The organism is Streptomyces sp. NPDC086519 (genome assembly GCF_040686075.1).
Classification (GTDB): Bacteria; Actinomycetota; Actinomycetes; order Streptomycetales; family Streptomycetaceae; genus Streptomyces; species Streptomyces shenzhenensis.
In genome coordinates, this window is record NZ_JBFBJL010000018.1 from 55,316 (window position 1) to 112,986 (window position 57,671).

Below are 57,671 nucleotides of genomic sequence, written 5' to 3' on the forward strand. Positions count from 1 at the left end.
GTCGACCTGCCGGCCGTCTTCGTGCCCGCGGGACCCATGCTCCCCGGTCACTGGCGGGGCGAGGTCCTCGGCTCCGGCACCGACATGTGGAAGTACTGGGACGACAAGCGCGCCGGTCTCATCGGCGACTGCGAGCTGCTGGAGCTGGAGAGCGGCCTGGCCCGGTCGCCCGGTCACTGCATGACCATGGGGACGGCCTCCACCCTCACCGCCGCCGCCGAGGCGCTCGGCGTGACCGTCCCGGGCGCGTCCAGCATCCCGGCCGTCGACTCCGGGCACGACCGGATGGCGGCCCAGGCGGGGATGCGGATCGTCGAGCTGGTGCACAGGGACCGGCGGCTCTCCCACCTCCTGACCTCCGACGCCTTCGAGGACGCGGTCACCACCGTCCTCGGGCTCGGCGGCTCCACCAACGCCGTCATCCACCTCATCGCCATGGCCGGCCGGGCGGGGGTGCGGCTCACCCTCGACGACTTCGACCGCATCGCCCGCACCGTGCCCGTCCTCGCCAACGTCCGCCCCGGCGGCCGGACGTACCTCATGGAGGACTTCCACTTCGCGGGCGGCCTGCCCGGCTTCCTCTCCCGCATCCCCGACCTGCTCCACCTGGACCGGCCGACGGTGTCGTACGACACCTACCGCGAGCAGCTGGCCGGCGCCCGGGTGCACCACGACGACGTCATCCGGCCCCGCGACAACCCGGTGGCCGCCGAAGGCGGGGTCGCCGTGCTGCGCGGCAACCTCTGCCCGGACGGCGCGGTCATCAAGCACATCGCCGCCGAGCCGCACCTGCTCAAGCACACCGGCCCGGCCGTCGTCTTCGACGACTACCGGACCATGCAGCGCACCATCGACGATCCTTCCCTCGGGATCACCGCCGACAGCGTGCTCGTGCTGCGGGGCGCCGGGCCCAAGGGCGGTCCCGGCATGCCCGAGTACGGCATGCTGCCCATCCCCGACCACCTCCTCAAGCAGGGCGTGCGGGACATGGTGCGGATCTCCGACGCCCGGATGAGCGGCACCAGCTACGGCGCCTGCGTACTGCACATCGCGCCCGAGTCGTACGTCGGCGGACCCCTCGCGCTCGTCCGCACCGGGGACTCCATCACCCTGGACGTGGCGGCCCGCACCCTCCGGCTCAACGTGGACGAGGAGGAGCTGGCGCGGCGCCGGGCCGCGTGGACGCCGCCGCCGGTGCGGTACGGGCGCGGGTACGGCGCGCTCTACGACCAGCAGATCACCCAGGCCGACACCGGCTGCGACTTCGAGTTCCTGGCCCGGCCGGGAGAAGTCCCGGACCCCTACGCGGGCTGACTCCCACCCCGACGACCGTCGAAGCGCTTCACCCATGTGCATGTAGCAAGCGCTTCCTGTACCCGCTGTAACCGATGCGAACGGAGAACAGTCGTGGCCCAAGCCGCAGCCGTGGCGAAACCGCCCGCGCCACCCCGGCGGCGCCGTGCCTCCGCGACGCCGCGCAGGCTGCCGTATCTGCTGATCGCCCCGGCGGCCCTGCTGATGCTGGGCTTCATCGCCTACCCGGTGCTCAGCGTCTTCTACTACAGCCTGCAGAACTACAACCCGACCAAGCCCTGGCGGAACGGCTTCGCGGGCTTCGGCAACTTCACCCAGGCCTTCGCGCACGACCCGCAGTTCTGGGACACGCTGACCTTCAGCGCCAAGTGGGTCGTGGTGGAAGTCGGGCTGCAACTGCTGTTCGGGCTCGCGCTGGCGCTGATCGTCAACCAGACGTTCGTGGGGCGGGCGCTCGGGCGGGCGCTGGTCTTCTCGCCGTGGGCCGTCTCCGGTGTGCTGACCTCCGCGATCTGGGTGCTGCTCTACAACTCGCAGACCGGCATCACGCGTTACCTCGCCGACGCGGGCATCGGGTCGTACGGCACCAGCTGGCTCTCCGACCCCTCGACCGTCTTCCCGGCCGCCGTGGCCGCCGACCTGTGGCGGGGCGTGCCGTTCTTCGCGATCCTCATCCTCGCCGACCTCCAGTCCGTCTCCAAGGACCTGTACGAGGCGGCGGAGGTCGACGGGGCGAGCCGTCCCCAGCAGTTCTGGCACATCACGCTGCCGCACCTCAAGGACGCCATCGTCCTGTCCACGCTGCTGCGCGCGGTGTGGGAGTTCAACAACGTCGACCTGCTCTACACCCTGACGGGCGGCGGCCCGGCGGGGGAGACGACGACGCTTCCCCTCTACATCGCCAACACCAGCGTCGACGCCCACGACTTCGGCTACGCGTCCGCGCTGACCACCGTGGCCTTCGTGATCCTGCTCTTCTGCTCGATCGTCTACCTGCGGCTGAGCAAGTTCGGAGGCGAGGCGAAGTGATCACCGAGATCGCCCCCGTGGCCGGGCCCGTCGTGACCGAACCCGCCCGGCCGGGAAAGAGGCGCCGCGCCTGGGACGAGGTCCCCCGCTGGCAGATCTACCTGCCCCTCGGGCTCTACCTCCTCTTCACTCTGATCCCCTTCTACTGGATCCTGCTCTTCGCGCTCCGCCCGGCCGGCTCCACCTCGCTGGTCCCCTGGCCGGTCACCTTCGAGCACTTCCAGAAGGTGTGGACCGAGCGCAGCTTCGGCACCTACTTCACCAACAGCGTCTACGTCGGCGTCTCGACGCTGGTGCTGACCACGGTCGTCGCGCTGGCCGGCGGCTACGCCCTCGCCCGCTTCGACTTCAGGCTCAAGCGCGGCTTCATGCTGGCCCTGCTCTGCTCTCAGTTCGTGCCGGGCGCGCTGCTCCTGGTCCCGCTCTTCCAGATCTTCGCGAAGCTCCAGATGATCAACTCGCTCGGCAGCGTCGTCATCGCCGAGACGGTCTTCCAGCTCCCGCTGTCGATGATCCTGATCAGCGGCTTCATCAGGAACGTGCCGTACTCCCTGGAGGAGGCCGCCTGGGTCGACGGCTGCAACCGGCTCACCGCCTTCCGGATCGTCGTCCTGCCGCTGCTGCGGCCAGGGCTGATCGCGGTCGGCTCCTTCGCCTTCGTGCACGCCTGGAACCACTTCCTGTTCGCCCTGATGTTCCTCTCCGACCAGAGCAAGCAGACCATCCCGGTCGGCCTCAACACCCTGATGAGCGCCGACAGCGTGGACCTGGGCGCGCTGGCCGCGGGCGGGATCATCGCCGCGGTACCCGTCGTGATCGTCTTCGCCTTCATCCAGAAGTGGCTGATCACCGGCTTCAGCGCGGGGGCGGTGAAGGGATGAGACACCTTCCGGGCCGCCGAGGGCGGACGCTTACCCTGCACGCGAAGATCGACAACGCAGGGAGGACGCTGTGAGCTCATCGCCCATCGACATCGTTCTGGCAGGAGCACGCGGCCACGGCCGCTGGCATCTGGAGAACATCCGCCGGCTCCAGGAGAAGGGGATCGTACGGCTCGCCGGGATCTGCGAGCTGACCCCGCTGGGCGCGGACGAACTGCCGGAGGGGCTCGGCCGGCCCGCCCAGTCCGCGGACTTCGGCGCCCTGCTCGACGCGACCGGCGCCAGGATCGCCGTGATCTGCACGCCGATCCCCACCCACACGGACCTGGCCCTGACGGCCGCCGAGCGGGGCGTGCACCTGCTCCTGGAGAAGCCGCCGGCGCCGTCGTACGCCGAGTTCCGGCGGATGGCCGACGGGGTCGCGAAGGCGGGCGTGGCCTGCCAGATCGGCTTCCAGTCGCTGGGCTCGCACGCCGTGCCCGCGATCCGGCGGCTGATCGCCGAGGGCGCCGTCGGCGACGTGGTGGGAGTGGGCGGCGCGGGTGCCTGGGCCCGACCCGAGTCCTACTACCGGCGGGCGCCCTGGGCCGGCAGACGGCGGCTGAACGGCGTCGACGTCGTCGACGGAGTCCTCACCAACCCCCTCGCGCACGCCGTCGCCACCGGCCTCGCCCTGCTCGGCACCGACCGCGCCGAGGACGTCACCGGCATCGAGACCGAACTGCTGCGCGCCAACGACATCGAGTCCGACGACACCTCCTGCGTCCGCGTCACCACCCCGCGCGGCCCGGTCGTGGTCGCCGCCACGCTCTGCGCCGAGGAACCGGGCGACCCCTACGTCCTGGTGCACGGCACCAGCGGCCGGATCACCCACTGGTACAAGCAGGACCGGGTGCTGGTGCAGCGGGCGGGCCGCGGCCCGGAGGAGACCGAGTACGGCAGCACGGACCTGCTGGAGAACCTCGCCGACCATCTCACCACCGGCGCGGACCTGCTGGTGGAGCCGGACGCGACCGGCGCGTTCATGAAGGTCGTCGAAGCGATCCGACTGGCCGACGACCCGGTCGCGCTGCCCGCCGGCGCCTGGCACCGCCTGCCCGAGGACGGGCGCCGGGTCGTGACCGGCATCGACGCACTGGTCGCGGCCTGCGCCGACACCCTCTCCCTCTACTCCGAACTCGGCGCCCCCTGGGCCCCGCCGAACGAGGTGAGCACATGACGGACGACGGACAGACATACACCAACCCCGTCCTGAACGCCGACTGGTCCGACCCCGACGTCGTCCGCGTCGGCGACGACTTCTACCTCACCGCCTCCAGCTTCGGCCGCGTCCCCGGCCTGCCCCTGCTGCACTCCCGCGACCTGGTCAACTGGACCCTGGTCGGCCACGCCCTCGAACGCCTCGAACCCGAGGAGCGGTTCACCGCCCCGCGCCACGACCACGGGGTCTGGGCCCCCTCGTTACGGCACCACGACGACCGTTTCTGGATCTTCTGGGGCGACCCCGACCAGGGCATCTTCCAGGTCAACGCCCCCGAGATCAGGGGCCCGTGGAGCCGGCCGCACCTGGTGAAGGAGGGCCGGGGACTCATCGACCCCTGCCCGCTGTGGGACGACGAGACGGGTGAGGCGTACCTCGTCCACGCCTGGGCGAAGTCCCGCTCCGGTGTCAACAACCGGCTCACCGGCCACCGGATGCACCCCGACGGCAGCTCACTGCTCGACGCCGGCAAGGTGATCGTGGACGGGGACCGGATACCGGGGTGGTTCACCCTGGAGGGCCCCAAGCTCTACCGGCACGACGGCTGGTTCTGGATCCTCGCCCCCGCCGGGGGAGTGGCGACCGGCTGGCAGGGCGCCCTCCGCTCGCGCGGGTTCTTCGGGCCGTACGAGGAACGGATCGTCCTGGAGCAGAAGGACACCGGCGTCAACGGACCGCACCAGGGCGGCTGGGTGCGGACCCAGGCCGGCGAGGACTGGTTCCTGCACTTCCAGCAGCGGGGGGCGTACGGCAGGGTCGTCCACCTTCAGCCGATGCGGTGGGGAGCGGACGGCTGGCCGGTGATCGGGGACGCCGGCGCGCCCGTCGCCGTCCATCCGAGGCCCGCGCTGCCGCCGCAGCCGCCCGCCGCGCCCGCCACCGGCGACGACTTCCCCGGCGGGCGGTTCGGCCGGCAGTGGCAGTGGACGGCCAATCCGGGGGCGGGCTGGGCCACCCAGCACTCGGGGGACGGCCTGCGGCTGGCATGCGTGCGCTCGGGGGATGCGCACGACCCGCGTCGGCTGCCGCACGTGCTGACCCAGCGGCTGCCCGGGACGCCGTGCGCGGTGGAGGTGGAACTGCGGCTGGACCGCGCGGAGCCCGGTGCGCGGGCGGGGCTCGTGGTGCTCGGGGACGCGTTCGGCTGGATCGGGCTGGAGTGCCGGCCGGGCGCAGGCGTGCGGCTCGTGCACCGGTTCGCGGAGGCCGCCGCCGACCGGGAACGGGACGCCGGCCCGTCATGCCCCGCGCCCGGGGGCCGGGCCCGGCTGCGGATCGAGATCGGCGCGGGGGCGCGGTGCCGGTTCTCGTACGACGTCGGGGCGGGCTTCGTGCCGTCCGGACCGGTGTTCACCGCCACGCCCTGGCGCTGGGTCGGCGCCCTGCTCGGGCTCTTCGCCGCCGCGCCCGAGGGACCGGGTGCCGCCGGGGCCGCCACCTTCACGCACTTCCGCGTCACTCCCTGCTGATCCCAGACAGAAGAGAGCCGATCAATGAAGAGCAGCATCCGCAGAAGCAGGCGCGCGGCCGTCGCCGTCGCCCTGGGCTCCGTGCTCGCGCTGACCGCCACCGCCTGCGGCGACGACGGCAGCGGCAGCGCGGGCGACAAGGGCGGCGAGGGCTCCGGGAAGGGCACGATCACCTTCTGGGACAACAACGGCGGTGTCCGCACCGACGTGTGGAAGGAGATCATCGCCGACTTCGAGAAGCAGAACCCCGACATCAAGGTCAAGTACGTCGGGGTGCCGGCCGCCGGTGTCCAGTCCAAGTACGACACCGCCATCCAGGGCGGCGGACTGCCCGACGTCGGAGGCGTCGGCACCGCCATGCTCGCGGAGATCGCCGCGCAGGGCGCGCTGGAGCCGCTGGACAGCCGGCTCGCGAAGAGCTCGCTGAACGGCGACCTCAACGAGAAGTTCCTGGAGAGCGTGAAGTCCGCGGGCGGTGACGGCAAGACGTACTCGGTGCCGACCTCCGCGAACAACGGCACGCTCTGGTACCGGACCGACCTGTTCAGCGCGGCCAAGCTGGAACCGCCGACCACCTGGACGAACTTCTACGCGGCCGCCGACAAACTCACCGACCAGGCGAAGAACAGGTTCGGGTACACCATCCGGGGCGGCGAGGGGTCCATCGCCCAGGCGCTGGACGCCATGTACGGGCAGAGCGGGATCACCTCCTTCTGGAACGGTGACAAGACCACCGTCAACGACCCGAAGAACGTGGCCGCGCTGGAGAAGTACGCCGGCCTGTACAAGAAGGACACCCCGTCCGCCGACGTCAACAACGACTTCACCAAGATGGTCGCGCAGTGGGACTCCGGCACGATCGGGATGCTGAGCCACAACCTCGGTTCCTATGCCGACCACGAGAAGGCGCTGGGCGGCAGGTTCAGGGGGATTCCGAACCCGACCCTGGACGACGGCACCCGGGTGCAGGTCTCCAACCCCGTCGACGGTCTCGGTCTGTTCAAGTCCAGCAAGAACAAGGCCGCCGCCTGGAAGTTCATCGAGTTCGCCGCGTCCCACGAGGCCAACAGCAAGTGGAACGAGTCGGCGGGGCAGGTGCCGGCGAACGTCGAGGCGGCGCGGGACGCGTGGGTGCGGGCGTCGGAGCCGACGAAGCTGGCCGCCGAGGCGCTCAACGGGGCCACGACGAAGATCGTGCAGCTTCCTTACTACCTGCCGGACTGGAACACCGTCTCCAAGGCCGACAACGAGCCGAACTTCCAGAAGGTGCTGCTCGGGAAGATGACGGCGAAGGAGTTTCTGGACACGTTGGCCGACCAGCTCGACAAGGCGCAGGCCGACTGGAAGAAGAACCACTGAGAGCTCGGGTGGTTGCGGTTGCGGGGGGCCGCAGGTCGGTTGCGGCTGGTCGCGCAGTTCCCCGCGCCCCAAAAGAAACCTGAAAGGTGGAACCTCGTGTCACTCAGCCGTAGACAGGTGACCTCGGCCGCCCTCGCCGCCGTTCCGCTCGTCGGACGTTCTCCTGAGAAGGGCCGCCGCACGCTTTACATCGCCGGAGACTCCACCGCCGCCCAGAAATTCGCCGACGCGGCTCCCGAGACCGGATGGGGAATGGCGCTCCCCTTTTTCCTCCGGAAGGAAATCGGCGTCTCCAACCAGGCCGTCAACGGCCGTAGTTCCAAGAGCTTCGTCGACGAAGGGCGGCTCGACGCCATCCTCGCCACCATCCGGCCGGACGACCTGCTCCTCGTCCAGTTCGCGCACAATGACGAGAAGAGCGAGGACCCCACCCGGTACACCGAGCCCTGGAGCACGTACCAGGACTATCTGCGGCTCTACGTCGAAGGCGCCCGCGCACACGGTGCCCGGCCGGTTCTCGCCACCCCGGTCGAGCGGCGGCGGTTCGACGCCGACGGCAACGCCGTGCCGACGCACGGCGACTACCCGGCTGCCATGCGGGCGCTCGCCGCGCGGGAGCGGGTCGCGCTGCTCGACATCGAGGCGCTGTCGCTCGCGCTGTGGCAGGCGCTCGGTGTCGAGGCCACCAAGACGTACTTCAACTGGACGGACACCGAGCAGGACAACACGCACTTCAACCCGCCGGGGGCCATCGCCGTGGCCCGGCTCGTGGCGCAGGAGCTGCTGCGCACCCGGGTGCTGGCCCGGCACGACGTCATCCGGCTGCACCAGTCCATCCCCGACTCCTGGATCACCTGGCCACCCGCAAGCTGAGGAGAGCCGCACAGTGCGTACACAGAAATGTCATGGACGTGTCATAGCTGCCGTCGTGGGCTGCACGGCTCTCGTGCTGGCCGTCACCGGAAGCGCCCAGGCCGCGGACCCGCACCGGGTCGCGCTCGACCGGCAGGTGCTGTCCGCGAACGACGGCTGGGGCGCGGCCACCACCGGGACCACCGGCGGGGCCGCCGCCGACGCCGCGCACGTCTACACCGTCACCACCTGGGACCAGTTCAAGGCCGCACTCGCCGACGGCGGCAGCGCGCCGAAGATCATCAGAGTCAGGGGGACGATCGACGCGGACGGGCCGAGCTGCGACTCGTTCGCCGTGCCCGGCTGGGACTTCGACGCCTACCTGGCGAAGTACTCACCGGAGGCGTGGGGCCACTCCACCAACCTGGACAACGAGCCCGACGACAGTCCGGAGGGACTGCGCCGCGCCTCCGCCGCCAACCAGGACGCCTACATCAAGGCGTACGTCCCGGCCAACACCACCATCGTCGGCATCGGCGCGAACGCCGGCTTCAAGGGTGCCAGCCTGCAGATCACGGCCGTCGACAACGTCATCGTCCGCAACCTGAGCTTCGAGAGCCCCCTCGACTGCTTCCCGCAGTGGGACCCGACCGACACCGCCGACGGCAACTGGAACTCCGAGTACGACAGCGCGGTCATCTACGGGTCGACCCATGTGTGGATGGACCACAACACGTTCACCGACGGTGACCATCCCGACAGCACGCTGCCCTATTACTTCGGGCGGATCTTCGAGCAGCACGACGGTGAGCTGGACATCGTCAAGGGCGCCGACTACGTCACCGCCTCCTGGAACGTCTTCGCGGACCACGACAAGACGATCCTCATCGGCAACAGCGACAGCGCGTCCACCGCCGCCGTCGACCGGGGGCACCTCAGGGTCACCTTCCACCACAACCTGTTCTCCAACCTGGTGGAACGGGCGCCCCGGGTGCGGTTCGGGCAGGTCGACTCCTACAACAACCACTTCGTCGCCGAGGACGGCTACGGCTACAGCTACGGCATCGGCATGGAGTCCCGACTCGTCGCCGAGCACAACGCGTTCACCCTCGCGGACGGGGTCAGCGCCGGCTCGATCCTGAAGAAGTGGAAGGAGGCGCCGCTCACCGCCGACGACAACTACGTCAACGGTGAGCTGACGGACCTCATCGCCGTCCACAACGCCGAGGTCCCCGGCGAGATCCTCCAGTCCGGTGCCGGCTGGACCCCGACCCTGCGCACGAAGGTCGACCCGGCGCGGGCCGTGCCGCGCATCGTCGACTGCGGCGCCGGAGCCGGCCGGCTGCGCTGAGGCGCGCGCCTGACCGGGCCGGGGCCCGACCGGCCCCGGCCCACCCCGCCCCCACAGCGAAGGACGTACGCCACCCCTCTCTTCCGCCAAGGAGCACCCCCATGTCCTCGCCCCACCTCCCCCTGTCCAGACGGGGTTTCCTGCTCGCGGGCGCCGGGGCGGGCGCCGCGCCGGCCCTGACCACCCGCCCCGCGCACGCGACCGCCCGCCCCTTCGGGCGGTATGGCTCCCCGGAGCGCCGCCGCACCCCGCGGACCCTGTACGTCGACCCGCACGGCCGCGGCGACTTCACCACCGTCCAGGCCGCCGTGACCGCCGCCACCGGCAGCGGCTGGACGCTGGTCCTCGCCCCGGGCGTCTACCGGGAGACGGTCGCCGTCGACACCACCCGCACCGAGGCCACCTGGATCGGCGCCGCCGAGGACCCGCGTGCCGTCGTCATCGTCTACGACAACGCGGCCGGCACCCCCAGGCCCGGCGGCGGGACGTACGGCACCACCGGCTCCGCCACCACCACCGTGCAGGCCGACGGCTTCACCGCCCGCTGGATCACCTTCGCCAACGACTGGCTGCGCGCCGACCACCCCGACATCAGCGGCACCCAGGCCGTCGCCCTCAAGGTGCAGGGCGACCGCAGTGCCTTCCACCACTGCCGGTTCCTCGGCCACCAGGACACCCTGTACGCCGACTCGACGGCCCTGGGGGTGTTCGCCCGGCAGTACTTCGCGCGCTGCTATGTCGAGGGTGACGTCGACTTCGTCTTCGGGCGGGCCACCGCCGTGTACGAGGGATGCCACTTCCGCACCCTGAACCGGACCGACCTGGCGGCCGCCCCGTACGGGTTCGTGTTCGCACCGTCGACGGCGGCCGCCAACCCCAACGGCTACCTGGTGAGCCGGAGCCGGATCAGCAGCGAAGCCCCGGACGCCGCCTACAAGCTGGCCCGCCCCTGGGTGCCCAGCTCCGACACCACGGCCCGTCCCTCGCTCGTCGTCCGCGATGCGTACCTCGGTGCGGGCATCGACGCCGTGGCGCCCTACACCAACATGTCGGACGCCTTCCCCTGGCAGCGCCAGCGCTTCGCCGAGTACCGCAACTCCGGGCCGGGCGCGGTGATCACCGTCCCTGAGAACCGGCCCCAGCTCACCGCCGCCGAGGCCGCGTCGCACACCCCCGCGGCCTACCTCGGCGACTGGACCCCGTGGCAGGAGCGCTGACATGCCGACCCGACGCGCACTTCTCGCCGCCGCAGCGGCGGTGGCCGTGGGCGGTCCGGTCACGGCCTTCACCCGCGACCGCCGTGTCCTGCACGTCCACCCCGGTGACTCCGTCCAGGCGGCCGTGGACGCGGTGTCCGGGCCGGGATGGACGATCGTCGTGCATCCGGGAACGTACCGCGAGGTCGTCGAGGTGCCCGCCGACAAGGAGGAGCTGACGCTGCGCGGGGCGAGCCGCGATCCCCGGGACGCCGTCGTCGTCCACGACAACGCGGCCGGTACCCCCAGGCCCGGCGGCGGGACCTACGGCACCGCCGGCTCGGCCACCTTCACCTCGGCGGCGCCCGGGCTCGTCGTACGCGACCTCACCCTCGCCAACGACTGGCTGCGCGCCGACCACCCGGACATCACCGGGACCCAGGCCGTCGCCGCGTACCTGACCGGCGACCGGACGCATGTCGAGAACGTGCGGCTGCTCGCCCACCAGGACACGCTGTTCGCCGACACCACCGAACTGGGCTCCTTCGGCAGGCAGTTCTTCCACCGCTGCCACATCGAGGGTGACGTCGACTTCGTCTTCGGGCGAGCCACCGCGGTGTACGAGCACTGCCACTTCCGCACCCTGCGACGAGACGTGGCCTTCACCCCCAAGGGCATGGTGTTCGCCCCCTCGACCGCCCGTGCCAACCCGCACGGGTTCCTCGCCGTCCGCTGCCGGTTCTCCTCCGGCGCGGAGGACGGGGCGTACAAGCTGGCGCGGCCCTGGGTGCCGACGTACGAGACCACCGCCTGGCCCTCGCTGGTCGTGCGGGACAGCCTCATCGGTCCCGGGATCGACCCCGTCGCGCCCTACACGAACATGCGGGACGCCTTCCCCTGGCAGTCCATGCGGTTCCGCGAGTACCGCAACTTGGGGCCGGGCGCGGTGATCACCGTCCCTGAGAACCGGCCCCAGCTCACCGCCGCCGAGGCCGCGTCGCACACCCCCGCGGCCTACCTCGGCGACTGGAAACCCTCCGCTCACTCCGCATCCCCCTGATCGACGAAAGGACCCGCACGTCATGCGTCGTATCAGCTCCGTCACCGCGCTGGCCGTGACCACGGCATCGCTCGGGCTGGCCGTGCTCGCCACCCCGGCGCACGCGGCCACCGTCGTGGTCAGCAACTCCACCGACCTGTCCAACGCCATCAAGAACGCCACCGCCGGCACGGTCATCCAGGTCCGCGGCGGCACCTACTACCCGACGGCCACCCTCCAGTCCACGGCCAACGGCACCTCCTCCGCGCCGATCACGCTCACCGCGTACGGCTCGGAGACGGTCAAGATCGACGGCTCGTCGCTGCCCTCCGGCCAGTGGATCTTCAAACTGACCGCGGACTACTGGAACGTCTCCGACATCACCTTCCAGAACTCCCCGGACAGCGCGGTGGTCTGCCAGTCCTGCACCGGCACCAACTGGAACAACATCAAGACCATCAACGGCGGCGACTCCGGGTTCACGCTGACCGGGGACGGGACGGCCAACAACACCGTCAGGAACCTGGACAGCTACGGCAACTACGACGCCGCCACGCACGGCCAGAACGCCGACGGCGTCGCCATCAAGTTCGGCTCCGGCACCGGCAACCTCGTCACCGGCGCCCGTCTGTACAACAACTCGGACGACGGGATCGACCTGTGGTCCTTCTCCTCGCCGGTCACCATCGAGCACACCTGGTCTTTCGGCAACGGCGTCAACCGGTGGGGCGACTCCGCCTTCGAGGGCAACGGCAACGGCTTCAAGCTGGGCGGCAACGGCGTCACCGTCGCGCACGTCGTCAACAACTCGGCCGCCTGGGGCAACGCCGGCAACGGGTTCACCGAGAACTCCAACACCGGCGCGATCGTCATCAACCGCACCACCGCCTACGCCAACGGCGGCTGGGGCTACTACTTCGCCACCAGCGCGGCCCGGCTCGGCAAGAACCTCGCGGTGAGCAACGGCAGCGGGCTGGTCAGCAAGGGTTCCTCGGTGGTGTCCGCCGGCAACAACTGGGACAGCGGCATCAGCACCCCCGCGTTCAGGTCGACGGACGCGACCACCACGTACAACGCCCGGCAGTCGGACGGCTCGCTGCCGACGACCACCTTCCTGACGACGGGCAGCACGACCATCGGAGCGACCATGGACTGACCCGCGACCGCGCCGGGACAAACGGAAGGACTCCGTCCAGGGCGCTTGACCCGTTTTTTGCCCGCCGATGAGATATCGATCGGGCAACGGGTCTCGCGCCCACCGGGGCGACGCGCGTAGAACTCCTGACATGCATAAGTCACTTCGTCTCGCGGCGATCGCCGCGGCCTGTGCGCTCGCCGGCGGCGCCCTCTACGGCGCCGGTGCCGCCACGGCCGGCCAGTCGACCGCGAACTCCACCCACGAGCCGTACAACATCGGGCTCCTGGTGAAGGACATCGACGCCTACTACGGCACCGCCGCCGACGCCAACGGCGTCTACCAGGCGTCGCCGACCAGCCCCTACGCCAAGGACCTGGCGAGCATCGACGCGGACGCCGAGCGCTACATCGACCGGGCCGCGCGCAAGGCGCACCGCCACGGCGAGAAGCCCGCGGTCGTCTTCGACATCGACGACACGCTGCTGCTCAGCCTCGACTACGAAAAGCGCTACAACTACACCTACAACTCGACCACCTGGGCCGACTACGTCAACAAGGCCGACCGTCCCGGCGTGTTCGGCAGCGCCGAACTCGTCCAGTACGCGGAGAGCAAGGGCGTCGAGGTCTTCTACAACTCCGGGCTCAGTGAGGCGCAGCGCACCGCCGCCGTCGACAACCTGAAGAAGATCGGCGCCGACGTCAACCTCGACGCGGCCCACATGTTCCTCAAGAACAAGGCCAACCCGCCGTCCTACCTGAGCGCCTGCGCCACCCCGGGCACCTGGAACTGCACGACCGTGCAGTACAAGTCCGGCACCCGCAAGCACATCGAGGACGACCTCGGGTACGAGATCGTCGCCAACTTCGGCGACCAGTACTCGGACCTGGACGGCGGCTTCGCGGACCGCACCTACAAGCTGCCGAACCCGACGTACTTCGTGTCGTAACCAGGGTTCGCGGCACCCCTTTCCGGCCACGGCGGCCGCGGGGAGACAGAAACGGGCCGGGGCGGCCCCTCCGGCCCGTTTCGCTCCCTCGCCGACACACTGATCGCCGCGGCGCGGTGCTGCTGCTGAGCCCGGAGTGAAGAGGCCGCCCGGGGTCAGGAGCCGCCCCCGCCGCTGGTGTGCGCCGCGAAGCCGCCGGTCACCGCGTACTGCCTGCCGCCCGCGCTGCCGGTGATCGTGTAGCTGTCGTTCTCCGCGTCGCGGCGGCCCTGCTCGTGGTTGTACTGGCCCGCGAACACCCACTCGCCGACCGCTGCCCTGCTGCCCGGCAGAAGCGTCCACGTGTAGACCAGGAAGCCGTCCTGTGCGGTCACCGTCTGCGTGAAGTCGGTCTCCGGCAGCGACTGCCAGGCCCCGGTGTCGGACACCCCGCCCGTCTGGGCCACCTTCAAGCGGACGGTGAGCGCCGTCAGTTGCCGGGAGATTCTCACGGTGACATCGGACTGCGCCCAGAAGTCGTTGCTGTGCGGGTCCACCGAGCCGTCCGACCAGAGGGGGCCGTCCTGTCCGCCCTTCGCGACCGGTGCCGCCGGGGTGGCGGAGGCCTGCGGGCCCGGCGAGCGCGTCGCACTCGCCTCGGGGGAGGAGCGCGCCGAGGGCACGCCGGGAGCCGGCGGGGCGGCCGGGTGGGACGGCGGGCGGCTGGTCGCGGCCGGGGACGCCAAGGGCGTCGGCGACACCGCGACGGTCTTCTCGGCGGTCGTGTCCTTCACGGCCGAGGCGACCGCGTAGCCGCCGATCCCGAGAACCGCGGCGACCGCGGCCGTGGCGCTGACCACCCGGACCCAGCCGACCAGCGGCGGCAGGGTGGCGCGATGGTTCGTCCGGCCCTGTGCCGCCATCCCCCGCTCGATCCGGGCCAGGATGCGGGCGCGGTCGGGTCGGTGCGCCTCGGCCGCCTCGTGCAGCCGGGCGCGCAGCTCGTCGTGCACGGCCTGCGGCCTCATCGGTTCCCTCCTCCGCTCTCGCCGGTACGCGGCGCCATCGCCGCGTGCACCCTCTGCGGAACCCCCCGGGAACCGCCGAGCAGCCGCTGTAGTTCCGCCATGCCCTTCGACGTCTGGCTCTTCACCGTACCCACCGAGATCCCCAGGGCGAGCGCGGTGTCCTTCTCCGACAGGTCGAACGCGTGCCGCAGCACCACACACGCCCGCTTGCGGAACGGCAGCCGTGCCAGCGCCCCCTGCACGTCGACCACTCCGGCGACGTCCGGGTTCTCGGTGGTCTCCTCGCGCTGCGACCAGAACAGGGCGATACGGCGCCGCTCGCGCACGGCGCCGCGGATGCGGGTGCGGGCCATGTTGGCGACGACACCCCGGGCGTAGGCCACCGGGTGGTCGGCGGCCCGCACCCGGTCCCAGCGGTGCCACAGCGCCAGCAGGGCGTCGGCGGCCAGGTCGTCGGCGGCGTCCGCCTCGCCGGTCAGCAGGTGCGCCAGACGCGAGAGTTCGGCGTAGTGGCGTTCGAAGAAGGCATGGAACTCCACGGAGGCGGCGTCGTCGACGACTGAGCCCACGGGCGACCTCTTCTGTCAGGGATTCGCAGGGATTCGGTCAGGTAGATGACATGCGGTGACAGGTGAACGTCCGGCGGAACGTTCCGGCGGGATCGGGAGCGTAGCAGTGATCATTTCGTGCGCGTCGTACGGGAGTTCCGTGTGGCTTGTACGAGGTACCGGACGCGGTGTGGTCAACCGAACCACATCGAGCCTGATTCCGTAACACGGGGAAAACCTGAAACCGGTGCGACGCGGGAACAATCCAGCCAGCATCCGCACACGCACGCTCAGGGGACGAGGAGTTCGACCATGTCCGAGACGCAGAAGGCGGCCCGGCCGCAAGGGGCCGCGCCACCTGCCGGCAACGGCGTCGACCGGTTCTTCAAGATCTCCGAACGGGGATCCACCTTCGGCCGGGAGATACGCGGCGGCTTCGCCACGTTCTTCACCATGGCCTACATCCTCGTCCTGAACCCCATCATCCTCGGCAGCGCCAAGGACAAGTTCGGTCACACCCTCGACACCGGCCAACTCGTCACCGCCACCGCGCTGGTGGCCTGCGTCATGACGGTGATCATGGGCGTCGGCGGCAACCTGCCCCTGGCCATCGCGGCCGGTCTCGGCCTCAACGCCGTCGTGGCCTTCCAGCTGGCGCCGCTGATGAGCTGGCCCGACGCGATGGGGCTGGTCGTCCTCGAAGGCCTGCTGATCTGTGTGCTCGTGCTGACCGGCCTGCGCGAGGCGATCATGAACGCCATCCCGCAGCAGCTGAAGCAGGCGATCGGCGTCGGCATCGGCCTGTTCATCGCGTTCATCGGCTTCGTCGACGCCGGCTTCGTCAGCCGGATCCCGGACGCCGCGGACACCACCGTGCCGGTGCAGCTGGGGGCCGTCGGACGGCTCACCGGCTGGCCCGTGCTCGTCTTCTGCGCCGGCGTGCTCCTGACCGTCGCGCTGGTCGCGCGGAAGGTGAAGGGCGCGATCCTGATCAGCATCGTCACCATGACCCTGGTGGCGATCGTCATCAACTCGGCGGCGGACATCAAGAGCTGGGGCCTGACCACGCCGAAGGTCCCCGACAAGATCGTGGACGCGCCCGACTTCGGGCTCATCGGTCACTTCAGCCTGTTCGGCGGCTTCGCCAAGGCCGGTGTCCTCACCGCCGTACTGCTCGTCTTCACCCTGATCCTGTCCGACTTCTTCGACGCCATGGGCACGATCGTCGGCATCAGCGCGGAGGCCGGGCTGCTCGACGAGCAGGGGCAGGTGCCGGGCATCGGGCGGGTGCTGTTCATCGACGGCGCGGCGGCGGTGGCCGGCGGCATCGGCTCGGCCTCCTCCAACACCGCGTACATCGAGTCGGCGGCCGGGGTGGGGGAGGGGGCGCGGACCGGCTTCGCCAACCTCGTCACCGGCGGCCTGTTCGGTCTCGCGCTCTTCCTCACGCCGCTGCTGACCATCGTCCCGCTCCAGGCCGCCGCTCCCGCGCTGATCGCCGTGGGCTTCCTGATGATGACCCACGTCAAGCACATCGACTGGGACCGGTACGAGATCGCCATCCCGGCGTTCCTGACCATCGCCGCGATGCCGTTCACCTACTCCATCACGGACGGCATCGGGGCGGGGTTCCTGGCGTACGTCGTCATCAAGGCGGTGCTGGGGAAGGCGAAGGAGGTCAACTGGCTGCTGTGGACCGTTTCGGCGTTGTTCCTGGTGTACTTCGCGATTGATCCGGTGGAGCAGGTGCTGGGTGTGAAGTAGGGGAGTGGGCGCGGGGGGTGCGTTGCCGGCCGCGGGTTCGTCGTGGCCGGTCACGCCCGCGCGGCGGCAGCCGCACATCGACTGCCGCCCCGCGCCCCTGAAGGGGCGCCTTACTTCAAGGCCGCCACCATCATCGCCCTCGCCACCGGCGCCGCCAGCCCGTTGCCGCTCACTTCCGACCGTGCCGCGTCCGACTGCTCGACCAGCACCGCCACGGCGACCTCTTTCCCGGCGCTGTCCGACCTGCCGTACGACGTGAACCAGGCGTACGGCGTCTTGCTGTTGTTCTCGCCGTGCTGGGCCGTGCCCGTCTTGCCGCCCACCGTCACGCCGTCGATCCGCGCGTTCGTGCCCGTGCCGTCCTCGACGACCGTCTGCATCGCGGACTGCAACTGCTCCGCGGTCGAGGAGCTGACGATCTCCTTGCTGCTCGCCTCGTCGTCGTAGTCCTTCAGCACGTCACCACCGCTGTCGGTGATCTGCGAGACCATGTGCGGGGAGACCAGCTTGCCGCCGTTGGCTATCGCGGCCGACACCATGGCCATCTGGAGCGGGGTCGCCGTGACGTCGAACTGGCCGATGCCGGAGAGGCCGGTCTGGGCCTTGTCCATGCCCGAGGGGTAGACGCTGGCGTAGGCCCGCACCGGCACGTCCAGCTTGTCGTCGTTGAAGCCGAACTTCTCGGCCATCGCCTTCACCTTGTCCTGGCCCAGGTCGACGGCCATCTTGCCGAAGACGTTGTTGCAGGAGTAGCGCAGGGCGGTACGGATCGAGGCGTTCTCGCAGGGGGCCGAGCTGCTCTCGTTCTTCAGCGGGGTCGTCGTGCCCGGCAGGGTGTACGGGTCGGGGCTGTCGGTCTTCGTGTCGGCGTTCGGGTACAGGCCGTCCTCCAGGGCCGTCGCCGCGACCACCAGCTTGAACGTGGAGCCGGGCGGCAGCGGCTGGCGCAGCGCCCGGTTGGTGAGCGGCTTGTCCGAGTCGTCGTTGAGCTTCTTCCAGGCGGCGCCGGCGGTGTTGGCGTCGGTGAGCGAGGAGGGGTTGTACGACGGTGTCGACACGACCGCCAGGATCTTGCCGGTCTTCGGGTCGATCGCGACCGCCGCGCCCTTCTTGTCGCCGAGCGCCTGGTACGCCGCCTTCTGCACGTCCGGATCGATCGTCGTGATCACGTTGCCCGGCTCGGCGCGCTCGCCGGTGACCGTGTCCATCACCGTTCTGAGCCGGCTGTCGGTGCCGTTGAGCAGGTCCTGGTAGATGCCCTCCAGCTGGGTCGGGGCATAGCTCTGCGACGCGTAGCCCGTCACCGCGGCGTACAGCTTGCCGCTCGTGTACGTGCGCTTGTACTTGAGGTCGCTGTTGCTCAGGGTCTGCGCCGAGCCGGTGATCGACTCACCGGCCACGATGATGTTCCCGAGCGGCTGCGAGTACGTCTCGATGACGTTGCGCCGGTTGTCCGTGTCGTCCGCGAGGGCCTGGCCGTCGTAGAACTGCACCCATGTCGCCCTGACCAGCAGAGCGAGCACGAGCAGCAGCGCGAAGACGGACGCCCGCCTGATCGTCTTGTTCATCCCGCCCAGACAGACGAGCGAAGGCGGGGTGCTCGTTCCCCTACGGCCGGATTTCTCATCGTCCGCTCATCCGCGGCGTACGGCCCCGCCCGGGCTCAGAGGCGTCGCGTCGCCAGCGTCAGGCGGTCCCGCGCGTCGAACAGGGCGTCCTTGATCATCTGTTCGTGGGCGGGGGTAAGCCGGGCCACCGGGACCGAGCAGCTGATCGCGTCGCGGGCCGGGGTGCGGTAGGGGATCGCCACGCCGAAGCAGCGCAGTCCGAGCGTGTTCTCCTCGCGGTCGATCGCGAAGCCCTGCTCGCGGATCTGGCGGAGCTCCTCGATGAGCTTCTCCCGGTCCGTGATGGTGTGCTCGGTCAGCGCCGGCAGGGTCTCCGGCAGCAGCTTGCGGACCTGCTCGTCGGTGTGGGTGGCGAGCAGCGCCTTGCCGAGCGAGGTGGAGTGCGCGGGCAGCCGGCGGCCGACCCGGGTGAAGGGGCGCAGGTAGTGCTGGGACTGGCGGGTCGCCAGGTACACCACGTTGGTGCCGTCGAGACGCGCGAGGTGGATGGTCTCCGTGGTGTCGTCGGAGAGCCGGTCCAGGGTCGGGCGGGCCGCCGCGACCACCTCGTCGCCGTCGATGTACGACGTGCCGACCAGCAGGGCCCGCACCCCGATGCCGTACCGCGTGCCGGTCGCGTCCGTCTCCACCCAGCCCAGCTCCACCAGGGTGCGCAGCAACATGTAGAGGCTGGACTTGGGATACCCGACGGCCTCCTGGACGGCCGCGAGGGAGTGCATACCGGGCCGGCCGGCGAAGTACTCCAGCAATTCCACGGTCCGTACCGCGGACTTGACCTGTGCCCCGCCGCCTGTCTCGCCTGCCGACATCGCCCTTGACCCCTTCGTTGGACGAGAAACCGAGGTTATAGTCTCCAACAGCATATTCATCATCAGAGACAGCGTTCAGTATATCGAACGTCCCTGGTGGATGACCCGGATATGCGGCAGTAAGCAACTCATGGAGGGACCCGCGGTGGCAGCAGCACCAGTCTGGAGTGTCGACCCGCGCACCGGGAAGCAGCGTGAACAGGTTGCGGTGGAAGCCACAGCCGAGGAGGTCGACGCCGTCGTCAAGGCCGCGCACGCCGCCCGCGGCTCCCTCGCCGACCGCACGGTGCGCGCCGCCTTCCTGCGTTCGGCCGCCGCCGGCCTCGACGCGGCCAAGGACCAGCTGATCGAGGCGGCCGACGCCGAGACCGCGCTCGGCCCCGTCCGGCTGACCGGGGAACTCGCCCGCACCGCCTACCAGCTGCGGGCCTTCGCCGGCATCGTCGACGAGGGCGCCTTCCTCGACGTCATCATCAACCACCCCGACGCCACGGCCACCCCGCCCATTCCCGACCTGCGCCGTTACAAGGTCCCGCTGGGTGTCGTCGCCGTCTACTCGGCCTCCAACTTCCCCTTCGCCTTCTCCGTGGCCGGCGGCGACACCGCGAGCGCGCTGGCGGCCGGCAACCCGGTCGTCGTCAAGGCCCACCCCGACCACCCGGCCCTGTCCGAGCTGGTGGCGAGGGTGCTGCGCCGGGCCGCCGCCGAGCACGGCATCCCCGAGGCCGTGGTCGGTCTCGTGCACGGCTTCGAGGCGGGCATCGAGCTGATCAAGCACCCGCTGATCGCCGCGGCCGGCTTCACCGGTTCCGTCCGGGGCGGGCGTGCGCTGTTCGACGCGGCCGCCGCGCGTCCGGCGCCGATCCCCTTCCACGGCGAACTGGGCTCCCTGAACCCGGTCCTGGTCACCGAGGCCGCGGCCGCCGAGCGGGCCGAGGAGATCGGCACCGGGCTCGCCGGGTCGATGACGCTGGGCGTCGGCCAGTTCTGCGTGAAGCCGGGCCTGGTGCTGGTGCCGGCCGGCGCCGCCGGTGACGGCCTGGTCAAGTCCCTGACGGACGCGGTCAGCAACACCGACGCGGGCGTGCTGCTCGACCACCGGATGCGGGACAACTTCCTCGCCGGGGTCGCCGAGCGAGCCGAACTCCCCGACGTGGAGAGCCCGGTGACGCCGGGGGCGGGCGGCGAGCACGCCGTGAGCGCCGGGTTCCTGACGGTGCCGGCGGCCAAGCTGGCCGAGGAGGGGAGCTATGACCTGCTGCTCGAGGAGTGCTTCGGGCCGGTGACGGTGGTGGTTCGCTACGAGGACCGGGATGAGGCGACGGCGGTGCTGTCGCGGCTGCCGGGCAACCTCACGGCGACGGTGCATGTCTCTGCCGAGGAGGCCGCGGGGGAGGGACCGGGGGCGGAGATCCTCGCGGAGCTGACGCCGTTGGCGGGCCGTGTGCTGGTGAACGGCTGGCCGACGGGGGTCGCGGTGGCCCCGGCCCAGCATCACGGCGGGCCCTACCCGGCCACCACCTCCACGTCCACTTCCGTGGGCGGTACGGCCATTGAGCGGTGGCTGCGGCCGGTGGCCTATCAGGGGGTGCCGGAGGCTCTGCTGCCGGCCGAGCTGAAGGACGACAACCCGCTGGGGCTTCCGCGGCGGTTCGACGGGGTGCTGGAGCGGTAGTGCCGTCGGGGTGCGGGGCTCGTCGGCGACTGCGGGTTGTTCGCGGTTGCTCGGGCGGTTCCACGCGCCCCTTCGGGGCGCGTGCACCTGACACAATCTGACCATGGACGTCGAACTTCCCGAACTTCCTTTCCCTCTCCGTACCTATGGGCCCGACGGGCACTGGTTCCATGAAGACGGGGTGCTCACCGGGTGGGCCGGGGCCCGGCAGGACCGGTTCGTGTCGCCCACCGGGGAGGCGCTGGATCCCGCCTCGGACGCGCCCCGGCTGCTGGGGGCGCCCGAAGGGGACTTTCAGCTGATCGCCCGGGTCACCGTCGGGTTCGGGGCCGCCTTCGACGCCGGTGTGCTGTACGTCCACGTCGGCGACCGGGCCTGGGCCAAGCTCTGCCTGGAGAACTCCCCGGACGTGCCCACCGTCTGCACCGTGGTCACCCGGGGGCACTCGGACGACGCCAACTCCTTCACCGTGGAGGGAAGTTCGGTCTGGCTGCGGATCAGCCGGACCGGGCGGGCGTTCGCCTTCCACGCCTCCAGGGACGGCAAGAAGTGGGTCTTCGTGCGGCTGTTCACCCTCGGCACCGAGAAGGAGACCGAGAACGCCCTGGTCGGCTTCATGACCCAGTCGCCGATGGGGGAGGGGTGCGTGGTGACGTACGACCACATCGAGTTCAGGCCCGACTGGCCGGCCGACCTGCGCGACGGAAGCTGAGGCGCCACCTGCCGGCTCGGAACCGTCCCGGGCGCCGCCACGTCTTCGGTTGCATGATCAGTGACCGTGTGAGGGGGGCCCGGGTGATCCGTACGGCCCTGTCCGCCGAGGCGGAGACCATCGCCGCGCTGCATCGGCGGGCCCGGTCGACGTACTACCCGGACGGCCTCCCGGACGACGGCGTCGACTGGACGGCCGCCTGGCGCTCCGCCGTCGCACGGCCCGACGGACAGGTGCTGTGCGTGGTCGAGGCGGGGACGATCACCGGGGTCGCCTCCTTCCGCGTCCCGGAGGGTGCCACCGGCGAGACGGTCAAGCTGTTCCAGTTCCATGTCGACCCCGGCCACTGGCGCGCCGGTGCCGGCACCGCCCTGCACGCCGCGTGCCTGGAGCAGTGGCGGGCCGACGGCAGGCGCACCGCCGTACTGGACGTGCACGCCGACAACCGGCGGGCCCAGGCCTTCTACGCCCGGCGGGGCTGGGTACCGGACCCGGAGCACCCGCCGACCGAGGGTGACCACCACCTGTGTCTGCGGTACGCGGTGGCCGGGGAATGAAAGCGGGCTGTTTGAAGGTTCAGGTAGTTCTAGACCTCTGACTACCTGGAGAGAGCCGACACCATGCGCGTGGAGATCTGGTCCGATATCGCTTGCCCCTGGTGCTATGTCGGAAAAGCGCGTTTCGAGAAGGCGCTCGCCGCCTTTCCGCACCGCGACGACGTCGAGGTGGTCCACCGCTCCTTCGAGCTGGACCCCGGCCGCGCCAAGGACGACGTCCAGCCGGTGCTCGCCATGCTCGGCAAGAAGTACGGCATGAGCGAGGCGCAGGCCCAGGCCGGCGAGGACAACCTGGGCGCCCAGGCCGCCGCCGAGGGGCTGGAGTACCGCACCCGGGGCCGTGACCACGGCAACACCTTCGACCTGCACCGGCTGCTGCACTTCGCCAAGGAGCAGGGCCGCCAGGGCGAGCTGATCCAGATCCTGTACCGGGCCAACTTCGCCGAGGAGCGGTCCCTGTTCACCGAGGGCGCGGAGCGGGTCGTCGAGCTGGCCGTGGAGGCCGGGCTGGAGGCGGCGGCCGTGCGCGAGGTGCTCGCCGACCCGTCCCGCTATGCCGACGAGGTCCGCGCCGACGAGCGCGAGGCCGCCGAGCTCGGCGCGAACGGGGTGCCGTTCTTCGTCCTCGACCGGAAGTACGGCGTCTCGGGCGCCCAGCCCGCCGAGGTGTTCACGCAGGCGCTCGGCCAGGCCTGGGGGGAGCGTTCCCCGCTGAAGCTGATCGACGAAGGCGGCGCTGAGGCCTGCGGACCGGACGGGTGCGCGGTGCCCCAGCACTGAGAGGTCTTCGGGAAAGTCCAGGTCAGGGACGTCGTATAAGCGTCGCTTAGCGGATCCGGGTAAAAATCCGCAATGGACGGGCGGTTTCCCGGGCCGCAGAGTGGACCCATGGAGACCACGGAGACGTTCGAGAGCCTCGTCCGCGCCGAGTTCACCCCGAAGACCACCTACCTCAACACCGCCAGCAACGGCCTGCTGCCCGCCCGCACGGTCGCCGCCCTGCACCAGGCGGCGCTGCTGCGGGCCGAGGGGCGGCCCCTGACCTCGCTGTACGAGGACGTGGAGGCGTGCCGGGCCGCCTACGCCCGGCTCGCCGGGGTCCCCGCGAGCAGAGTCGCGGCCGGCGCCTCGGTCGCCGCGCACTCCGGCGTGATCGCCGCCTCGCTGCCGTCCGGCGCCGAAGTCCTCACCGCCGAGGACGACTTCACCTCCGTACTGAACCCGTTCCACGTCCGCGGCGACCTCAAGGTCCGCGCGGTGCCGCTGGAGCGCCTCGCCGAGTCCGTCCGCCCGGGCACCGCCCTCGTCGCGGTCAGCGCGGCCCAGTCGGCGGACGGCCGGATCGCCGATCTGCCCGCGCTGCGCGAGGCCGCCCGCGCGCACGGTGCCCGCACCTACGTCGACTTCTCCCAGGCCGCCGGCTGGCTGCCGATGGACGCCGACGCGTACGACTTCACGGCGTCCGTCTCCTTCAAGTGGCTGCTCGGCCCGCACGGCGCGGCCTTCCTGGTGGTCCCCGAGGACTTCGGCGGGCTGACGCCGCTGCTCGCGGGCTGGGTCGCGGGCGAGGAGCCGTGGGACAGCTGCTACGGCCCGGTCGCCGAACTCGCCCACTCCGCCCGGCGGTTCGACCTCACCCACGCCCTGTTCACGTTCGCGGGCCTGCGCCGCTCGCTCGACCTGATCGAGGAACTCGGCGGGCCCGCCGTGCACGCCCACGACGTGGGCCTCGCCGACCGGTTCCGCGCCGGGCTCGCGGCCCTCGGACACGAGCCGGTGCCCGCCCCCGGCTCGGCGATCGTCTCGGTCCCCGGGCTCGGCGTCCGTCAGCCCGAGCTGAGCCGGGCCGGCATCGAGGTCTCCAACCGCGCGGGCAACCTGCGCGCGGCCTTCCACCTCTTCAACACCCCCGCCGACGTGGACCGCCTGCTCGACGCCCTCGCGGGCTGACCGGCGCCGCGACAGGACCGGGGCCGCCGCCACGACGGACGTGGTGGCGGCCCCGGGGCTGGTGCACTGCGGTACGGGCTCAGCGGATCGGCGTGAAGTCCCGTGCCCCGATGAACTCGGGCCGGCGCACCGGTGCCGCGAACGGTTCCACCGCCGTGTTCTCCACGCTGTTGAACACGATGAACACGTTGCTGCGCGGGAACGGCGTGATGTTGTCGCCGGAGCCGTGCATGCAGTTGCAGTCGAACCAGGTCGCCGACCCCGCCCTGCCGGTGAACAGCCTGATGCCGTGCCGAAAGGCCAGTTCCGTCAGGGCCTCGTCGGAGGGGGTGCCGGCGTCCTGCATCTGTAGCGACTTCTTGTAGTTGTCCTCGGGCGTGGCGCCGGCGCAGCCCAGGAACGTCCGGTGCGAGCCCGGCATGATCATCAGGCCGCCGTTGGTGTCGTGGTTCTCGGTCAGCGCGATCGAGACGGACACCGTGCGCATGTTCGGCAGACCGTCCTCGGCGTGCCAGGTCTCGAAGTCCGAGTGCCAGTAGAAACCGCTGGCGCCGAACCCCGGCTTGACGTTGATCCGGGACTGGTGGACGTACACGTCCGAGCCCAGGATCTGCCGGGCCCGGCCGACCACCCGCTCGTCGCGCACCAGGTTCGCGAACACCTCGCTGATCCGGTGCACCTCGAAGACGGACCGGATCTCCTTGGACTTCGGCTCCACGACGGAGCGTTCGTCGGCCCGGATCGCCGGGTCGGTGATCAGCCGCTCCAGCTCCCGCCGGTATCCGGCGACCTCGTCGTCGGCGAGGAGCTGGTCGACGGTGAGGAAGCCGTCGCGCTCGAACGCCTCCAGCCGGTCCGCGGCGATCGGGCCGGGCGCGCCGGGCGCCGACCAGACGACCGGGTCCTGGCGCGGGACGGCGATCTCGACGGGGCCGCGGCTCGGGTACAGGTCGGTGATGGTGGTCATGGTCAGCCCTCCTCCGTCAGCAGGGGATAGACGCCGTTCTCGTCGTGGTCCTCCCGGCCGGTGACCGGCGGGTTGAACACGCAGACGCACCGGAAGTCCTCCTTGACGCGCAGCGAGTGCCGCTCGTGCCCGTCGAGGAGGTACATGGTGCCGGGCGTGATCGTGTACGACGTCCCGGTCTCGTGGTCGGTCAGCTCGGCCTCGCCCTCGACGCAGACGACGGCCTCGACGTGGTTGGCGTACCACATCGACGTCTCGGTGCCCGCGTACAGGATCGTCTCGTGCAGCGAGAAGCCGACCCGCTCCTTCGCGAGGATGACGCGTTTGCTCTCCCATGTCCCGGACGCCGACTTCACATGCCGGTCGGTGCCTTCGGTCTCCTTGAACGAACGGACGATCACGGTGGTGTACAGCCTCCTTGTTTGATCCGGTCAGAGGTGTCAGAAGTGTCAGTGCCAGAGGTGCCAGAGGTGCCAGAGGTGCCAGGGATGTCAGGGATGTCAGACGGTTTCGCGGACGGCCCGGGCGAGGACGCTCAGCCCCTCGTCCAGCTCGCCCGGGGTGACGGTCAGGGCGGGCAGCAGCTTGACGACCTCGCTCTCCGGCCCCGACGTCTCGATGAGCAGCCCGAGTTCGAAGGCCCGCCCGGCGATCCGCCCGGCCCGCTCCTTCTCGTGGAACTCCAGGCCCCACACCAGACCCCGCCCCCGGTACTCCCGCACGTCGGCGAGGTTCTCCTCGACGATCGCGATGAGCCCCTGCTCGACCTGCTCGCCCTTGGCCAGGGTCTGCTTCTCCATCGCCGGGCCGTCGGCCCAGTAGCTCTCCAGGGCCGCGGTCGCGGTGACGAAGGCGGGGTTGTTGCCGCGGAACGTGCCGTTGTGCTCACCGGGCTCCCACACGTCCAGCTCGGGCCGGAACAGGCACAGGGACATGGGCAGCCCGTACCCGCTGATGGACTTCGAGACCGTGACGATGTCGGGGACGATGCCCGACTCCTCGAAGGAGAAGAAGGCACCGGTGCGCCCGCAGCCCATCTGGATGTCGTCGACGATCAGCAGCATGTCCTGCCGCTCGCAGAGCGCCTTGAGGGCACGCAGCCACTCGGGCCGGGCCACGTTGATGCCGCCTTCGCCCTGCACGGTCTCCACGATCACCGCGGCCGGCTTGTTGAGCCCGGACCCCTGGTCCTCGAGGAGCCGCTCGAACCAGAGGAAGTCCGGCACGGTCCCGTCGAAGTAGTTGTCGAACGGCATCGGCGTCCCGTGCACCAGCGGGATCCCGGCCCCGGCCCGCTTGAAGGCGTTGCCGGTGACCGCGAGGGACCCGAGGGACATCCCGTGGAAGGCGTTGGTGAACGACACGATCGCCTCGCGCCCCTTCACCTTCCGGGCGAGCTTGAGCGCCGACTCGACGGCGTTCGTCCCCGTCGGCCCCGGGAACATGACCTTGTACGGCAACGCGCGCGGCCGCAGCACCAGTTCCTGGAAGGTCTGCAGGAACGACCGCTTGGCCGTGGTCGACATGTCGAGGCCGTGGGTGACCCCGTCGCGCTCCAGGTAGTCGAGCAACGCCCGTTTCAGCACGGGGTTGTTGTGGCCGTAGTTGAGTGACCCGGCGCCGGCGAAGAAATCGAGGTACCCGTGTCCGTCCTCGTCGTACATGCGGCTGCCCCGGGCCCGGTCGAAGACGGTGGGCCAGCCGCGGCAATAGCTGCGGACCTCGGACTCCAGGGTCTCGAAGATGCTGAGATCAGGCTGGGTGATGGTCACGGCGGGGCTCCTCAGTGCGATGTGGGGGTCAAGGGGCCGATGCGGTACAGGACTTCGGGGTCGTGCGGACCGTCGGGGAACTCACCGGCCTCGAACAGCACCGAGCGCTCGACGGCGGCGCCGTGCCGGGCGGCGTAGGAGGTGAACAGGCGCTCGGAGGCGGTGTTGCCGGGGGCGATGGTGGTCTCGACGGCGGTCAGCGGCCGGTCGGCCGCCACCTGTGCCGTGAGCCCGTCCAGCAGCCGCGCCGCGATGCCGCGCCCGCGCTGCGCGGCGTCCACCGCCACCTGCCAGACGAGCAGCGTGTCCGGCCGGTCCGGCCGGGTGTATCCGGTCACGAACCCGACGGGCTCGCCGTCCGCGCCACGCGCCACCGCCGTGGTGCCGGCGAAATCCCGGCACCACAGCAGATAGCTGTACGAGGAGTTCAGATCGAGGGATCCGGAATCCTTGGCGATACGCCAGAGAGCGGCCCCGTCGGTCACCAGCGGGCGGTCGACGATCAGGTCTGCTTGTGGGGCAGTCATGCGGATTGAATTTAGCGAGGCAAATACGAAAACGCACGGCAGGTGCCGTCGACGGCTTGATCTGTGCGGCCGGTATGTGGGGATATACCCCGCCGCAAAAGGGGCAATTGGCCGACCGTGTGGAGTGTGTCACAGGGTTGAAACCTGGATGAAATTCCCTTGGTTTGGCTCCGCAAAAAGCGGGCAGAAGCACTCGGGTAAGCCATCCATCGAAAAGGAATTCAGAATTGCCTTGAATTCAGGCGCCGGTAACGCCCTGTATACGCTCCCGAAGGACGGCGGCCCGCTACCGCCAGAGGGACTCCACCGTCCGCCGGGCTCCCTCCGGGTCCACCGTCAGTCCTCGCTTCGCCAGCCCCGCGCCGAGCGCCGCCAGGCTCGACCGGACGGCGTCGGCCGTCGCGTCCGCCCCGTAGTGGTTGACCCGGATCATCTCCCGGGCCAGGGTGCCCCCGCCCGCGGCCAGCGGAAGGGTGCCGTCACCCGCCAGGGCCTCGGCGACCAGTTCCGACGCCACCACGCCCGACGGCACCCGCAGCGTCGTGGCGACCGGCGCCGCGTCCGACTCCGCGTACACGTACGGCTCCAGGCCGCCGCCCAGGGCCACCGCACCGGCCCGGGCGGCCAGCGCCGCCGTGCGGTGCCGGGCCGTCACGGTCTCCAGCCCCTCCGCCTCGATCCGCTCCACACAGGCCTCCAGCGCCAGCATCTCCAGCTGTGCCGGCGCGTGCGGCAGCACCTTGCGGCCGCCGTCGATCCAGCGCTCCTTCCAGTCCAGCAGGGAGAGGTAGGAGCGGCGCGGGGCGTTCGGGTTCGCCGCCATCCGGGCCCACGCCCGTTCGCTCACCGAGACCGCCGAGACACCCGCCGGACCGCCCATCGCCTTCTGGGCCCCGATCACGCACAGGTCCACGCCCCACGCGTCCGGCAGCACCGGCTCGGCCCCGACCGAGGCGACCGCGTCCAGGTAGAAGAGGGCGCCCTGCTCCCGTACCGCCTCGCCGATCTCCGCGACCGGGTTGGTGTTGCCGGTCGCCGCCTCCGCGTGCACCAGCGAGACGAAGTCGATCTCCGGGTGCGCGGCGAACGCCTCCCGGACCTGCCCGGCCGTCACCGCCGTGTGGAACGGCACCGCGAGGTCGATCACCGTCGCGCCGCAGTCCCGCAGCCAGTTCCCGAACGTCTGCCCGTACGGACCGGTGATCACGTTCAGCGCGGTCGTCCCCGGCCCGGCCGTCGCCCTGATCGCGCCCTCCAGCGGCAGCAGCGCCTCGCCCTGGGTGACCACGACGTCCTGCCGGGTGCCGAGGAGCCGGGCGACCCGGTCCTCGATCGCGGCGAAGCGGGCGGCGGTCAGTGGGGGCAGGTCGAGGAAGGGATGGGTCACGACGGGGCTCTCCTTGCTCGCGAAAGGGGGGATCAAGACGAGCGTAACCGGCGTCGCTCGCCCCCTCTGACCGGCGAGTTCTTAGGTCGGACGGCTTCAGTGCCATCGGATTGATTTGAGAGACCCAAACATTTCCTTATAATCGGAACCCACAGAACCGGAATCAAAAGCTCCCTCACAGTTTCGCGGGGAGCCCCCACAGACCCACGGGAGGTCTCGTGACCACGCTCCTCGGGCGCCGCCGGGCTCGCGCCCTGGCCGCCGTCACCGCCGCGGCCGGGCTGGCCCTGGTGGCCGGCTGCACGTCGAGCGGCAACGGCTCCAGCGCCTCCAGGACGGCGGCGGGCGGGGTCGAACTGGTCAAGGCCGGCCAGCTCACCACCTGCACCCACCTGCCGTATCCGCCGTTCCAGTCGGAGATCGACGGCAAGGTGCAGGGCTTCGACGTGTCGATGATCGACCTGGTCGCCAAGAACCTCGGCGTGAAGCAGCAGATCCTCGACACGCCGTTCGAGAACTTCAAGACCGGTGCCTTCCTCAACTCCGGCGAGTGCGACCTGGCCGCGGCCGGCATGACCATCACCGCGGAGCGCAAGAAGAACGTCGACTTCTCCGACCCGTACTTCGACGCCACCCAGGCCCTCCTGGTCGGCAAGAACAGCGGCATCACCTCGCTCGCCGACGCCAAGGCCAAGAAGGTCCGGCTGGGCGCCCAGGCGCAGACCACCGGCGAGGACTACGTCAGGAACCAGGGCTTCGACCCGGTCTCCTTCGAGTCCTCCGACGCCGTCCTGAGCGGCCTGCGCACCGGCCAGGTCAAGGCCGTCGTCATCGACTACCCGGTGGTCCAGGGCTGGCTCAAGGACAAGGCCAACGCCGACGCCTTCCGGATCGCCGGCGACATCAACACCGGTGAGCAGTACGGCTTCACGGTGCGCAAGGGCAACACCAAGCTGCTCGCCGCCGTCAACAAGGCGATCGCCGACGCCAAGGCCGACGGCACGTACAAGAAGCTGTACGAGAAGTGGATCGGCCCCTACGACGCCTCGGCCGCGTCCCCCGCCGCCTCATGACCGTGGACACCGACACGGAACTCCAGCCGCGCAGGAAAGGCCTGACCCGGCGCCAGAAGCGCCGGCTGTCGCGCGGCGCCCAGTACGCCGTCTTCGTCGCCGCCGTGATCGCCTTCGCGGCCGGTGCCGACTGGGGACGGCTGCAGAACCAGTTCGCCCAGTGGGACATCGCCCGGCAGATGTTCCCGGACGTCATCACGCTGGCGCTGAAGAACACCGTGCTCTACACCCTGTCCGGCTTCGCGGTCGGACTGGCCCTCGGCATGGTGATCGCGCTGATGCGGCTGTCGTCGGTCGGCCCCTACCGCTGGCTGGCCGGCGTCTACATCGAGATCTTCCGCGGTCTGCCCGCCCTGCTGATCTTCATCTTCATCGGCGTCGCCGTCCCGCTCGCCTTCCCCGGCACCGAGATCGTCGGCGGCACCTACGGCAAGGTGGCCCTCGCGCTCGGCCTGGTCGCCGCCGCCTACATGGCCGAGACGATCCGCGCGGGCATCCAGGCGGTCCCCAAGGGCCAGACGGAAGCGGCCCGTTCGCTGGGCTTCTCACCCGCCCGCGCCATGGTCTCGATCGTCATCCCGCAGGCGTTCCGCATCATCCTCCCGCCGCTCACCAACGAACTGGTGCTCCTCTTCAAGGACTCCTCCCTCGTCCTCTTCCTCGGCGTCACCCTGGAGGAGCGCGAACTGTCCAAGTACGGCCGCGACCTGGCCAGTACGACCGCCAACTCCACGCCGATCCTCGTCGCCGGCCTGTGCTACCTGCTGGTCACGATCCCGCTCGGCTTCGTCGTCCGCCGCATGGAGGCGAAGGCCCAGGAGGCCGTCAGATGAGCCGACCCGAGATCGAGGTGAAGGGCCTGCACAAGTCCTTCGGCGACAACGAGGTGCTGCGCGGCATCGATCTGGAGATCGGTCAGGGCGAGGTCGTGTGCGTGATCGGGCCGTCCGGTTCCGGCAAGTCCACGCTGCTCCGGTGCGTCAACCTCCTTGAAGAGCCCACCCAGGGGCAGGTGTTCGTCGGCGGCACCGAGTTGACGGACCCGGACGTCGACATCGACGCCGTGCGCCGCCGGATCGGCATGGTCTTCCAGCAGTTCAACCTGTTCCCGCACCTCACGGTGGCCGAGAACCTCACCCTGCCGCAGCGCCGGGTGCTGCGCAGGGACAGGGCGACGGCGGCACGGGTCGCCGCGGAGAACCTCGCCCGCGTGGGTCTGTCCGAAAAGGCGGACGCCTACCCCGCCTCCCTCTCCGGCGGCCAGCAGCAGCGGGTGGCGATCGCCCGCTCGCTGTCCATGGGCCCCGAGGTGATGCTCTTCGACGAGCCGACGTCGGCCCTCGACCCGGAGCTGGTCGGGGACGTCCTGGCGGTCATGCGGATGCTGGCGCGGGAGGGCATGACCATGATGGTGGTCACCCACGAGATGAGCTTCGCCCGCGAGGTCGCCGACCGGGTCGTCTTCATGGACGGCGGAGTCGTGGTCGAGGACGGCAGCCCGGACCAGGTCATCGGCGCCCCCACCCACGAGCGCACCCGCCACTTCCTCTCCCGGCTCCTGGACCCGGCCATGGCCCAGGTGGAGGAGGAGAGCTCCGACCGGGCGGGCGGGGCCGGCGGCTGAGCCGCGTCGATGCGGACCTGCCGGTCGTCCTAGGCTGAGGCCCATGAGCGATCAGGCGGTGCTGCACGTGAAGGGCAGGGTCCTCGTGGGCCCCGAGGACATCCGCGACGAACTGTGGGTGGTGGACGGCCGGGTCTCCTACGGCCGTCCCGCCGGCGCCCGTGACGTCCGGACCGTGGAGGGCTGGGCGCTCCCCGGTCTCGTCGACGCCCACTGCCATGTCGGCCTCGGCCCGCACGGCCCGGTGGACGCGGCGACGGCCGAGAAGCAGGCCCGCACCGACCGCGAGGCCGGCACCCTCCTCATCCGGGACGCCGGCTCGCCCTCCGACACCCGCTGGGTCGACGACCGCGACGACCTCCCGAAGATCATCCGGGCCGGCCGGCACATCGCCCGCACCCGCCGCTACATAAGGAACTTCGCCCACGAGATCGAGCCGGCGGACCTGGTCGCGTACGTCGCCCAGGAGGCCCGGCGCGGCGACGGCTGGGTCAAGCTGGTCGGCGACTGGATCGACCGCGACCTCGGCGACCTGGCCCCCAGCTGGCCCCGCGACGCCGTCGAGGCGGCCATCGCCGAGGCACACCGGCTCGGCGCCCGGGTCACCGCCCACTGCTTCGCCGAGAACTCGCTCCAGGACCTGGTCGAGGCCGGCATCGACTGCGTCGAGCACGCCACCGGCCTGACGGATCAGCTGATCCCCCTCTTCGCCTCCCGTGGCGTCGCGATCGTCCCCACCCTCGTCAACATCGCCACCTTCCCGCAGCTCGCGGCGGGCGGCGACACCCGGTTCCCGCGCTGGTCGGCCCATATGCGCCGGCTCCACGAGCGCCGTTACGACACCGTCCGGAACGCCTACGACGCCGGCATCCCGGTCTACGTCGGAACCGACGCCGGCGGCTCGCTCGCCCACGGCCTGGTCGCGGACGAGGTCGCCGAACTCGTCACCGCCGGGATCCCGCCCCTGGACGCGCTCGCGGCGACCAGCTGGGCGGCCCGCGCCTGGCTCGGCAGGCCCGGTCTGGAGGAGGGCGCCCCGGCGGACCTGGTGGTGTACGAGAGCGACCCGCGCGCCGACGTACGCGTCCTCGCGTCCCCCCGCCGGGTGGTGCTGAACGGGCAGGTCGTCGAGTAAAGGAACGCCTGTGCCCGCTGACTCGAATACGCGAACGGAAAGTCCACTATTGGGTGAAGTAACGCAGGATCGCCGCCTGTTCACCCACAGTGCGTAATTCTTGGCGGGTCCCGAGCACGTTTCCTCTGGGGGTCCCACCACCTTGAACAGCGACACATTCCGTCTGCCCGCACGCCGTCTCGCGACCCTCGCGACGGCCACGGCCCTCGCCGCCGGTCCCGCGGCCGTGGCCGGCGCGGGCACCGCACACGCGACCACCGGCCACGGCCGGGCCACCGCGGTCGTCCTGCGCACCGGCCTGGACGTCTCCCTCCTCGACAAGGCCGTGAACGTCCCGCTCGCGGTCTCCCTGAACCAGGTCCAGGCACCGCGGAGCGCCAACCGGACCGCGCTGACCGCCACCCTCGACGGCGTGGACGGCGGCAAGCCGTTCAACGTCCTCCGCGCGGACGCCGCCGCGGCGAAGGCGACGGTCACCGCCGGCCGTGCCGAGGCCTCCGTCCACCTCGCCCACGCCCGGCTGCACCTGCCGGGCCTGCCCCTGCTGTCCCTCATCGAAGCCGACACGGTCACGGCCAAGGCCACCTGCGAGACCGGCAAGCGGCCGGAGGCCTCCGCCGACGTCCTCGGCGCCGTCACCGTGCTCGGCAGACGCGTCACGCTGAGCGCGGGCGGCCCCACCGACGTCAAGGTCCCCGGCGTCGGCGAGGTCCGCCTCGACCTGTCCGAACGCGAGACGACATCGACGTCGGCGGCGGCCGGCGCCCTCGAACTCAAGATCTCCGTCAACCCGCTGAAGCTCAACGTGGCCGAGGTGGAGGGAACCCTGACCCTGGCGAAGGCGACCTGCGAAACCCCGCAGGCCCCCGCCGCCGCCCCGGCCGATCCGGCTGACCCGACGGACCCGGCCGACCCGGTGTCCGACGTGAAGGTGCAGGGTGCGCCGGCGAAGGAGACGAAGCTGGCGGAGACGGGCGGGAGTTCGATGACGCCGTATGTGGTGGGAGGAGCGCTGGCGCTCGTGGCGGCGGGCGGAGGAGCGGTCGCCATGGCCCGACGCCGACGCTGACGCCCGGCTCTCAGGGGTGCGGGGCGGTAGTCGATGTGCGGCTACCGCCGCGCGGGCGCGCCCAGCCGAACACCACCCGCAGTCGCGTGGCGGCCCGCGGTTCCCCCTGCTCAGGCGCGTACGAACATCAACGCCTGATCAAGCGCCAGCAGAAACCGATTCACCGTCACCCGGTCCCGCACCGCGATCCGCACCCACTCCTCGTCCAGCCCGGGAAACGTGTCCCCCCGCCGGACGGCGTACCCCAACACCCGAAGCTGCCGTCGCACGGCCGCCGCCTGCGCCATCCGGACGAGCACGAACGGCCCCTCCGCCGGCCCCGCCACCCGCACCCCCTCCGGCGCGAACTCCTCAAGCCCCGCCACCAGATGGGCCCGGTCGGCGGCGACACGGTGCGCCGCGTGCGCCGCCTCCGCCAGCGCGCGGGGCGCCACGCACGCCTCGGCCGCCGCCAGCGCCGGCGTGGACACCGGCCACAACGGCTGCGCCCGCGCCAGCTCGGTGACGATCTCCGGCGCGGCCAGCACGTACCCGATCCGCAGCCCGGCCAGCCCCCACGTCTTCGTGAGACTGCGCAGCACCACCAGACCCGGCACATCCGTCCGCCCGGCCAGCGCCTCCCGCTCACCCGGCACCGCGTCCATGAACGCCTCGTCGACCACCAACGTCCGCCCGGGCCGGGCCAGCCGGGCGATCGTCTCCGCCGGATGCAGCACCGACGTCGGGTTGGTCGGATTGCCGATCACCACCAGGTCGGCGTCCTCCGCGACGGCCGCCGGATCGAGCCGGAACCCGTCCGCCTCCCGCAGCAGCACCCGGTCCACGGTGTGCCCGGCGTCCCGCAGCGCCGCCTCCGGCTCGGTGAACTGCGGATGCACCACCACCGGCCGGCGCACCTTCAGCGCCCGCGCCAGCAGGACGAACGCCTCCGCCGCGCCCGCCGTCAGCAGCACCCGTTCCACCGGCAGACCGTGCCGCGCCGCGACCGCCGCCCGGGCCGCCCGGCCGTCCGGGTAGGCCGCGAGGGCGCCCAGCGACTCGGCTATCCGCTCCCGCAGCCAGCCGGGAGGGGTGCCGGTGCGCACGTTGACCGCGAGGTCGACGAGCGCCGGACCGCCGTCGCGGACCTCGGCGTCGCCGTGGTGCCGCAGATCGTGCCCGCCCCCGGAACCTCCGGCCCCCGCGGAGCCTCTGCCGCCTCCGGGGCCGTCGGAACCTTCCTCAGTGCGCATGCGCGTGCCCGCCATGGTGATGGTGTCCGTGTCCGTCGTGGTGAGCGTCGTCGTCCGGGTGGAAGTGCGGCTGCTGCGGCAGCCCGACCTTGTCCTCGAAGCCGGGCAGCGCGATCCGGTACACGCACGAGTCGCAGTTCATCCGCAGATCACCTTCGACCGCCTCCCGGTACCGCTCCATGACCAGGTCGAGCAGTTCCGGCTCGGGCCCGATGACGTCCGCCGAACGTACCTCGACCTCCGGGTGCGCCGCCGCCCAGTCCTCGGTCTGGTGCCGCACCCGGTCCGGCAGGATCCCGGTGAAGAGAAAGTACGGCAGGACGACGATCCGGCGCGCCCCCAGTTTCAGACACCGGTCGAGCCCGCTCGGCACGTCCGGCGCCGCCAGCGACACGAACGCGGTCTCCACACCGCCGTACCCGCGCCCCTCCCACAGCAGCCGGGCCGCCTTGTACACCTCGGCGTTGGCGTCGGGGTCGGTCGAACCGCGGCCCACCAGCAGCACGGTCACGTCGGCGCGGTCCCGCCCGGCCCGCGAGGAGCCGCCCAGCGCCTCGTCCAGGCGCCGTTCGAGGACCGACAGCAGGGCGGGGTGCGGGCCCAGCGGCCGGCCGTAGGTGTACGAGATCCCCGGGTGCCGCTCCTTCTCCCGTGCCAGCGCGGCCGGGATGTCGCCCTTGGCGTGCCCGGCGGAGACCAGCATCAGCGGCACCGCGGCGAACCGCCGCACCCCCCGCTCCACCAGCTCGGCCACGGCGTCGCCGAGCGGCGGCGGGGACAGCTCGATGAAGCCGCCCGCGACGGGCAGTTCGGGGTGGCGGCGCCCCAGCTCCCGTACGAAGTCGCGGAACGCCCCGGCCCCGGCGTCGTCCCGGGTGCCGTGGCCGGCGATGAGCAGGGCGGGCGGGGTGGTCACAGCGTCTCCTCGGAAGTGGGGTGGTACAGCAGGGCGTTGAGCGCGGCGGCGGCGACCGCCGAGCCGCCCTTCTCGGACACGTTGCTGACGGCGGGCAGCCCGCTCGCCCGCAGCGCGGCCTTGGACTCGGCCGCGCCGACGAAACCGACGGGCAGCCCGATGACGAGCACGGGGGAGGCGTCCAGCGTCAGCAGCTCCTCCAGGGCGGTCGGCGCGTTGCCGATCACCCACAGGGCGCCGGGCCCGACCTGCTCGTGGGCGAGCCGGATCGCGTGCGCCGAACGGGTCAGCCCCGGACCGGACGTGGCGTCGCGCAGCCGGCACACCGTCTCCCGGCGGGTGATCCCGGCGGCGACCATCTCCACGTCCACGACGACCGGCGCCCCGGCGTGCAGTGCCGCGTGCGCCTTCACCAGGTCGTCCTCGTCGGCCACCAGGTCGGTCGCGTACTCCAGGTCGGCGGCGGAGTGGATCACCCGCTCCACCACCGCCCGGGTCAGCGGCGGGAAGTGCGAGGTGTCCAGGCGGGCGCGCAGCCGCCGGAAGGACTCCTGCTCGATGGGGTGGACCACACGGTTCACTTGCCCTCCTTCTGAGCGCTCTCCTGCCAGCGGTAGCCGCGCGGGGTGACCATCCGCCCGGCGATGTTCCGGGTCGCGGTGTTGCCCACGGTCACGACGGTCATCATGTCGACCCACGCCGGGTCCAGCGCGCCCAGGGTGGTCAGCCGGCTCGACTCGTCGGGGCGTGAGGCGTTGCGTACGACACCGACGGGCGTCGTCGGCTCCCGGTGCCCGGCGAGGATCGCCAGTGCCTTGGGCAGCTGCCAGTCGCGGCCCCGGGAACGCGGGTTGTAGAACGTCACGACGATGTCCGCCTCGGCCGCCGCGCGCACCCGGCGCTCGATGACCTCCCACGGCGTGTGCAGGTCGGACAGGCTGATCGAGACATGGTCGTGGCCGAGCGGCGCGCCCAGGATCGCCCCGGCGGCGAGCGCGGCCGTGACACCGGGTACGCCGATCACGTCGATGTCGTCCGACGCCTCGGCGAGCGCGGGGGAGGCCATGGCGTACACACCGGCGTCCCCGCTGCCGATGAGCGCGACGGCATGCCCGGCGCGCGCCTCGGCGACCGCGGTGCGCGCCCGCTCCTCCTCGGCACCGAGCCCCGACTCCAGGATCCGGGTGCCGGGCCGCAGCAGGTCACGGATCTGGTCGACGTACTGGTCGAGGCCGACGAGCACGGCGGCGCGGCGGAGTTCGGCCTTGGCACGCGGGGTGAGCAGATCCCGGGCACCGGGACCGAGCCCGACCACCGCGAGCCGGCCGCGCGCGGGACGTCGTACGACGGCGCAGGTCGCCATGGCGGGCCGGCCGTCCGGCCGCCGCGACTTCCGCTTGGGCACGAGGAGTTCACCGCCCCGCGCGAGCGCCGCCGCCTCGGCGACGGAGGGGGTGCCGACGGCGGTGCGGGGAGCGTCCGAGGGGTTGGGCACCTGGATCCCGGCCAGTTCCCCGGCGGAGTACGTCACCAGCGGGACCCCGAGCCGCGCGGCCGCCGTGACGATCCCGGGCTCCTCGGCCTTGGCGTCGACGGTGGCGAGTTCGGCAATGCTACGAGGGGACAGGCCCGCGTCCCGCAACGCGTCCTCGACGAGCCCGAGCACCTCGTCGGCGGGGGCGCCCCTGGAGGCACCGACGCCGACCACGAGGGACGGCGGGCGCAACAGCACCTCGTTCCCGGCGGGTTCGACCGCGCGGTCGGTCACCCGGACGACGTGGGCGCCGTCCTGCGCCAGCGGCAGCGGGGGCAGCGGCCACGCCGACTCGGCACGCAGCGCGACCGGTTCGCCGTCCAGCAGGGCCCGCGACACGGCCGCCACCGAGCCCTCGACCGGGAAGCCGAGGGTGTCGAGTCCGGGCAGCCCGACCGCGTCGGTCGCGGTGGTCACCACCGGCTGCGCGGCCAGCGACTCACCCACCGCGCGGGCGAGTTCGTTCGCACCGCCGCCGTGCCCCCCGACCAGCGACACGGCGAACCGGCCGCCCTCGTCCACGCACACCACACCCGGGTCGGTCGCCTTCGCGCCCAGCAGCGGGGCGATCAGCCGGACCACCGCACCCGTGGCCAGGAAACACACCAGCTGCTCGCACTCCGCGAACGCGGACCGTACGGCGTCCTTGACCGGACCGTCGTACACCCGCGTGCGGTCCGGCCACGCCGCGGCCAGCCGGTCGCGCGCCGCCGCCCCCGCCGCGGTGGCGGAAATGAGGCCGATCACTGGGCAACTCCTTCTTCGGATCCGTCTGTGGATCCGTCTTCGCAACCGTCTTCGGAAACGGGGATCCTGGACCCCCACAGCAGGAACACGGGATTGGTCGCCGCCAGCCGGGTCACCTCACCCGGCAGCGGCGCGAGACGGGAGGACTGCAACAGCACCCCGTCGCAGGAGAACCCGGCACCGGTGAGCGCCGCACGCGCCGCCGGCACCCGGTCCAGGGCGGCCATCGCCACCACCACCGTCCGCCGGGCGCGCCGCGCGCAGGCGTCGACGACGGCGGGCAGTTCACGGCCGCCGCCCCCGACGAACACGGCGTCGGGGTCGGGGAGCGCGGCCAGGGCCTCCGGCGCAGAGCCGTGCACCACGTCCACGTACACGCCGTGCGCCCGGGCGTTGGCGGCGATCCGCGCGACCCCGTCCGCCGCCTTCTCCACGGCCACGGCGGCGGCGCCGAGCCGCGCGCACTCCACGGCCACCGACCCCGAGCCCGCCCCGACGTCCCAGACCAGGTCGCCCAGCCGGGGCCCGAGCCGGGCCAGGGCCAGCGCCCGTACCTCGAACTTGGTGATCATCGAGTCGCGGTGCGCGAACTCGTCCTCGTCCAGGGCCCACCCGGCGGGCTCCGCCCGGCCGCCGGCCACCGTCCGCGCGGCACCCGGTACCCGGGTCCGCGTCTCGTCGAGGCACAGCACCACGCTGACGTCCGGCCCCCAGTCCCGGGCGGCGGCTTCGGCGGGGGTGACCCACTCGACGCGCTCCCGCGCGGAGCCGAGCGCCGAGGCGACGACGAGGACACGCGCGCCGGCCGCGGGTGCGGACGTGGCCTGAGGCGTGCCGAAGGCGTGCCGCAGTGCCGCCCCCAGTTCCGCCGGACCCGCTCCGGGTCCGGTCAGCACCGCCACCTTCGGACGCGCCCGGCACACGTTGACCGCGGTACGCGGCTCCCGCCCGTGCGCGCTCACCACCACCGCGTCGTCCCAGGGCAGCCCGATCCGTGCGAAGGCGGCGGCGACCGAGGACACCCCGGGGCGGACGTCCAGCGTCTTTGTCCCGAACCGCTCGGCGAGCACCCGCACGATCCCGAAGAACCCGGGATCCCCCGAGGCCAGCACGGTCACGGGCCGGTCCGTGCCGACGTACTCCTCGATGGTGTCCAGGGCGGGCGCCAGCGGCCCGAGGACGATCCGCTCGGCCCCCTCGGGCAGCCGCACGGCCTCCAGATGGCGCCGTCCCCCGACGACCAGCCGGGCGCCGGTCAGCACACCGGGCGGAAGCGGCGCGCCCGTCCCCGTACCGACGACCGTGATCACGTACTCGCCCCCCGCTCGCGCAGCGCCCGCCGCGCCTCGGGGTCGGCCCTGCGGAAGCCGTGGAAGTGGCCGGGGTGGTAGAGGTGCGAGCGGGTGCCGTGGGCGTCCAGGGCCGGGCCGACCAGGAAGAGGGTGTGCTTCCAGAGCCTGTGCTCCTTGACCGTCTCCTCCAGCGTCCCGATCGTGCACTTCACGACCAGCTCCTCGGGCCAGGTCGCCTGATGGGCGACGACGACCGGGGTGGAGGTCGGGTAGCCGCCCTCCAGCAGCTCGCGCACCAGCTGTCCGCTGCGCGCGGCGGAGAGGAAGATCGCCATGGTGGTCCCGTGCCGGGCGAACTCCCGCACCTCTTCGCCCGGTGGCATCGGCGTCTTGCCGCCGCCGAGCCGGGTGAGCACGACGGACTGCGCCACCTCGGGGATGGTCAGCTCGCGCCGGGCCAGCGCGGCCACGGCCGAGAAGGAGGAGACACCGGGCACGATCTCGACCTCGACACCGATGTCGGCACACCGGTCGACCTGCTCCTGCGTACCGCCCCACAGGGCCGGATCCCCGGAGTGGATCCGGGCGACCCGCAACCCCTCGGCACGGGCCCGCTCGTACACGGCGACGACATCCTCCAGCGACATCGTCGCGGAGTCGAGGATCTCCGCGTCCTCGCGCGCGTGCTGAAGGACCTCCGCCTGGACCAGGCTCGCGGCCCAGATCACCACGTCGGCCTCGGCGATCGCGCGCGCGGCCCGGAACGTCAGCAGATCGGCGGCGCCGGGGCCGGCACCGACGAAGGTCACCTTGCCGGTGGTCGCGTCGCCGGAGGCAGTGGCTGAGGCAGCGGCATCGGCCATGAAAAATCGGTCCTCTCTGGACAAAGGGTGTTACGGGCGCCGCAGGATGTGCGCTGGGGCGGGTTGATCGGATAGCAAGGGCACATGGCGGTCTTCGTCGCGCTCGGCGCGTTCCTGATGACGCTGGCCGGCGGCTGGACGGCACAGCGTGTGACCGACCGTCGTCACCTGGTCCTGGGCCTGGCCGGCGGTCTGATGCTCGGGGTGGTCGGCCTCGACCTGCTGCCGGAGGCGCTGCGCGCGGCCGGCCGCCAGGTCTTCGGCGTACCGGCCGCCCTGCTGCTGTTCGTGGCCGGCTTCCTGCTGGCCCATCTGGTGGAACGCACCCTGGCCCTGCGCCAGGCCGCGCACGGCGGCGAGGAGAACGGTCATCGGGCGCCGGAGGTGGGCCTGACGGCGGCCGGCGCGATGGTCGGCCACAGCGCCATGGACGGCGTGGCGATCGGCGCGGCCTTCCAGGTGGGCGGCGGCATGGGCGCGGCGGTCGCGCTCGCCGTCGTCGCCCACGACTTCGCGGACGGCTTCAACACGTTCACGATCACGAGCCTGTACGGCAACGCGCGGCGCCGGGCGATATCCATGCTGGTCGCCGACGCCTGCGCACCGGTCCTCGGTGCCCTCTCCACGATCTTCTTCACCATCCCCGAGGCCCTGCTCGGCGGCTATCTCGGCCTCTTCGGCGGCGTCCTGCTCTACCTGGCCGCCGCGGAGATCCTCCCCGAGGCCCACCACGAACACCCGGCCCGCTCGACGCTGCTGTGCACGGTGGCCGGCGCGGCGTTCATCTGGCTGGTGGTGGGCCTTTCCGGCTGACGCCCGCCGGTTCACAGCTTCCCGCCTCTGCCGCCGTCCCGGCGCGGCGGCGCGATGAGCGTGGACAGGTACGGCAGCGCGGAGCCGTCCAGCTCGGCGGCGGGCCGGATGGACTCCTCCGCCAGCCCCAGCGCGGACCCCCACACGGCGTCGTCGACCCGTCCGGCCTCCCGCAGCGCCTCCACGACCGCACCGGCCTGCCGCCCGAACTTGTACGCCACGACCGTCCCCGGACCGCTCAGCGCCTCCTTGAGCACCTCGGCCCCCGCCGTCACCGGCACCAGCGTCAGCGGCTCGGTCCCCTCGGTGAGCACGGCCCCGGAACGGGCGGCGAGGTCCTGCATGGCGGTGATCCCGGGCACGGTCTCGACGACCAGGCCGGGCACCAGCTCGACGAGGGTCTGCGCGAGATAGGTGAACGTCGAATAGACATTCGGATCGCCGATCGTGGCAAAGGCAACCACCCCATGCCCCCGCAGCAACTCGGCCACCGCGTCCCCCGCCGCGTCCCAGGCAGCCTCCCGCCGCCCCCGGTCACTGCGCTCGTTCAGCGCGAAGACGACCCGTACGACCTTCTCCTGGCCGACGTAGTGCAGCACGGTGGCCTCGGCCCGCCCCCGCTCACCGCTGTCCATGACCGGCACCACGACGACATCGGCGGCGCGCAGAGCGTTGACCCCCTTCACGGTCACCAGCTCCGGGTCACCGGGCCCCACCCCGACTCCGATCAGCCTGCTGCTGCTCATGACGTCCGGCACCTCTCCACGAACCTTCGGGCCACACCGGGCTCGGACGCCCAGTGCGTGTGCAGATAACTGGCGTGCACACCCCGCTGTACAAAACCCTCGACACGCGGCCGGGGCGTGCGCACCCCCCAGGCGGGAGCCGCCCCCGCCCCCGGCTCCACCACCGTCCGGTGAAACTCGTGCCCCCGCATACGCGTACCGGCGACGGCCAGCACGCTGTCACTCACGGCGACGGCATCCCGATACCCCAGCGTGAGCCGCTCCGACATCCGCGCCCGCGCGTCCAGCACCCCGCACATGGGCACCCCGTCCAGCTCCCGGCACAGATACAGCAGCCCCGCACACTCGGCAGCCACCGGCCCGCCACGCTCCGCCAGCGCGGCGATGTCCTTCCGCAGCAACTCGTTGGCCGACAACTCCCCGGCGTACACCTCAGGAAACCCACCCCCGACCACCAGCCCGCGCGTCTCCTCGGGCAGCCGCTCGTCCCGAAGCGGATCAAACACCACGACCTCGGCTCCGGCAGCGGCAAGCAGCTCGACATGCTCGGCATAGGAGAAACTGAAGGCGGCCCCACCGGCAACGGCGACCCGGACCCGCACATCCGACGTCTGAGAACGAAGGCCGCCGCGTACTCCCGCTGCCTCGTCGGGCGTTTGGGGACGAAGGCTGTCGCGTACTCCCACTGCCCTGTCGGGCGTTTGGGGACGAAGGTCGTCGCGTACCCCCACCGCCTCGTCCGGTGTCTGGGGACGAAGGCTGTCGCGTACTCCCACTGCCCTGTCGGGCGTTTGGGGACGAAGGTCGTCGCGTACCCCCACCGTCCCGTCCGGTGTCTGAGGACGAAGGTCGGCCCGCACCCCCACCAGCCCGTCCGGCGTTTGAGGACGAGGCCGTTCAGGCCGATGCGGGGGTCCGGGGGCGGCAGCCCCCGAAGGCGGGGTCGAAGGGGCGGCAGCCCCTGGGGACGGGTCGGGCAGGGGCGGCGGGGGCGAGGAAACCAACGCCTCAGCCGCGTCCCACGCCGCACCCGGCAACCCCCCGGCCCCCCGCGCCAACCTCATCAGCCCCTCCAGATCACACCCGTCGGCGACCTGCGCAGCCATCGCAGCGACCGCCGCAACCGCCTCCCCCCGCCGCTCAGCCACCGGCACCAGCCCCAGATGCCGCGACGGCGTACCCACCTGCGCCACCCGCCGCAACACCCCGAACACCGGCACCCCCGAGGCCTCCAGCGCCTCCCGCAGCAACGCCTCGTGCCGGTCCGACCCCACCTTGTTCAGAATCACGCCCCCGACCCGCACCCGCGGATCCCACGACGCGAATCCGTGCACCAGCGCCGCCACCGACCTCGACTGCGACGACGCGTCCACGACCAGCACCACCGGCGCCCGCAGCAGCTTCGCCACCTGAGCCGTGGACGCCAGCTCCCCTTCCCCCGCGGCCCCGTCGTACAGCCCCATCACACCCTCGACGACAGCCAGATCACACCCTCGCGCACCGTGCGCGAACAGCGGACCGATCAGCTCCGGCCCGCACAGATACGCGTCGAGGTTCCGTCCCACCCGCCCGGTCGCGAGCGCGTGGTACCCGGGGTCGATGTAGTCCGGCCCGACCTTGTGCGGGGACACGGCGAGCCCCCGCGCGGCGAAAGCGGCCATCAGCCCCGTCGCGACGGTGGTCTTGCCGCTGCCCGAGGCGGGCGCGGCGATGACCAGCCGGGGCACGGACGAGGACGTCACCACTCGATGCCCCTCTGCCCCTTCTGCCCCGCGTCCATCGGATGCTTGACCTTGGACATGTCGGTGACGAGATCGGCGAAGTCGACGAGTTCCTGGGGCGCGTTCCGTCCGGTGACGACCACGTGCTGGGTCCCCGGACGGTCCCGCAACACGGAGATCACCTCGTCCGTGTCGACCCATCCCCAGTGCATCGGGTACGCGAACTCGTCCAGCACGTACAGCCGGTACGTCTCGGCGGCGAGGTCCCGCTTGACCTGCGCCCAGCCCTCCCGGGCCTTCTCCTCGTTGTCCAGCTGCGCGTCGCGCTGCACCCAGGACCAGCCCTCGCCCATCTTGTGCCAGGCGACGGTCCCGCCCTCCCCGGAGTCCCCGAGGACACGCAACGCCCGCTCCTCGCCGACCTTCCACTTCGCCGACTTGACGAACTGGAACACCCCGATCGGCCACCCCTGGTTCCAGGCCCGCAGCGCGAGCCCGAAGGCGGCGGTGGACTTGCCCTTCCCGACGCCCGTGTGCACGACCACCAACGGCCGGCTACGGCGCTGCCGGGTCGTCAGACCGTCGTCAGGCACCACACTCGGCTGTCCCTGCGGCATTACGCGGCCCTCCTCTGCACGTCCTTGACCAGCCCGGCGATCGAGTCCGCCCGCAGTTCGTCGAGCGTCACCGCCGCACCGCCCAGCTCACCCGCCAACTGCCCGGCGAGCCCCAGCCGCACGGGCCCCGACTCGCAGTCCACGACCACCGAGGCGACCCCGTTGGCGGCGAACAGCCGGGCCGCCCGCCCGGCGAGGGCGACCGGCTCCGGGCCGCCGGTGGCCCGCCCGTCCGTCACCACGACGACCAGCGCCCGCCGCGCCGGATCCCGCAACCGCTCCACCCGCAGCACGTCATGCGCCTTGAGCAGCCCGGCGGCGAGCGGCGTACGCCCGCCCGTCGGCAGCGACTCCAGCCGGGCCGCCGCCGCGTCCACCGACGACGTCGGCGGCAGCGCCACCTCACCCGCCGCCCCCCGGAACGTCACCAGCCCCACCTTGTCCCGCCGCTGATACGCGTCGAGCAGCAGCGACAGCACGGCACCCTTCACGGCGCTCATCCGCTGCCGGGCCGCCATCGACCCGGACGCGTCGACCACGAACAGCACGAGGTTGCCCTCGCGGCCCTCCCGGGTCGCCTGCCGCAGATCGTCCCGGCGGAGCACCAGCCCCGGCCCGGAGCGCCCGCGCGCCCGCTGATGCGGGGCGGCGGCCCGCACGGTCGCCGCCAGGTGCAGCTTGGTCAGGGCGCCGCGCGGCCGTCGCGCACCGGTGGTCCGCCCGTGTTCGGTGCGCGCCCGGGACCGCCGCCCGGCGGCCCCCTCGCCGATCCCCGGCACACTCAGCACCTTGGTGCGAAAGGGCTCGGCGGCCCGTACCGGAGCCTGCTCCCCGCCACCGGCCTGCCGTGGCACGCCGTCGCCCTCGCCGGCCTCGGGCCGGGCGGCACCGCCCGTGCCACCGTCGCCCTGCGGCCCCTCGTCGGGCCGCGGCTGCCCGCCGCCCCCGCCGGGACCGTCCGGATCCGGTTCGCCGTCCTCGGACTCTCCGGACTCTCCGGAGTCTCCGGAGAACTCCTCCAGCGTCCGGTCCAGCTTGTCCTCGTCGAGGCCGGGCGCGTCGAAGGGATTGCGGCGCCTGCGGTGCGGCAGCGCCAGCAACGCGGCCTGCCGTACGTCCTCGGCGAGCACCTCGGTCCGCCCGGCCCACGCGGCCAGCGCGGTCGCCGTCCGGGCCATCACGATGTCGGCGCGCATGCCGTCGACCTCGAAGGCCGCGCAGGTCGCCGCGATCTGCCGCAGCGCCCCGTCGCCCAGCCGCACCGACGGCAGCAACTCCCGCGCCGCCACGATCCGCTGCCGTACGGCGGCCTCCTCGCCGGCCCAACGCGTCGCGAAACCCGCCGGATCGTCGTCGTACGCGAGGCGCCGCCGCACGACCTCGACCCGCTGGTCGGGCTCGCGGGAGGCGGCCACCTCGACCGTGAGGCCGAACCGGTCGAGCAACTGCGGCCGCAGCTCGCCCTCTTCCGGGTTCATCGTCCCGACGAGCAGGAAACGCGCCGCGTGCCGGACCGACACCCCCTCGCGCTCCACGTAGGACGCGCCCATCGCGGCCGCGTCCAGCAGCAGGTCGACCAGGTGGTCGTGGAGGAGGTTGACCTCGTCGACGTAGAGGATGCCCCGGTGCGCGTCGGCCAGCAGACCCGGCTCGAAGGCCTTCACGCCCTCCGCCAGGGCGCGTTCGATGTCGAGCGCGCCCACCAGCCGGTCCTCGGAGGCGCCGACCGGCAGTTCGACCATGCGCGCGGGCCGGGACTCGTAGGCGCCCGGCGGGTGCGGGCCGTCCGGGCAGCCCGGGTCCGGGGCGGCCGGGTCGCAGGAGAAACGGCAGCCGGCTACGACGTCCACGGCCGGCAGCAGCGCCGAGAGGGCGCGTACGGCGGTGCTCTTCGCCGTGCCCTTCTCGCCGCGCACCAGCACTCCGCCGACCGCCGGCGAGACGGCGTTCAGCAGCAGCGCGAGCCGCAGGTCGTCCTGGCCGACGACGGCCGTGAACGGGAACGGGGTGGTCACTGGTCGTCGCCCTCCGAGTTGCCTTCCGAGTTGCCTTCCAGATCGCCTTCGAGCTCCAGGTAGGTGGCGCGCAGCCGTTCCAGGGTGTCCGCGTCCGGCTCGGCCCACAGGCCCCGGTCGGCGGCCTCCAGGAGCCGTTCGGTGATGCCGCGCAGCGCCCACGGGTTCGACTTCTTCATGAAGTCCCGGTTCTCCGCGTCGAAGACGTACTCCGCGCTGAGCTTCTCGTACATCCAGTCGTCCACGACCCCGGCCGTGGCGTCGTACCCGAACAGGTAGTCCACGGTCGCCGCCATCTCGAAGGCCCCCTTGTATCCGTGCCTCCTCATGGCGCTCATCCAGCGGGGGTTGACCACCCGGGCCCGGAAGACGCGGTGCGTCTCCTCGCCCAGGGTCCGGGTCCGCACCTGGTCCGGGGTGGCCGAATCGCCCACGTACGCCTCCGGGTTGGCGCCGGTCAGATGGCGCACCATGGCGACCATGCCGCCGTGGTACTGGAAGTAGTCGTCGGCGTCCACCAGGTCGTGCTCGCGGGTGTCCACGTTCTTCGCGGCGACGGCGATCCGCCTGAACGCGGTCTCCATGTCCCCGCGCGCCGCCCGCCCGTCGAGCCCGCGCCCGTAGGCGTAACCGCCCCACACCGCGTACACCTCGGCGAGGTCGGCGTCGGAGCGCCAGTTGCGGGCGTCGATCAGCGGCAGCAGGCCGGCACCGTACGCGCCCGGCTTGGAGCCGAAGACACGGGCGGTCGCGCGGCGCCGGTCGCCGTGTGCGGCGGTGTCCTCGTCGGCGTGGGCCCGCACGTAGTTGGAGTCGGCCGGCTCGTCCAGCTCGGCGACCGTGCGTACCGCGTCGTCGATCAGTCCGACCACGTGCGGGAACGCGTCCCGGAAGAAGCCGGAGATCCGGACGGTGACGTCGATGCGCGGCCGGCCCAGCCCGGCCAGGGGGATCACCTCGAAGCCGGTGACGCGGCGCGACGCGTCGTCCCAGACCGGACGGCAGCCCAGCAGTGCCAGGATCTCGGCGATGTCGTCGCCCTGGGTGCGCATCGCGGAGGTGCCCCACACCGTCAGGCCGACGGACTTCGGGTAGGCGCCGGTGTCGCTCAGATACCGCTGCACCAGCGAGTCGGCGAGCGACTGGCCGACCTCCCAACTCAGCCGGGAGGGAATGGCCTTGGGGTCGACCGAGTAGAAGTTCCGGCCGGTGGGCAGCACGTTGACCAGGCCACGGGTGGGCGAGCCGGACGGGCCGGCCGGGACGTAACCGCCGTCCAGCGCCTTGAGGATGTGCCCGATCTCGTCCGTGGTCCGCGCGAGCCGCGGCACGACCTCGGTGCAGGCGAACTCCAGCACCGCGACCGCGTCCGGGAGTTCGGTGCCGACGACGTCACGGACGAGGGCGGGGACGGCGCCGGCGTCCCAGTCCCGCGTCTCCATTCCCTCCGCGAGCCGTCGGCACAGCTGCTCCAGCAGGTCGACGGCGTCGGCGGCGGTGCGCGACGGTCCCTCGACCAGGTCCGTCAGTTCGACGGGCACCTTCACGGGAGCGCCGGGCTCCGCCAGCAGCTCCTTCTCGACCAGCCCGAAGTGCGCGGCCAGCGAAGCCCGCAGTCCCGGCAGCGCGTTCGCCTGCCCGCCCCACACCTGCGAGGCGCGCAGCACGGCGAGCACGAGATTGACGCGCGGCTCACCGACCGGGCCGCCGCCGAGAATGTGCAGGCCGTCCCGGATCTGCACGTCCTTGATCTCGCACAGATAGCCGTCGATGTGCATGACGAACTCGTCGAAGTCGCCGTCCTCCGGCTGCTCGTCCACATGCAGGTCGTGGTGCAGCTCGGCCGCCTTGACCAGCGTCCAGATCTGGGCGCGGACCGCCGGTGCCTTCGTCGGGTCCAGATCCGACACCAGCGCGTACTCGTCGAGCAGCTGCTCCAGCCTGGCCAGGTCGCCGTAGGTGTCGGCGCGGGCCATCGGCGGCACCAGGTGGTCGACGACCGTGGCGTGGCCGCGCCGCTTGGCCTGGGTGCCCTCGCCGGGGTCGTTGACGATGAACGGGTAGATCAGGGGCAGTTCACCGAGCACGGCGTCCGGCGCGCAGCCGCCGCTGAGCCCGAGCCCCTTGCCCGGCAGCCACTCCATCGTGCCGTGCTTGCCCATGTGGACGATGGCGTCGGCGCCGAAGCCCCCCTCCGATGCCGGAGCCTCCAGCCACCGGTAGGCCGCCATGTAGTGGTGCGACGGCGGCATGTCGGGATCGTGGTAGATCGCGATCGGGTTCTCCCCGAAGCCGCGCGGCGGCTGGATCATCACGACGACGTTGCCGAACCGGAGGGACGCCAGCACGATGTCGTCCCCGTCGACGTACAGCGAGCCCGGCGGCTCGCCCCACGCCTCCAGCATCCCGTCGCGCAGCCGGGGATCGAGCCTGTCGAACCACGCCCGGTAGTCGGCGAGCGGCACGCGCGCGGGCGCGGCGGCCAGCTGCTCCTCGGTCAGCCACTCGACGTCGTGACCGCCGGCCTCGATGAGCCGGTGGATCAACTCATCGCCGCCCGCCGGGTATTCGGTGAGGCCGTACCCGGCGGCCTTGAGCGCGTCCAGTACCCGCACCGCCGACGCGGGGGTGTCGAGGCCCACCGCGTTGCCGACACGCGAGTGCTTCGTCGGGTACGCGGTGAACACGAGCGCCAGCTTCTTCTCGGCGTTCGCCTTGTGCCTCAACCGCGCGTGCCGTACGGCGATCCCGGCCACCCTTGCGGCCCGCTCGGGGTCGGCGACGTACACCGGGACGTCGGCTCCGTCGTCATCGACCCGCTCCTTGAAGGAGAACGGCACGGTGACGAGCCGGCCGTCGAACTCCGGGATCGCGACCTGCATCGCCGCGTCCATCGGGGAGAGCGCGGCGTCCGAAGCGTCCCAGGCCTCCCGTGACGAGGTCAGGCAGAGCCCTTGCAGCACGGGCACATCGAGGTCCGCGAGCGCCCCGATGTCCCACGCCTCCTCGTCGCCGCCCGCCGAGGCCTGCGCGGCATGCGTGCCGCCGGCGGCGAGGACGGTGGCGACCAGGGAGTCGGCCCCGGCGAGGATCTCGTACAGTCCCGCGTCCGCGCCGCGCAGCGAACCGCAGTACACGGGAAGGGCGTTGGCGCCGCGCGCCTCGATCGCCCGGCACAGCGTGTCCACGAAGGCGGTGTTGCCGCTGAGCTCATGGGCCCGGTAGAAGAGCACGCCCACGGTCGGGCGGCCGTCGACCCGTTCGTACGAGCCGTGGACGCCGTACTCCGGCATCTTCCGCGGCCCGGCGAACCCCTCGCCGGTCAGCAGCACGGTGTCGGAGAGGAACCGGGCCAGCTCGGTGAGGTTGGCGGGGCCGCCCTCGACGAGGTACCTGAGCGCCTCGGCGACCACCCCCGCCGGCACCGACGACTCCGCCATCAACTCCGCGTCCGGCACGGCCTCGCCGCCGAGCAGCACGGTCGGGATCCCGGCGGCCTTCAGCGCGGCGAGCCCGTCCTCCCAGGCACGCTTGCCGCCGAGCAGCCGTACGACGGCGATGTCCGCGCCGTCGATCAGCGCGGGCAGCTCCGCCGCGGCGTCGAGGCGCGTCGGATTGCCGATCCGGTAGTCGGCACCGGAGGCGGCCCGGGCCGCCAGCAGATCGGTGTCCGCGGTCGACAACAACAACACAGTGCTCATGCGGGCGCTCCCGGTGGGATGAAAGGCAGTCCTTGCGGCGCGCCCGACTCGATGAGCCGCCAGAGCGCGTCCGTGTCCGCGTGCTGTTCGATCAGGTCGCCGAGCCGGTCGAGCCGTTCCTCGCGCAGCGCGGCGAACGAGGTGTCGGGGGCCGGCACGAACCGGCGGCCCGCGGCGGCCGCCACCTCGCGCAGGAAGGCCCGGCGGAAGCCGTCCGACTCCAGGGAGCCGTGCCAGTGCGTGCCCCAGGTCTGCCCGACCCGGCACCCGTCGAGGAAGGCCTCGCCCCCGGTCACCTCGGCCACCCCGTGATGGATCTTGTACCCCTCGACCCGCTCGCCGAGGGCCTCCCCGACGGGCCGGGTCAGCGTCTTCTCCCGGGCGAACCGGACGCGCACCGGCAGCACCCCGAGCCCGTCGACCCGACCCCGGCGGCTCTCGACGTCGTCCTCGATGTACTCACCGAGGATCTGGAAGCCACCGCAGACACCGAGCACGGGCCGCTGCTCGGCGGCCCGGCGCCGCAGCGCCTGCGCGAGCCCCCGCTCGTGCAGCCACTCCAGGGCCCGGACCGTCCCCCGGGTCCCCGGAACCACCACGAGATCGGCGTCGGCCAGCTCCTCCGGCCTGTCCACGAACCGCACCACGACGCCCGGTTCGGCGGCCAGCGCGTCCACGTCCGTGAAGTTGGACATCAGCGGGATCGCACAGACGGCGACCCGCAGCACGTCCTCCCCGACGGGCGGGGCCGTGTCCGACTCCGGGGCGGTCCCGCGCACGGAGCCACTTCCCCGTGCCCGGCTTGGCTCGCGCGGAGGGACCCCCATCCCGTCCTCCTCGTCGATCCCGAGCCCGTGCCGGAAGGGCAGGACGCCGTAGGTGTGCCGCCCGGTGAGCCCGTGCAGCATGCCGAGACCCGGCTCCAGCAGGGAGACATCCCCCCGGAACTTGTTGACGAGGAACCCGGCGACGAGTTCCTGGTCCTCCGGTGAGAGCAGGGCGACGGTGCCGAAGAACGACGCGAACACGCCCCCGCGGTCGATGTCCCCGACCACGAGCACGGGCAGCCCGGCATTCCGGGCGATCCCCATGTTCACGATGTCGGTCCGGCGCAGGTTGATCTCCGCCGGACTGCCCGCTCCCTCACAGATCACCGCGTCATACGTGCCCCGCAACTCGGCGAGACAGTCGAGCACGGTCCCGAGCAGCCTCTGCTGCCGCCCGCCGTGATAGCCACGCGCACTCAGCTCGCCGACCGGTTTGCCGAGCAGCACGACCTGACTGCTCTGCTCGCCGCCGGGCTTGAGCAGCACCGGGTTCATGAGCGCGGTCGGCTCCACCCGGCAGGCCTGCGCCTGCATGGCCTGCGCCCGCCCGATCTCGGCCCCTTCACGCGTCACGAACGAATTGAGGGACATGTTCTGCGCCTTGAACGGCGCGACTTTCACACCCTGCCGTACCAGCCACCGGCAGATACCGGCGGTGACCACACTCTTCCCGGCATCGGAGGTGGTACCGGCCACGAGAAGACCGCCGTTGTTCATGACGCCCTTCCCGGGCGCGATCCGCGCAGCAGGGCCGCCGCCGCACTCACCCCCAACGCCAGCCACCCCACCCGCCGCGACAGGCGCACCGCCCGATCGATGTCAGCGACTTCCACAGCCCGCCCCTCCTCGTTCAGCACCGGCCGATGCTCGACTCGCCCCCCGTACGACAACGTCCCCCCGAGCCGCACGCCCAACGCCCCCGCGAACGACGCCTCCACGGGCCCCGCGTTGGGACTCGGATGCTTCGCCGCGTCGGCCCGCCAGGCCCGTACCGCTCCCTCGGGGTCGCTTCCGGACACCGCGGCCAGCACGGCGGTGAGCCGCGCCCCCGGCCACCCGGCCACGTCGTCCAGCCGCGCGGAAGCCCATCCGTACCGGCGGTAGCGGGGCGACTTGTGCCCCACCATGGCGTCCAGGGTGTTCACGGCCCGGAACCCGAGCAGCCCCGGCACGCCCCCCACGGCCCCCCACACCAGCGCCCCGACGACCGCGTCGCTCGTGTTCTCGGCGACGGACTCCACGACCGCCCGTGCGATCCCGTCGGCGTCCAGGGCCTGCGGATCCCGTCCGCACAGATGCGGCAGCCGCGCACGGGCCGCCTCGACGTCTCCCGCCTCCAGGGCCCGCCCGACGGCGCGGGCCTCACGAGCGAGCGAAGTGCCGCCGACCACGGCCCAGGTGGCCGCGCCGGTGAGGGCCACGGACGCGACGGTGGACGGTCGTACGATCCGCTGGGCCACGGCGCCCAGCGCCACGGCGCCGCCGGCGCACACGGCGGTGTGCAGCGCGCCCCACCCGCGGTGGTCCCGCCACAGCACCCGCTCCACGGCCCCGGCCGCCCGGCCGAACACGGCGACCGGATGCCCCCGGCGCGGATCGCCGAGCAGCAGATCACCGAGAAGGCCGGCGGCGGCGCCGTACGCGAAGACGCGATCGGCACCCATCGGCTCAGCCGGCCGCGGGGTGGGGGAGGGGGCGGGTACTGAACCTCGAACGGCGGCCGCGCATGGCTATATGTCCTCACTCAGGGTGTCCACGCCCTGGTTCGACGAGACCGGCGGTGAGAGTTCCTGGCTCCCGGGGACTGCTCCCCGGTGACAGTGGCGGGACCGCGCCGGATTCACACCGGCTTCCTCCCTTGCCGCCGTACATGGCTCCGGAAGTCCACCACGCCCCTGGAAGACCCGTCAACCTGGCGTTGACCTGGGAGGGGAGTGTGTGGGAAGACCCACACCGGGTGTTCAGCGAGGCCGGTGGGGCATGCCGAAGGCTCCTCTCCGAGCGTTGGAGAGGAGCCTTCCCGGCGCGCGCGAGACCCTGTGGGGTCAGGCCTTCGCCACGATCAGGTGGATGCCGTACGCCACGGCGGCCGCGCAGCCGGCGAAGCAGAGGTAGGCGGCCGTCGCGGCCAGGGCCGCGGAGTTGCCCTGGGCGGTGGCGCGTTCGCGGGCGGACAGTCCCTTGATGCCGAGGGTGAACAGGGCCACCAGGCCCACCGTGACCACGAGGCTGACGCCGAAGACGGAGCCGATGGCTGCCCAGTCGATGTTCATGTCGCTTCTTCCTCGGGGTCAGACGGTGGCGGCCGGGTCGGTCGCGGGAGCGGCGGGGGCCGGGGTGGGGAGGGTGGCCGGGGCGGGGATGGTGGCGGTGAGGTCGTCGGTGACCGGGCCGGCGGGCGGCGGCGTCACGGCGGCGATCGCCGTGGTCACCACGCCGGCCGGCTCGTCGGCATCGGTGTCGTTGACGTTGCCGCTGTGCACGACCTCGCGGCGGGACAGCTTCCAGATCGCGGCGCTGGCGGCCACCAGGAAGACGGCGACGAGCGCGGTGCCCCAGCCGCCGAGGCCCGTCACGGACTCGGCGAGCGCGCCGACCAGCGCGGCGGCCGGGAGGGTGAGCAGCCAGGCGACGGCCATCCGGGTCGCGGTGGACCAGCGGACCGCGCCGCCCTTGCGGCCGAGGCCCGCGCCCATCACGGAACCGGAGACGACGTGCGTGGTGGAGAGGGAGAAGCCGAGGTGCGAGGAGGCCAGGATGGCGGTGGCCGCGCTGGTCTGGGCGGCGAAGCCCTGCTGCGGCTGGAGGTCGGTCAGGCCCTTGCCCATGGTGCGGATGATCCGCCAGCCGCCGATGTAGGTGCCGAGCGCGATGGCGAGGCCGGCGGAGAGGATGACCCAGGTGGGAGGGTTGGAGCCGGGGGCTATGGAACCGCCCGCGATCAGCGCGAGGGTGATGATGCCCATCGTCTTCTGCGCGTCGTTGGTGCCGTGCGCGAGCGAGACCAGTCCGGCGGAGGCGATCTGGCCGGCACGGAAGCCCTTGCGGGTGGCGTTGTCGTCGGCGTTCTTGCCGATCGCGTAGGAGAGCCGGGTGGAGAGCATCGCCGCGAGGCCCGCGACCACGGGGGCGGCGACCGCCGGGAGCAGGACCTTGGTGACGAGCACGTCGCCGTGGACCGCGCCGAAGCCGGCGGAGGCGACGGTGGCGCCGATCAGGCCGCCCATGAGGGCGTGCGAGGAACTGGACGGCAGACCCACCAGCCAGGTCACGAGGTTCCAGAGGATGGCGCCGACCAGCGCGGCGAAGATGACCTCGGGACGAATGCCGTTCTCGTCGACGAGACCCTTGGAGATCGTGTTGGCGACCTCGACGGAGAGGAAAGCGCCCACGAGGTTGAGCGCGGCGGACATGGTCACCGCGATCTTGGGCTTGAGTGCGCCGGTCGAGATGGTCGTGGCCATCGCGTTGGCGGTGTCGTGGAAACCGTTCGTGAAATCGAACGCGAGTGCGGTGACCACCACAATCGCGAGGATCAGCGAGAAGCTTTCCATTTACCCAGGCAATCTTTCGAAGTCATTGGTTGTTGGACCGTAAGCAACCTGGATGAACGGAAGGTGAACTGAGGCAGTCGCGAGGGTGTATGGAATCCGCTTCGGAGGGCTGTTCGGAGGGTTGAGGGCGGGGCGGGGCCTGTCCGCGGTCCTGTTGAAGAGATTCTGGTCACCCGGCAGCGTTCCCGCGTCCGCCGGGCCGCACGAGGTACGCGGCCTGCCGGGTGCCCGACGGCTTGTCCGGCGGGGCGAGGTGGTACGCGCGCCTTGATGTATACGAACCGCGCGCCCTTCGCCCTGGTGCTCGGCCGGCCGGCCGTCCCGTCCTCGGCGATCTTCAGCCGAGCCGTGACACGGACCCGTTTGGGATGATTCACGGCCTACCGGATTCGGGACGTCCGGCCGAAAGTGCACTGCCGCGCGGGCCGGTTGGGCTGCCGCCTGACAGGATCGGGCCATGGCTGAGCAGCGACGGGGCGAGCGTGACGGACGGGACGGGCAGGCCGGCGCACCAGGTGTGTCGGAGCCGCGACAGCGGGATGTGCGCGCGGAGGAGGCGGACGCCTGGCGTGAACTCGTCGCCACGGCCCGCCGCACCGTGTCCGACGGACTCGTCGTCGGCACCTCCGGCAACGTCTCGGTCCGCGTCGGCGACACCGTGCTGGTCACGCCGTCGGGCGTGCCGTACGACCGGCTCACCCCGGACGACGTGACCGGCGTCGACCTCCTCGGCCGTCAGGTGCTCGGCACCCTGGTCCCGACCAGCGAACTGCCGATGCACCTCGCGGTCTACAGCAGCACCGACGCCGGGGCCGTAGTCCACACCCACGCTCTCCACGCGACGGCCGTCTCCACGCTCGTCCCCGAACTCCCGGCGATCCACTACATGTCCGCCGCCCTCGGCGGCGCCGTCCGGGTTGCCCCGTACGCGATGTACGGCACCGACGAGTTGGCCGAGAACATGCTCCGCGCCCTGACCGACCGCTCCGGCTGCCTCCTGCAGAACCACGGCACGATCACCTACGGCACCACCCTGACCCAGGCCTATGACCGCACCGCCCAGCTGGAGTGGATGTGCCACCTGTGGCTGACGGCGTCCTCGGTGCCCGGCCTGTCCCCGAGCCTGCTGGCCCCGCACCAGATCACGGAGGTCGCGGAGCGGCTGCGGGGGTACGGGCAGCGACGGCGCTGAGCCCGTCCGGCGAGCCGCGCTCCCGCGAGCCCGTCCTCCGCTCCGCTGGCCACCGTCGGCGTACGCCCCGACACTGGACAGGTGCACCCAGTCAAAGTCACGGCCGCCGCCGTCGGTGCCGTACTCGCCGCCGGTGCGGCCGGCGTGGCCGCCGGCCGGTACGCCAGTGACGCCGCGCTGAAGGCACCGCCCGGCCGGCCTCTGCCCACCGAACCCCGGCTCACCGTGCACGGCACCGCGGCCGGCCGCATCACCCTCACCCGCGACCTCGCCTCGCTGCGGCCCGGCGTCTACGGCCTGGCCGGCGACGGCTCGCACGCGGTCGTCGGCGCCGTCCTGGACTCCGCCGCGCACACCGCCGACACCGTGGTGCGACGGCTGGAGCGGGTGACCCACGGCACCTTCGAGGCCGGCGACAACGTCTGGCTCACCGCCAACGTCCACGTCGGCAACCCGGGCACGGCCCTGGGCCTGGAGTACGCCGACGTGGACGTGCCCGGCGAACTCGGCCCGCTGCCCGCCTGGTTCCTGCCCGGCCACCGGGACACCTGGGTGATCGCCGTGCACGGCCTCGGCACCACCCGCGAGCACCCCATGAACGTCATGGCCTTCCTGCACGCCCGGCGCCTGCCGGTGCTCGCCCTCGCCTACCGCGGCGACCTCGGCGCCCCACGCCCTCCGGACGGCCTGAACCACCTGGGCGAGAGCGAGTGGCGCGACCTGGACGCGGCGATCCGCTACGCCCTCCGCTACGGCGCCCGCCGCGTCGTCCTGTACGGCTGGTCCACCGGCGCCACCATGGCGCTGCGCGCCGCCGCCCACTCGGCGCTGCGCGAGCGGATCTCCGGGCTGGTCCTGGACTCCCCGGTGCTCAGCTGGGAAGCCACCCTGCGCGCCCTCGCCCAGGCCCGGCACACCCCCGAGCCCCTGCTGCCGCTCGCGGTGCGCGCCGCCCAGGGCCGCGCCCGCCTGCACGCCGACCACGCCGCCGAGCCCGTCGACCCGGAACACCTCAGCGTGCCCGCCCTGATCGTGCACGGCCCGGACGACACCGTGGCCCCCTGGGTGTACTCCCGCAGACTCGCCGCGCGACGCCCCGACCGGGTGGCCCTGCACACCGTCCCGGACGCCCCGCACGGCGCGATGTGGAACGCCGACCCGGAGGAGTACGAGGAACGGCTGCGCCGGTTCCTCACGCCCCTGATGTGAGGCTCCCCGGTGAGTGCGCCTCCCCGCCATGTGCGCTCGCGTGCGCTCCTCGGCGTGCGCTGCCCTGACGCCTGGGCCCCTGCGCACGCCCCCTTGCCTCCGACAGCACCCTCCGATTCGCCTCCGATGTGATTCTTCCCGCACCCGCCGGCCCTTCCCTTCCGCGTCCCGGCGTCTCCTCGCCCCAAGCCGGAGCCCCTGATTCCGGCCGGTTCCGGAGGTTCCGTTTAAGGCCGTACCACTGGCCTGAACATGTCTCCCCGCCTCCCCTTGCACCCCGTGCGTTGGCCAGCCCTGTCGCCCGCCGTGACATTCCGTTTGGGTTTTCGGACCGTCAACCGGAAGACTGCACCCGTGACGTCCCGTATCCCGCGCGACTCAAGGCTCCGACTTGTCCGAACGCGACCCCTGGCCGCAGCCCCCCGAGCAATGAACCAGCGGCCCGCGCGCCGCCCCGCACCCCGCCCGCCGGAGGGCACCCCGGCACCCGCGGAGCTGGCCAGAATGGCACGCTCCCGCCTGGCCGGCGCGGCCCGCGTCGCCCACTGGGCGGACGCCGCCCTCGGGCCCGGCAGCGACGGTGCGACTGCTGACGGCAAGGCCACCCTCTCCGACGCGTCCGCCGAACGCGCCTCCGAGGACCTGGGCCTGAC

At 71.9% G+C, this 57,671-nt stretch carries 50 protein-coding genes, 1 pseudogene and 1 riboswitch (2 of these 52 running past the window's edge); of the genes and pseudogenes, 27 read left to right on the plus strand and 24 right to left on the minus strand.

Going from position 1 to position 57,671, the window contains the following annotated elements:
- From araD to AB0P24_RS18940, 12 genes are all read left to right on the plus strand, one after another.
- A protein-coding gene (gene araD / locus AB0P24_RS18885; RefSeq protein WP_365795314.1) for an L-arabinonate dehydratase crosses the window boundary here: on the plus strand, positions 1–1,314 show its 3' portion. It extends 417 nt beyond the left edge of the window; only the last 1,314 of its 1,731 coding nucleotides appear in the window; its start codon lies beyond the left edge, outside the window; its stop codon occupies positions 1,312–1,314.
- A 93-nt stretch (positions 1,315–1,407) separates the two neighbouring features.
- Positions 1,408–2,343: a sugar ABC transporter permease gene (locus AB0P24_RS18890; RefSeq protein WP_365795316.1), complete on the plus strand. Its 936-nt coding sequence runs from the start codon at positions 1,408–1,410 to the stop codon at positions 2,341–2,343.
- Positions 2,340–3,224: a carbohydrate ABC transporter permease gene (locus tag AB0P24_RS18895; RefSeq protein ID WP_365795318.1), complete on the plus strand. Its 885-nt coding sequence runs from the start codon at positions 2,340–2,342 to the stop codon at positions 3,222–3,224. The genes AB0P24_RS18890 and AB0P24_RS18895 overlap by 4 nt, the downstream gene beginning before the upstream one ends.
- Positions 3,225–3,294: 70 nt before the next feature.
- Entirely contained in the window at positions 3,295–4,443 is a 1,149-nt protein-coding gene (locus AB0P24_RS18900; protein WP_365795320.1) for a Gfo/Idh/MocA family oxidoreductase, read from the plus strand.
- Complete coding sequence (locus tag AB0P24_RS18905) at positions 4,440–5,954, plus strand: family 43 glycosylhydrolase (RefSeq protein WP_365795322.1); 1,515 nt, start codon at positions 4,440–4,442, stop codon at positions 5,952–5,954. Before AB0P24_RS18900 ends, AB0P24_RS18905 begins: the two co-directional genes overlap by 4 nt.
- Positions 5,955–5,978: 24 nt before the next feature.
- Positions 5,979–7,313: a sugar ABC transporter substrate-binding protein gene (locus AB0P24_RS18910; RefSeq protein WP_365795324.1), complete on the plus strand. Its 1,335-nt coding sequence runs from the start codon at positions 5,979–5,981 to the stop codon at positions 7,311–7,313.
- Between the two features lie 96 nt (positions 7,314–7,409).
- Entirely contained in the window at positions 7,410–8,186 is a 777-nt protein-coding gene (locus tag AB0P24_RS18915) for a rhamnogalacturonan acetylesterase (protein WP_365795326.1), read from the plus strand.
- 55 nt (positions 8,187–8,241) lie between these two features.
- Positions 8,242–9,516, plus strand: coding sequence for a polysaccharide lyase family 1 protein (locus AB0P24_RS18920; protein WP_365795328.1), 1,275 nt, complete (start codon positions 8,242–8,244; stop codon positions 9,514–9,516).
- A 101-nt stretch (positions 9,517–9,617) separates the two neighbouring features.
- Entirely contained in the window at positions 9,618–10,733 is a 1,116-nt protein-coding gene (locus AB0P24_RS18925) for a pectinesterase family protein (protein WP_365795330.1), read from the plus strand.
- A gap of 1 nt (position 10,734) precedes the next feature.
- Positions 10,735–11,772 carry a pectinesterase family protein gene (locus AB0P24_RS18930; protein WP_365795332.1) on the plus strand — a complete coding sequence of 346 codons (1,038 nt, stop codon included), beginning with the start codon at positions 10,735–10,737 and terminating at the stop codon, positions 11,770–11,772.
- A 22-nt stretch (positions 11,773–11,794) separates the two neighbouring features.
- Complete coding sequence (locus AB0P24_RS18935; RefSeq protein WP_365795334.1) at positions 11,795–12,907, plus strand: chondroitinase-B domain-containing protein; 1,113 nt, start codon at positions 11,795–11,797, stop codon at positions 12,905–12,907.
- Positions 12,908–13,037: 130 nt separating this feature from the next.
- On the plus strand, positions 13,038–13,835 hold the full coding sequence (locus AB0P24_RS18940) for an HAD family acid phosphatase (RefSeq protein ID WP_365795336.1): 798 nt from the start codon (positions 13,038–13,040) through the stop codon (positions 13,833–13,835).
- Between the two features lie 155 nt (positions 13,836–13,990).
- On the opposite strand, the gene AB0P24_RS18945 is transcribed toward AB0P24_RS18940, so the two are convergent.
- Together AB0P24_RS18945 and AB0P24_RS18950 are read right to left on the minus strand one after the other, a co-directional pair.
- Positions 13,991–14,842, minus strand: coding sequence for a hypothetical protein (locus tag AB0P24_RS18945; RefSeq protein ID WP_365795338.1), 852 nt, complete (start codon positions 14,840–14,842; stop codon positions 13,991–13,993).
- On the minus strand, positions 14,839–15,411 hold the full coding sequence (locus AB0P24_RS18950) for a SigE family RNA polymerase sigma factor (protein ID WP_365795340.1): 573 nt from the start codon (positions 15,409–15,411) through the stop codon (positions 14,839–14,841). Before AB0P24_RS18950 ends, AB0P24_RS18945 begins: the two co-directional genes overlap by 4 nt.
- 291 nt (positions 15,412–15,702) lie before the next feature.
- Between AB0P24_RS18950 and AB0P24_RS18955 the strand changes: the two genes are divergently transcribed.
- A complete protein-coding gene (locus AB0P24_RS18955; RefSeq protein WP_365795342.1) occupies positions 15,703–17,154 on the plus strand; it encodes an NCS2 family permease in 1,452 nt (483 codons plus the stop codon).
- Between the two features lie 110 nt (positions 17,155–17,264).
- On the opposite strand, the gene AB0P24_RS18960 is transcribed toward AB0P24_RS18955, so the two are convergent.
- On the minus strand, positions 17,265–18,722 hold the full coding sequence (locus tag AB0P24_RS18960; RefSeq protein WP_365795344.1) for a penicillin-binding transpeptidase domain-containing protein: 1,458 nt from the start codon (positions 18,720–18,722) through the stop codon (positions 17,265–17,267).
- Between the two features lie 95 nt (positions 18,723–18,817).
- The gene (locus AB0P24_RS18965; protein WP_234539677.1) at positions 18,818–19,591 is read right to left on the minus strand and encodes an IclR family transcriptional regulator; all 774 of its coding nucleotides are present in this window, start codon (positions 19,589–19,591) and stop codon (positions 18,818–18,820) included.
- Between the two features lie 145 nt (positions 19,592–19,736).
- Between AB0P24_RS18965 and AB0P24_RS18970 the strand changes: the two genes are divergently transcribed.
- The 5 genes from AB0P24_RS18970 to AB0P24_RS18990 all read left to right on the plus strand — a co-directional run bounded on the left by AB0P24_RS18970 (position 19,737) and on the right by AB0P24_RS18990 (position 24,485).
- On the plus strand, positions 19,737–21,266 hold the full coding sequence (locus AB0P24_RS18970) for an aldehyde dehydrogenase (NADP(+)) (RefSeq protein ID WP_365795346.1): 1,530 nt from the start codon (positions 19,737–19,739) through the stop codon (positions 21,264–21,266).
- 103 nt (positions 21,267–21,369) lie between these two features.
- Entirely contained in the window at positions 21,370–21,978 is a 609-nt protein-coding gene (locus AB0P24_RS18975) for a DUF1349 domain-containing protein (RefSeq protein ID WP_365795348.1), read from the plus strand.
- A 53-nt stretch (positions 21,979–22,031) separates the two neighbouring features.
- The gene (locus AB0P24_RS18980) at positions 22,032–22,535 is read left to right on the plus strand and encodes a GNAT family N-acetyltransferase (RefSeq protein WP_365795350.1); all 504 of its coding nucleotides are present in this window, start codon (positions 22,032–22,034) and stop codon (positions 22,533–22,535) included.
- A gap of 63 nt (positions 22,536–22,598) precedes the next feature.
- Positions 22,599–23,315, plus strand: coding sequence for a DsbA family oxidoreductase (locus tag AB0P24_RS18985; RefSeq protein WP_365795352.1), 717 nt, complete (start codon positions 22,599–22,601; stop codon positions 23,313–23,315).
- 108 nt (positions 23,316–23,423) lie between these two features.
- Positions 23,424–24,485 carry an aminotransferase class V-fold PLP-dependent enzyme gene (locus AB0P24_RS18990; RefSeq protein WP_365795354.1) on the plus strand — a complete coding sequence of 354 codons (1,062 nt, stop codon included), beginning with the start codon at positions 23,424–23,426 and terminating at the stop codon, positions 24,483–24,485.
- Positions 24,486–24,564: 79 nt separating this feature from the next.
- Here AB0P24_RS18990 and thpD read toward each other — a convergent pair whose 3' ends face one another.
- The 5 genes from thpD to AB0P24_RS19015 form a co-directional block, all read right to left on the minus strand.
- The gene (gene thpD / locus AB0P24_RS18995; RefSeq protein ID WP_365795356.1) at positions 24,565–25,452 is read right to left on the minus strand and encodes an ectoine hydroxylase; all 888 of its coding nucleotides are present in this window, start codon (positions 25,450–25,452) and stop codon (positions 24,565–24,567) included.
- A gap of 2 nt (positions 25,453–25,454) precedes the next feature.
- Positions 25,455–25,853: an ectoine synthase gene (locus AB0P24_RS19000; protein WP_365795358.1), complete on the minus strand. Its 399-nt coding sequence runs from the start codon at positions 25,851–25,853 to the stop codon at positions 25,455–25,457.
- 99 nt (positions 25,854–25,952) lie between these two features.
- Positions 25,953–27,224: a diaminobutyrate--2-oxoglutarate transaminase gene (gene ectB / locus AB0P24_RS19005; protein ID WP_365795360.1), complete on the minus strand. Its 1,272-nt coding sequence runs from the start codon at positions 27,222–27,224 to the stop codon at positions 25,953–25,955.
- Positions 27,225–27,235: 11 nt separating this feature from the next.
- Entirely contained in the window at positions 27,236–27,751 is a 516-nt protein-coding gene (gene ectA, locus AB0P24_RS19010) for a diaminobutyrate acetyltransferase (protein WP_365795362.1), read from the minus strand.
- Between the two features lie 286 nt (positions 27,752–28,037).
- A complete protein-coding gene (locus AB0P24_RS19015; RefSeq protein WP_365795364.1) occupies positions 28,038–29,138 on the minus strand; it encodes an aminotransferase class V-fold PLP-dependent enzyme in 1,101 nt (366 codons plus the stop codon).
- A gap of 218 nt (positions 29,139–29,356) precedes the next feature.
- On the opposite strand from AB0P24_RS19015, the gene AB0P24_RS19020 reads away from it, so the two are divergent.
- From AB0P24_RS19020 to AB0P24_RS19040, 5 genes are all read left to right on the plus strand, one after another.
- The gene (locus AB0P24_RS19020) at positions 29,357–30,211 is read left to right on the plus strand and encodes a transporter substrate-binding domain-containing protein (RefSeq protein ID WP_365795366.1); all 855 of its coding nucleotides are present in this window, start codon (positions 29,357–29,359) and stop codon (positions 30,209–30,211) included.
- Positions 30,208–31,044, plus strand: a complete 837-nt coding sequence (locus AB0P24_RS19025) for an amino acid ABC transporter permease (RefSeq protein ID WP_365795368.1) — start codon at positions 30,208–30,210, stop codon at positions 31,042–31,044. The genes AB0P24_RS19020 and AB0P24_RS19025 overlap by 4 nt, the downstream gene beginning before the upstream one ends.
- Positions 31,041–31,835, plus strand: coding sequence for an amino acid ABC transporter ATP-binding protein (locus AB0P24_RS19030; RefSeq protein ID WP_365795370.1), 795 nt, complete (start codon positions 31,041–31,043; stop codon positions 31,833–31,835). The genes AB0P24_RS19025 and AB0P24_RS19030 overlap by 4 nt, the downstream gene beginning before the upstream one ends.
- A 43-nt stretch (positions 31,836–31,878) precedes the next feature.
- A complete protein-coding gene (locus tag AB0P24_RS19035) occupies positions 31,879–32,970 on the plus strand; it encodes an amidohydrolase family protein (protein ID WP_365795372.1) in 1,092 nt (363 codons plus the stop codon).
- Between the two features lie 142 nt (positions 32,971–33,112).
- Positions 33,113–34,039, plus strand: a complete 927-nt coding sequence (locus AB0P24_RS19040; RefSeq protein WP_365795374.1) for an SCO1860 family LAETG-anchored protein — start codon at positions 33,113–33,115, stop codon at positions 34,037–34,039.
- Between the two features lie 110 nt (positions 34,040–34,149).
- On the opposite strand, the gene cobC is transcribed toward AB0P24_RS19040, so the two are convergent.
- The 6 genes from cobC to cobM are packed head-to-tail and all read right to left on the minus strand — an operon-like array spanning position 34,150 to position 40,623.
- Complete coding sequence (cobC, locus tag AB0P24_RS19045; protein WP_365795376.1) at positions 34,150–35,271, minus strand: Rv2231c family pyridoxal phosphate-dependent protein CobC; 1,122 nt, start codon at positions 35,269–35,271, stop codon at positions 34,150–34,152.
- On the minus strand, positions 35,261–36,187 hold the full coding sequence (locus tag AB0P24_RS19050; protein WP_365795378.1) for a sirohydrochlorin chelatase: 927 nt from the start codon (positions 36,185–36,187) through the stop codon (positions 35,261–35,263). Before AB0P24_RS19050 ends, cobC begins: the two co-directional genes overlap by 11 nt.
- Entirely contained in the window at positions 36,184–36,768 is a 585-nt protein-coding gene (locus AB0P24_RS19055; RefSeq protein ID WP_365795380.1) for a precorrin-8X methylmutase, read from the minus strand. The genes AB0P24_RS19050 and AB0P24_RS19055 overlap by 4 nt, the downstream gene beginning before the upstream one ends.
- Positions 36,765–38,468, minus strand: a complete 1,704-nt coding sequence (cobJ, locus tag AB0P24_RS19060; RefSeq protein ID WP_365795382.1) for a precorrin-3B C(17)-methyltransferase — start codon at positions 38,466–38,468, stop codon at positions 36,765–36,767. The genes AB0P24_RS19055 and cobJ overlap by 4 nt, the downstream gene beginning before the upstream one ends.
- Positions 38,465–39,778 carry a precorrin-6y C5,15-methyltransferase (decarboxylating) subunit CbiE gene (gene cbiE / locus AB0P24_RS19065; RefSeq protein WP_365795384.1) on the minus strand — a complete coding sequence of 438 codons (1,314 nt, stop codon included), beginning with the start codon at positions 39,776–39,778 and terminating at the stop codon, positions 38,465–38,467. The genes cobJ and cbiE overlap by 4 nt, the downstream gene beginning before the upstream one ends.
- Positions 39,775–40,623 (minus strand): precorrin-4 C(11)-methyltransferase, encoded by an 849-nt coding sequence (gene cobM, locus AB0P24_RS19070; RefSeq protein ID WP_365795386.1) that lies wholly within the window; start codon positions 40,621–40,623, stop codon positions 39,775–39,777. The genes cbiE and cobM overlap by 4 nt, the downstream gene beginning before the upstream one ends.
- Before the next feature lie 84 nt (positions 40,624–40,707).
- On the opposite strand from cobM, the gene AB0P24_RS19075 reads away from it, so the two are divergent.
- Positions 40,708–41,436, plus strand: a complete 729-nt coding sequence (locus tag AB0P24_RS19075; protein WP_365795388.1) for a ZIP family metal transporter — start codon at positions 40,708–40,710, stop codon at positions 41,434–41,436.
- A gap of 11 nt (positions 41,437–41,447) precedes the next feature.
- Here the strand turns inward: AB0P24_RS19075 and cobI are convergent, their stop codons facing one another.
- From cobI to AB0P24_RS19120, 9 genes and pseudogenes are all read right to left on the minus strand, one after another.
- Positions 41,448–42,194, minus strand: coding sequence for a precorrin-2 C(20)-methyltransferase (gene cobI, locus AB0P24_RS19080; RefSeq protein ID WP_365795390.1), 747 nt, complete (start codon positions 42,192–42,194; stop codon positions 41,448–41,450).
- Positions 42,179–43,921: pseudogene (locus tag AB0P24_RS19085) on the minus strand (cobyrinate a,c-diamide synthase); the annotation flags it as partial. The gene cobI and the pseudogene AB0P24_RS19085, both read right to left, overlap by 16 nt.
- Entirely contained in the window at positions 43,921–44,520 is a 600-nt protein-coding gene (gene cobO / locus AB0P24_RS19090; protein WP_365795392.1) for a cob(I)yrinic acid a,c-diamide adenosyltransferase, read from the minus strand. The gene cobO and the pseudogene AB0P24_RS19085, both read right to left, overlap by 1 nt.
- Positions 44,520–46,535: a putative cobaltochelatase gene (locus AB0P24_RS19095; protein ID WP_365795394.1), complete on the minus strand. Its 2,016-nt coding sequence runs from the start codon at positions 46,533–46,535 to the stop codon at positions 44,520–44,522. Before AB0P24_RS19095 ends, cobO begins: the two co-directional genes overlap by 1 nt.
- A complete protein-coding gene (gene cobN / locus AB0P24_RS19100; protein ID WP_365795396.1) occupies positions 46,532–50,236 on the minus strand; it encodes a cobaltochelatase subunit CobN in 3,705 nt (1,234 codons plus the stop codon). Before cobN ends, AB0P24_RS19095 begins: the two co-directional genes overlap by 4 nt.
- Positions 50,233–51,780, minus strand: a complete 1,548-nt coding sequence (locus AB0P24_RS19105; protein WP_365795398.1) for a cobyric acid synthase — start codon at positions 51,778–51,780, stop codon at positions 50,233–50,235. Before AB0P24_RS19105 ends, cobN begins: the two co-directional genes overlap by 4 nt.
- The gene (locus AB0P24_RS19110) at positions 51,777–52,727 is read right to left on the minus strand and encodes a cobalamin biosynthesis protein (protein WP_365795400.1); all 951 of its coding nucleotides are present in this window, start codon (positions 52,725–52,727) and stop codon (positions 51,777–51,779) included. The genes AB0P24_RS19105 and AB0P24_RS19110 overlap by 4 nt, the downstream gene beginning before the upstream one ends.
- A 99-nt stretch (positions 52,728–52,826) precedes the next feature.
- Positions 52,827–52,968: riboswitch (cobalamin riboswitch) on the minus strand.
- A gap of 140 nt (positions 52,969–53,108) precedes the next feature.
- A complete protein-coding gene (locus AB0P24_RS19115; RefSeq protein ID WP_234539637.1) occupies positions 53,109–53,336 on the minus strand; it encodes a hypothetical protein in 228 nt (75 codons plus the stop codon).
- Between the two features lie 18 nt (positions 53,337–53,354).
- On the minus strand, positions 53,355–54,617 hold the full coding sequence (locus AB0P24_RS19120; RefSeq protein WP_365795402.1) for an inorganic phosphate transporter: 1,263 nt from the start codon (positions 54,615–54,617) through the stop codon (positions 53,355–53,357).
- Between the two features lie 457 nt (positions 54,618–55,074).
- On the opposite strand from AB0P24_RS19120, the gene AB0P24_RS19125 reads away from it, so the two are divergent.
- The 3 genes from AB0P24_RS19125 to AB0P24_RS19135 form a co-directional block, all read left to right on the plus strand.
- A complete protein-coding gene (locus AB0P24_RS19125) occupies positions 55,075–55,809 on the plus strand; it encodes a class II aldolase/adducin family protein (protein ID WP_365795404.1) in 735 nt (244 codons plus the stop codon).
- Between the two features lie 81 nt (positions 55,810–55,890).
- On the plus strand, positions 55,891–57,018 hold the full coding sequence (locus AB0P24_RS19130) for an alpha/beta fold hydrolase (RefSeq protein WP_365795406.1): 1,128 nt from the start codon (positions 55,891–55,893) through the stop codon (positions 57,016–57,018).
- A 429-nt stretch (positions 57,019–57,447) separates the two neighbouring features.
- Positions 57,448–57,671: the 5' end (the start) of a hypothetical protein gene (locus AB0P24_RS19135; protein WP_365795408.1), read on the plus strand. It continues 1,165 nt past the right edge of the window; the window shows 224 of its 1,389 coding nt (coding positions 1–224); its start codon is at positions 57,448–57,450; its stop codon lies beyond the right edge, outside the window.

Bases quoted from the DNA above. Each gene is read 5' to 3' on its own strand.
- AB0P24_RS18980 (WP_365795350.1), top strand. From the start codon at position 22,032: ATGATCAGTGACCGTGTGAGGGGGGCCCGGGTGATCCGTACGGCCCTG.
- cobC (WP_365795376.1), bottom strand. From the start codon at position 35,271: ATGCGCACTGAGGAAGGTTCCGACGGCCCCGGAGGCGGCAGAGGCTCC.
- AB0P24_RS18935 (WP_365795334.1), top strand. From the start codon at position 11,795: ATGCGTCGTATCAGCTCCGTCACCGCGCTGGCCGTGACCACGGCATCG.
- AB0P24_RS18925 (WP_365795330.1), top strand. From the start codon at position 9,618: ATGTCCTCGCCCCACCTCCCCCTGTCCAGACGGGGTTTCCTGCTCGCG.
- AB0P24_RS18990 (WP_365795354.1), top strand. From the start codon at position 23,424: ATGGAGACCACGGAGACGTTCGAGAGCCTCGTCCGCGCCGAGTTCACC.
- AB0P24_RS18960 (WP_365795344.1), bottom strand. From the start codon at position 18,722: ATGAACAAGACGATCAGGCGGGCGTCCGTCTTCGCGCTGCTGCTCGTG.
- AB0P24_RS18975 (WP_365795348.1), top strand. From the start codon at position 21,370: ATGGACGTCGAACTTCCCGAACTTCCTTTCCCTCTCCGTACCTATGGG.
- AB0P24_RS19110 (WP_365795400.1), bottom strand. From the start codon at position 52,727: ATGGGTGCCGATCGCGTCTTCGCGTACGGCGCCGCCGCCGGCCTTCTC.
- AB0P24_RS18985 (WP_365795352.1), top strand. From the start codon at position 22,599: ATGCGCGTGGAGATCTGGTCCGATATCGCTTGCCCCTGGTGCTATGTC.
- AB0P24_RS19030 (WP_365795370.1), top strand. From the start codon at position 31,041: ATGAGCCGACCCGAGATCGAGGTGAAGGGCCTGCACAAGTCCTTCGGC.
- AB0P24_RS19125 (WP_365795404.1), top strand. From the start codon at position 55,075: ATGGCTGAGCAGCGACGGGGCGAGCGTGACGGACGGGACGGGCAGGCC.
- thpD (WP_365795356.1), bottom strand. From the start codon at position 25,452: ATGACCACCATCACCGACCTGTACCCGAGCCGCGGCCCCGTCGAGATC.
- AB0P24_RS18955 (WP_365795342.1), top strand. From the start codon at position 15,703: ATGTCCGAGACGCAGAAGGCGGCCCGGCCGCAAGGGGCCGCGCCACCT.
- ectA (WP_365795362.1), bottom strand. From the start codon at position 27,751: ATGACTGCCCCACAAGCAGACCTGATCGTCGACCGCCCGCTGGTGACC.
- AB0P24_RS18965 (WP_234539677.1), bottom strand. From the start codon at position 19,591: ATGTCGGCAGGCGAGACAGGCGGCGGGGCACAGGTCAAGTCCGCGGTA.
- AB0P24_RS19120 (WP_365795402.1), bottom strand. From the start codon at position 54,617: ATGGAAAGCTTCTCGCTGATCCTCGCGATTGTGGTGGTCACCGCACTC.
- AB0P24_RS18930 (WP_365795332.1), top strand. From the start codon at position 10,735: ATGCCGACCCGACGCGCACTTCTCGCCGCCGCAGCGGCGGTGGCCGTG.
- AB0P24_RS18910 (WP_365795324.1), top strand. From the start codon at position 5,979: ATGAAGAGCAGCATCCGCAGAAGCAGGCGCGCGGCCGTCGCCGTCGCC.
- cobO (WP_365795392.1), bottom strand. From the start codon at position 44,520: ATGCCGCAGGGACAGCCGAGTGTGGTGCCTGACGACGGTCTGACGACC.
- AB0P24_RS18905 (WP_365795322.1), top strand. From the start codon at position 4,440: ATGACGGACGACGGACAGACATACACCAACCCCGTCCTGAACGCCGAC.
- AB0P24_RS19075 (WP_365795388.1), top strand. From the start codon at position 40,708: ATGGCGGTCTTCGTCGCGCTCGGCGCGTTCCTGATGACGCTGGCCGGC.
- cobM (WP_365795386.1), bottom strand. From the start codon at position 40,623: ATGGCCGATGCCGCTGCCTCAGCCACTGCCTCCGGCGACGCGACCACC.
- AB0P24_RS19115 (WP_234539637.1), bottom strand. From the start codon at position 53,336: ATGAACATCGACTGGGCAGCCATCGGCTCCGTCTTCGGCGTCAGCCTC.
- AB0P24_RS18940 (WP_365795336.1), top strand. From the start codon at position 13,038: ATGCATAAGTCACTTCGTCTCGCGGCGATCGCCGCGGCCTGTGCGCTC.
- AB0P24_RS19105 (WP_365795398.1), bottom strand. From the start codon at position 51,780: ATGAACAACGGCGGTCTTCTCGTGGCCGGTACCACCTCCGATGCCGGG.
- AB0P24_RS19035 (WP_365795372.1), top strand. From the start codon at position 31,879: ATGAGCGATCAGGCGGTGCTGCACGTGAAGGGCAGGGTCCTCGTGGGC.
- AB0P24_RS18945 (WP_365795338.1), bottom strand. From the start codon at position 14,842: ATGAGGCCGCAGGCCGTGCACGACGAGCTGCGCGCCCGGCTGCACGAG.
- AB0P24_RS19025 (WP_365795368.1), top strand. From the start codon at position 30,208: ATGACCGTGGACACCGACACGGAACTCCAGCCGCGCAGGAAAGGCCTG.
- cobN (WP_365795396.1), bottom strand. From the start codon at position 50,236: ATGAGCACTGTGTTGTTGTTGTCGACCGCGGACACCGATCTGCTGGCG.